The 57,671-nt window shown below is 54.5% G+C and carries 47 protein-coding genes, 1 tRNA gene and 3 rRNA genes (2 of these 51 running past the window's edge); 32 read left to right on the forward strand and 19 right to left on the reverse strand.

Annotated features, from left to right (window positions below; translation table 11 throughout):
- Nucleotides 1-597, reverse strand: the 5' portion of a protein-coding gene (gene typA, locus FA92_RS17615; protein ID WP_013359532.1) for a ribosome-dependent GTPase TypA. The gene continues 1,227 nt to the left of window position 1, outside the view; the window shows 597 of its 1,824 coding nt (coding positions 1-597); it begins with the start codon at nucleotides 595-597; the stop codon falls past the left edge of the window.
- A 438-nt stretch (nucleotides 598-1,035) separates the two neighbouring features.
- Here typA and glnA point away from each other — a divergent pair, with 438 nt between their 5' ends.
- The 3 genes from glnA (at nucleotide 1,036) to glnG (ending at nucleotide 5,050) form a co-directional block, all read left to right on the forward strand.
- Nucleotides 1,036-2,445: a glutamate--ammonia ligase gene (gene glnA / locus FA92_RS17620; RefSeq protein ID WP_013359533.1), complete on the forward strand. Its 1,410-nt coding sequence runs from the start codon at nucleotides 1,036-1,038 to the stop codon at nucleotides 2,443-2,445.
- Nucleotides 2,446-2,583: 138 nt separating this feature from the next.
- Nucleotides 2,584-3,633: a nitrogen regulation protein NR(II) gene (glnL, locus tag FA92_RS17625; protein ID WP_013359534.1), complete on the forward strand. Its 1,050-nt coding sequence runs from the start codon at nucleotides 2,584-2,586 to the stop codon at nucleotides 3,631-3,633.
- 7 nt (nucleotides 3,634-3,640) lie between these two features.
- Complete coding sequence (glnG, locus tag FA92_RS17630) at nucleotides 3,641-5,050, forward strand: nitrogen regulation protein NR(I) (RefSeq protein ID WP_010258440.1); 1,410 nt, start codon at nucleotides 3,641-3,643, stop codon at nucleotides 5,048-5,050.
- A 41-nt stretch (nucleotides 5,051-5,091) separates the two neighbouring features.
- On the opposite strand, the gene hemN is transcribed toward glnG, so the two are convergent.
- Together hemN and yihI are read right to left on the reverse strand one after the other, a co-directional pair.
- Entirely contained in the window at nucleotides 5,092-6,465 is a 1,374-nt protein-coding gene (gene hemN, locus FA92_RS17635; protein ID WP_033784326.1) for an oxygen-independent coproporphyrinogen III oxidase, read from the reverse strand.
- Between the two features lie 233 nt (nucleotides 6,466-6,698).
- Nucleotides 6,699-7,223 (reverse strand): Der GTPase-activating protein YihI, encoded by a 525-nt coding sequence (gene yihI / locus FA92_RS17640; RefSeq protein ID WP_033784327.1) that lies wholly within the window; start codon nucleotides 7,221-7,223, stop codon nucleotides 6,699-6,701.
- A gap of 549 nt (nucleotides 7,224-7,772) precedes the next feature.
- Between yihI and yihA the strand changes: the two genes are divergently transcribed.
- Nucleotides 7,773-8,408 (forward strand): ribosome biogenesis GTP-binding protein YihA/YsxC, encoded by a 636-nt coding sequence (gene yihA / locus FA92_RS17645; RefSeq protein ID WP_033784328.1) that lies wholly within the window; start codon nucleotides 7,773-7,775, stop codon nucleotides 8,406-8,408.
- A gap of 417 nt (nucleotides 8,409-8,825) precedes the next feature.
- On the opposite strand, the gene polA is transcribed toward yihA, so the two are convergent.
- From polA to FA92_RS17670, 4 genes are all read right to left on the reverse strand, one after another.
- Nucleotides 8,826-11,612, reverse strand: a complete 2,787-nt coding sequence (gene polA, locus FA92_RS17650) for a DNA polymerase I (protein WP_033784329.1) — start codon at nucleotides 11,610-11,612, stop codon at nucleotides 8,826-8,828.
- Between the two features lie 377 nt (nucleotides 11,613-11,989).
- Nucleotides 11,990-12,619, reverse strand: coding sequence for a thiol:disulfide interchange protein DsbA (gene dsbA, locus FA92_RS17660; protein WP_013359539.1), 630 nt, complete (start codon nucleotides 12,617-12,619; stop codon nucleotides 11,990-11,992).
- Between the two features lie 26 nt (nucleotides 12,620-12,645).
- Nucleotides 12,646-13,632 (reverse strand): serine/threonine protein kinase, encoded by a 987-nt coding sequence (locus FA92_RS17665; protein ID WP_013359540.1) that lies wholly within the window; start codon nucleotides 13,630-13,632, stop codon nucleotides 12,646-12,648.
- 45 nt (nucleotides 13,633-13,677) lie between these two features.
- Nucleotides 13,678-13,953 carry a YihD family protein gene (locus FA92_RS17670; RefSeq protein ID WP_033734564.1) on the reverse strand — a complete coding sequence of 92 codons (276 nt, stop codon included), beginning with the start codon at nucleotides 13,951-13,953 and terminating at the stop codon, nucleotides 13,678-13,680.
- A gap of 47 nt (nucleotides 13,954-14,000) precedes the next feature.
- On the opposite strand from FA92_RS17670, the gene mobA reads away from it, so the two are divergent.
- Nucleotides 14,001-14,567, forward strand: a complete 567-nt coding sequence (gene mobA, locus FA92_RS17675; protein WP_033784691.1) for a molybdenum cofactor guanylyltransferase MobA — start codon at nucleotides 14,001-14,003, stop codon at nucleotides 14,565-14,567.
- Nucleotide 14,568: 1 nt separating this feature from the next.
- A complete protein-coding gene (gene mobB, locus FA92_RS17680) occupies nucleotides 14,569-15,075 on the forward strand; it encodes a molybdopterin-guanine dinucleotide biosynthesis protein MobB (RefSeq protein WP_033784331.1) in 507 nt (168 codons plus the stop codon).
- 84 nt (nucleotides 15,076-15,159) lie between these two features.
- On the opposite strand, the gene rrf is transcribed toward mobB, so the two are convergent.
- From rrf to FA92_RS17700, 4 genes are all read right to left on the reverse strand, one after another.
- Nucleotides 15,160-15,275 (reverse strand): 5S ribosomal RNA (gene rrf, locus FA92_RS17685).
- Between the two features lie 213 nt (nucleotides 15,276-15,488).
- Nucleotides 15,489-18,397 (reverse strand): 23S ribosomal RNA (locus FA92_RS17690).
- A gap of 230 nt (nucleotides 18,398-18,627) precedes the next feature.
- Nucleotides 18,628-18,702: transfer RNA gene (locus FA92_RS17695), tRNA-Glu, on the reverse strand.
- Between the two features lie 88 nt (nucleotides 18,703-18,790).
- Nucleotides 18,791-20,330 (reverse strand): 16S ribosomal RNA (locus FA92_RS17700).
- Together the 16S, 23S and 5S rRNA genes with 1 tRNA gene alongside form the textbook arrangement of a ribosomal RNA operon.
- A 534-nt stretch (nucleotides 20,331-20,864) precedes the next feature.
- On the opposite strand from FA92_RS17700, the gene mdtD reads away from it, so the two are divergent.
- On the forward strand, nucleotides 20,865-22,265 hold the full coding sequence (mdtD, locus tag FA92_RS17705) for a multidrug transporter subunit MdtD (RefSeq protein ID WP_033784332.1): 1,401 nt from the start codon (nucleotides 20,865-20,867) through the stop codon (nucleotides 22,263-22,265).
- Here mdtD and rbsR read toward each other — a convergent pair.
- From rbsR to FA92_RS17740, 7 genes are all read right to left on the reverse strand, one after another.
- Complete coding sequence (gene rbsR / locus FA92_RS17710; RefSeq protein ID WP_033784333.1) at nucleotides 22,262-23,245, reverse strand: ribose operon transcriptional repressor RbsR; 984 nt, start codon at nucleotides 23,243-23,245, stop codon at nucleotides 22,262-22,264. The genes mdtD and rbsR overlap by 4 nt on opposite strands.
- A 13-nt stretch (nucleotides 23,246-23,258) precedes the next feature.
- Nucleotides 23,259-24,188, reverse strand: a complete 930-nt coding sequence (rbsK, locus tag FA92_RS17715; protein ID WP_033784334.1) for a ribokinase — start codon at nucleotides 24,186-24,188, stop codon at nucleotides 23,259-23,261.
- A gap of 62 nt (nucleotides 24,189-24,250) precedes the next feature.
- A complete protein-coding gene (gene rbsB / locus FA92_RS17720; protein ID WP_033784335.1) occupies nucleotides 24,251-25,126 on the reverse strand; it encodes a ribose ABC transporter substrate-binding protein RbsB in 876 nt (291 codons plus the stop codon).
- A 25-nt stretch (nucleotides 25,127-25,151) separates the two neighbouring features.
- Complete coding sequence (gene rbsC, locus FA92_RS17725) at nucleotides 25,152-26,123, reverse strand: ribose ABC transporter permease (protein WP_013359547.1); 972 nt, start codon at nucleotides 26,121-26,123, stop codon at nucleotides 25,152-25,154.
- Nucleotides 26,120-27,628, reverse strand: coding sequence for a ribose ABC transporter ATP-binding protein RbsA (gene rbsA / locus FA92_RS17730; protein ID WP_013359548.1), 1,509 nt, complete (start codon nucleotides 27,626-27,628; stop codon nucleotides 26,120-26,122). The genes rbsC and rbsA overlap by 4 nt, the downstream gene beginning before the upstream one ends.
- Before the next feature lie 7 nt (nucleotides 27,629-27,635).
- The gene (rbsD, locus tag FA92_RS17735) at nucleotides 27,636-28,055 is read right to left on the reverse strand and encodes a D-ribose pyranase (protein WP_033784336.1); all 420 of its coding nucleotides are present in this window, start codon (nucleotides 28,053-28,055) and stop codon (nucleotides 27,636-27,638) included.
- 182 nt (nucleotides 28,056-28,237) lie between these two features.
- Nucleotides 28,238-28,645 (reverse strand): NirD/YgiW/YdeI family stress tolerance protein, encoded by a 408-nt coding sequence (locus FA92_RS17740; protein ID WP_033784337.1) that lies wholly within the window; start codon nucleotides 28,643-28,645, stop codon nucleotides 28,238-28,240.
- 162 nt (nucleotides 28,646-28,807) lie between these two features.
- Between FA92_RS17740 and qseB the strand changes: the two genes are divergently transcribed.
- Together qseB and qseC are read left to right on the forward strand one after the other, a co-directional pair.
- Nucleotides 28,808-29,479, forward strand: coding sequence for a quorum sensing response regulator transcription factor QseB (qseB, locus tag FA92_RS17745; RefSeq protein WP_033784338.1), 672 nt, complete (start codon nucleotides 28,808-28,810; stop codon nucleotides 29,477-29,479).
- Nucleotides 29,467-30,822, forward strand: a complete 1,356-nt coding sequence (gene qseC, locus FA92_RS17750; protein WP_081917169.1) for a quorum sensing histidine kinase QseC — start codon at nucleotides 29,467-29,469, stop codon at nucleotides 30,820-30,822. Before qseB ends, qseC begins: the two co-directional genes overlap by 13 nt.
- Before the next feature lie 15 nt (nucleotides 30,823-30,837).
- Here the strand turns inward: qseC and kup are convergent, their stop codons facing one another.
- A complete protein-coding gene (gene kup / locus FA92_RS17755) occupies nucleotides 30,838-32,706 on the reverse strand; it encodes a low affinity potassium transporter Kup (RefSeq protein WP_013359553.1) in 1,869 nt (622 codons plus the stop codon).
- A gap of 290 nt (nucleotides 32,707-32,996) precedes the next feature.
- Between kup and ravA the strand changes: the two genes are divergently transcribed.
- The 23 genes from ravA to phoU form a co-directional block, all read left to right on the forward strand.
- Nucleotides 32,997-34,493 (forward strand): ATPase RavA, encoded by a 1,497-nt coding sequence (gene ravA / locus FA92_RS17760; RefSeq protein ID WP_013359554.1) that lies wholly within the window; start codon nucleotides 32,997-32,999, stop codon nucleotides 34,491-34,493.
- Entirely contained in the window at nucleotides 34,490-35,950 is a 1,461-nt protein-coding gene (gene viaA / locus FA92_RS17765) for an ATPase RavA stimulator ViaA (protein WP_033784340.1), read from the forward strand. The genes ravA and viaA overlap by 4 nt, the downstream gene beginning before the upstream one ends.
- Before the next feature lie 71 nt (nucleotides 35,951-36,021).
- On the forward strand, nucleotides 36,022-38,160 hold the full coding sequence (ovoA, locus tag FA92_RS17770) for a 5-histidylcysteine sulfoxide synthase (RefSeq protein ID WP_033784341.1): 2,139 nt from the start codon (nucleotides 36,022-36,024) through the stop codon (nucleotides 38,158-38,160).
- Between the two features lie 104 nt (nucleotides 38,161-38,264).
- Complete coding sequence (gene asnC / locus FA92_RS17775; protein ID WP_013359557.1) at nucleotides 38,265-38,726, forward strand: transcriptional regulator AsnC; 462 nt, start codon at nucleotides 38,265-38,267, stop codon at nucleotides 38,724-38,726.
- Between the two features lie 154 nt (nucleotides 38,727-38,880).
- On the forward strand, nucleotides 38,881-39,321 hold the full coding sequence (gene mioC / locus FA92_RS17780) for an FMN-binding protein MioC (RefSeq protein WP_033784342.1): 441 nt from the start codon (nucleotides 38,881-38,883) through the stop codon (nucleotides 39,319-39,321).
- A gap of 432 nt (nucleotides 39,322-39,753) precedes the next feature.
- Nucleotides 39,754-41,643 (forward strand): tRNA uridine-5-carboxymethylaminomethyl(34) synthesis enzyme MnmG, encoded by a 1,890-nt coding sequence (gene mnmG / locus FA92_RS17785; protein WP_013359559.1) that lies wholly within the window; start codon nucleotides 39,754-39,756, stop codon nucleotides 41,641-41,643.
- Between the two features lie 47 nt (nucleotides 41,644-41,690).
- Complete coding sequence (rsmG, locus tag FA92_RS17790) at nucleotides 41,691-42,314, forward strand: 16S rRNA (guanine(527)-N(7))-methyltransferase RsmG (RefSeq protein WP_033784343.1); 624 nt, start codon at nucleotides 41,691-41,693, stop codon at nucleotides 42,312-42,314.
- A gap of 704 nt (nucleotides 42,315-43,018) precedes the next feature.
- Complete coding sequence (atpI, locus tag FA92_RS17795) at nucleotides 43,019-43,399, forward strand: F0F1 ATP synthase subunit I (protein ID WP_013359561.1); 381 nt, start codon at nucleotides 43,019-43,021, stop codon at nucleotides 43,397-43,399.
- Between the two features lie 8 nt (nucleotides 43,400-43,407).
- Entirely contained in the window at nucleotides 43,408-44,226 is an 819-nt protein-coding gene (gene atpB / locus FA92_RS17800; RefSeq protein ID WP_003849506.1) for a F0F1 ATP synthase subunit A, read from the forward strand.
- A 105-nt stretch (nucleotides 44,227-44,331) separates the two neighbouring features.
- On the forward strand, nucleotides 44,332-44,571 hold the full coding sequence (gene atpE / locus FA92_RS17805) for a F0F1 ATP synthase subunit C (RefSeq protein ID WP_003849523.1): 240 nt from the start codon (nucleotides 44,332-44,334) through the stop codon (nucleotides 44,569-44,571).
- A gap of 107 nt (nucleotides 44,572-44,678) precedes the next feature.
- The gene (gene atpF / locus FA92_RS17810) at nucleotides 44,679-45,149 is read left to right on the forward strand and encodes a F0F1 ATP synthase subunit B (RefSeq protein ID WP_003849528.1); all 471 of its coding nucleotides are present in this window, start codon (nucleotides 44,679-44,681) and stop codon (nucleotides 45,147-45,149) included.
- Between the two features lie 14 nt (nucleotides 45,150-45,163).
- Nucleotides 45,164-45,697 (forward strand): F0F1 ATP synthase subunit delta, encoded by a 534-nt coding sequence (atpH, locus tag FA92_RS17815; protein WP_033784344.1) that lies wholly within the window; start codon nucleotides 45,164-45,166, stop codon nucleotides 45,695-45,697.
- Nucleotides 45,698-45,711: 14 nt separating this feature from the next.
- Nucleotides 45,712-47,253, forward strand: coding sequence for a F0F1 ATP synthase subunit alpha (gene atpA / locus FA92_RS17820; RefSeq protein WP_003849532.1), 1,542 nt, complete (start codon nucleotides 45,712-45,714; stop codon nucleotides 47,251-47,253).
- A 52-nt stretch (nucleotides 47,254-47,305) separates the two neighbouring features.
- Nucleotides 47,306-48,172: a F0F1 ATP synthase subunit gamma gene (gene atpG, locus FA92_RS17825; protein WP_003849534.1), complete on the forward strand. Its 867-nt coding sequence runs from the start codon at nucleotides 47,306-47,308 to the stop codon at nucleotides 48,170-48,172.
- 30 nt (nucleotides 48,173-48,202) lie between these two features.
- Nucleotides 48,203-49,600, forward strand: a complete 1,398-nt coding sequence (gene atpD / locus FA92_RS17830; protein WP_008926373.1) for a F0F1 ATP synthase subunit beta — start codon at nucleotides 48,203-48,205, stop codon at nucleotides 49,598-49,600.
- A 24-nt stretch (nucleotides 49,601-49,624) separates the two neighbouring features.
- Nucleotides 49,625-50,044 (forward strand): F0F1 ATP synthase subunit epsilon, encoded by a 420-nt coding sequence (locus FA92_RS17835; protein WP_008926374.1) that lies wholly within the window; start codon nucleotides 49,625-49,627, stop codon nucleotides 50,042-50,044.
- Nucleotides 50,045-50,204: 160 nt separating this feature from the next.
- Entirely contained in the window at nucleotides 50,205-51,575 is a 1,371-nt protein-coding gene (gene glmU / locus FA92_RS17840) for a bifunctional UDP-N-acetylglucosamine diphosphorylase/glucosamine-1-phosphate N-acetyltransferase GlmU (protein WP_033784345.1), read from the forward strand.
- 154 nt (nucleotides 51,576-51,729) lie between these two features.
- Entirely contained in the window at nucleotides 51,730-53,559 is a 1,830-nt protein-coding gene (glmS, locus tag FA92_RS17845; protein ID WP_033784346.1) for a glutamine--fructose-6-phosphate transaminase (isomerizing), read from the forward strand.
- Between the two features lie 165 nt (nucleotides 53,560-53,724).
- Nucleotides 53,725-54,768: a phosphate ABC transporter substrate-binding protein PstS gene (gene pstS, locus FA92_RS17850; protein ID WP_033784347.1), complete on the forward strand. Its 1,044-nt coding sequence runs from the start codon at nucleotides 53,725-53,727 to the stop codon at nucleotides 54,766-54,768.
- An 86-nt stretch (nucleotides 54,769-54,854) separates the two neighbouring features.
- A complete protein-coding gene (gene pstC / locus FA92_RS17855; RefSeq protein ID WP_013359566.1) occupies nucleotides 54,855-55,817 on the forward strand; it encodes a phosphate ABC transporter permease PstC in 963 nt (320 codons plus the stop codon).
- Nucleotides 55,814-56,704, forward strand: coding sequence for a phosphate ABC transporter permease PstA (gene pstA, locus FA92_RS17860; protein WP_033734597.1), 891 nt, complete (start codon nucleotides 55,814-55,816; stop codon nucleotides 56,702-56,704). Before pstC ends, pstA begins: the two co-directional genes overlap by 4 nt.
- Before the next feature lie 44 nt (nucleotides 56,705-56,748).
- Nucleotides 56,749-57,522, forward strand: a complete 774-nt coding sequence (pstB, locus tag FA92_RS17865; protein ID WP_033784348.1) for a phosphate ABC transporter ATP-binding protein PstB — start codon at nucleotides 56,749-56,751, stop codon at nucleotides 57,520-57,522.
- 17 nt (nucleotides 57,523-57,539) lie between these two features.
- A protein-coding gene (gene phoU / locus FA92_RS17870; RefSeq protein WP_009088225.1) for a phosphate signaling complex protein PhoU crosses the window boundary here: on the forward strand, nucleotides 57,540-57,671 show its start. 603 nt of this gene lie beyond the right edge of the window; 132 of the gene's 735 nt are visible here — the first part of the coding sequence; its start codon is at nucleotides 57,540-57,542; its stop codon lies off the right edge, out of view.

Consider the following 57,671-nt stretch of genomic DNA (forward strand, 5'->3'; position numbering starts at 1 on the left):
GACCTGCGGAGGCGCAACGTGATCAACGATAGCCTGATACAGCGGGGTCATATCGTCAGCCATGTCGGTGTGCTCAAGACCCGCAATACCATTCAGCGCAGAGGCGAAAATGATAGGGAAGTCGAGCTGCTCGTCAGTGGCATCCAGGTTTACGAACAGGTCAAATACCTGATCCACAACCCAATCCGGACGCGCACCAGGGCGGTCTACTTTGTTGATAACCACAATCGGCTTCAGACCATGCGCGAACGCTTTTTTGGTCACGAAGCGGGTTTGCGGCATAGGGCCATCCATCGCATCTACAACCAGCAGCACCGAGTCCACCATGGACATGACGCGCTCAACTTCACCACCGAAGTCGGCGTGTCCTGGGGTATCAACGATGTTGATACGGTAGTCATTCCACTTAATGGCGGTGTTTTTTGCGAGGATGGTAATCCCACGCTCTTTCTCCAAATCATTGGAGTCCATCACGCGCTCGGTTGCTTCGGTACGGGCATCAAAAGTACCGGATTGTTGCAGCAGTTTGTCAACCAGGGTGGTCTTTCCATGGTCAACGTGCGCGATGATGGCGATGTTACGCAAATTTTCGATCACAGCTTTGCCTCAGGCATTAGAAATAGCGCGGTATTGTACACGGATTAAGCGGAAGACTGAACAGGATCACACTTTTCACTGAAAGTTTATTGCATCGGCGCAAATTTGCCCTGTTCCCGGTGCAGAAAATGCACTAAGTTGGTCCTGCGCACCAAAATAGTGCTAAAAAATCACCGTTAAGCACCGCAATGGTGCACTAAGACCATCGTGGTGCAGGCGCTTTATGACAAAAAGGTGCATCACAAGGCGATTTAAGCAACATCAAAAAAGTTGGCACAGAATTCGCTTTATCTAAATCAAGCGTAAACGCCAGACAGATGTCGGTTGAAGAGCGTGCCGGGTGAAGTTGGTCAGGGAGGTGTTTTCCCGCAATGGATTCCGGAAACGACGTTTCCTCGCCATGTAGATAATGAAAGACCATTTCCAGGAGAGTTGAGTATGTCCGCTGAACACGTTCTCTCGATGATGAACGAGCATGAAGTTAAGTTTGTTGACCTGCGTTTTACCGATACCAAAGGTAAAGAACAGCACGTTACGATCCCTGCTCACCAGGTTAACGCTGACTTCTTCGAAGAAGGCAAAATGTTCGATGGTTCGTCTATTGGCGGCTGGAAAGGCATTAACGAATCAGACATGGTGCTGATGCCTGACGCCACCACGGCAGTCATGGATCCTTTCTTCGAAGATTCTACGCTGATCATCCGTTGTGACATTCTTGAGCCAGGCACCATGCAGGGCTACGATCGCGATCCACGCTCTATCGCCAAGCGCGCTGAAGATTACCTGCGCTCTTCCGGCATCGCGGACACCGTGCTGTTTGGACCAGAACCCGAATTCTTCCTGTTCGATGACATCCGTTTCGGTTCATCAACGTCCGGCTCACATGTGGCTATCGACGATATCGAAGCGGCATGGAATACCGGTAAAGAGTACGAAGGCGGTAACAAAGGTCACCGTCCAGGTCTGAAAGGCGGCTACTTCCCGGTTCCACCGGTTGACTCATCACAGGACATCCGTTCTGCCATGTGTCTGACCATGGAGCAGATGGGTCTGGTTGTTGAAGCGCATCACCACGAAGTGGCGACCGCAGGTCAGAACGAAGTGGCAACCCGCTTCAATACTATGACCAAAAAAGCGGACGAAATTCAGATCTACAAATATGTCGTTCACAACGTTGCGCACGCTTACGGCAAAACGGCGACCTTTATGCCGAAGCCAATGTTTGGCGACAACGGTTCAGGCATGCACTGCCATATGTCACTCTCTAAAGGTGGCCAGAACCTGTTTGCCGGCGATAAGTACGGCGGCCTGTCTGAAATGGCGCTGTTCTACATCGGCGGTATCATCAAGCACGCGAAAGCGATCAACGCCCTGGCGAACCCGACAACCAACTCTTACAAGCGTCTGGTCCCGGGTTATGAAGCACCAGTTATGCTGGCTTACTCTGCCCGTAACCGTTCTGCCTCAATCCGTATCCCGGTTGTTGCCAGCCCGAAAGCCCGTCGTATCGAAGCGCGCTTCCCGGATCCAGCCGCTAACCCATACCTGGCGTTCACCGCGCTGCTGATGGCTGGCCTGGATGGCATCATCAACAAAATCCATCCTGGCGACGCGATGGATAAGAACCTGTATGACCTGCCACCGGAAGAAGAAGCTGAGATTCCAAAAGTTGCAGGCTCGCTGGAAGAAGCGCTGAATGCACTGAACGAAGACCGCGAGTTCCTGACCCGTGGCGGTGTATTCACAGACGAATCGATCGATGCTTACATCGAACTGCGTAAAGCAGAGATGGATCGCGTTCGCATGACGCCACACCCGGTTGAGTTCGAGCTTTACTACAGCGTTTAACTGGTCAGACGTTTTTGTTGCCGTGGAAACTTTTAGCCCATCTTCGGATGGGCTTTTTTCTCCGCGAATTCACCGTTCATTCGCCCTCTTTTCGGCTTAAAGACTAAAATGCACCTGACTGGTGCAGAGGAACGTTGTATGGCAACTGGCTCTCTGCCCGATGCAGGGCAGATTCTCAACGCGTTAATCAACAGTATTTTGTTAGTGGATAACGATCTGGTTATTCATTACGCCAATCCGGCGGCGCAGCAATTACTGGCGCAAAGCTCACGCAAATTGTTCGGCACACCATTACCGGAATTAACCGGCTACTTTTCGCTGAATATTGAGGTGATGCGCGAGAGTCTTGAGGCTGGCCAGGGATTTACTGACAGTGAGGTCACGCTGGTGGTAGATGGTCGCGCACATATTATGTCGCTGACCGCCCAGCGGTTACCCGATGGCTTAATCCTGATGGAAATGGCGCCGATGGATAATCAGCGTCGCCTCAGTCAGGAGCAGTTACAGCACGCGCAGCAGGTCGCCGCTCGCGATCTGGTTCGCGGTCTGGCCCATGAGATTAAAAATCCGCTGGGCGGATTACGCGGCGCGGCACAGCTCCTATCCCGCGCCCTGCCCGATCCGTCACTGAATGAATACACCAAAGTGATTATTGAACAGGCCGACCGGTTGCGAAATCTGGTGGATCGTCTGTTAGGACCGCAGCAGCCAGGCATGCACATCACGCAGAGCATTCATCAGGTGGCCGAACGGGTGGTCAATCTGGTGTCGATGGAGCTGCCGGAGAATGTTTCGCTGGTCAGGGATTACGACCCCAGCCTGCCGGAACTGCCGCATGACCCCGACCAGATTGAACAGGTGCTGCTTAACGTAGTTCGCAACGCACTTCAGGCGCTGGGCGACGACGGTGGCACCATTGTTATCCGCACCCGCACTGCTTTCCAGTTGACGCTGCACGGTACGCGTTATCGCCTGGTGGCACGTATTGATATTGAAGATGATGGCCCCGGCATTCCGGCCCAGCTGCAGGATACGCTGTTTTATCCGATGGTCAGCGGACGTGAAGGCGGAACCGGTTTAGGCCTCTCCATCGCCCGTAGCCTGATTGATCAACATTCAGGAAAAATAGAATTTAACAGTTGGCCGGGACACACCGAATTTTCGGTTTACCTGCCTATTCGCCAGTGAGGTTTCTATGCAACGAGGGATAGTCTGGATCGTCGATGACGATAGCTCCATCCGCTGGGTGCTTGAACGCGCGCTCACTGGAGCCGGTTTGAGCTGTGCGACCTTTGACAGCGCAAGCGAGGTGCTGGATGCCCTCTCAACCAAGACCCCGGACGTTTTACTGTCAGATATTCGCATGCCCGGTATGGATGGCCTGGCGCTGCTGAAACAGATTAAGCAGCGTCATCCGATGCTTCCGGTCATCATAATGACGGCGCATTCGGATCTGGACGCCGCTGTCAGCGCCTATCAGCAGGGTGCCTTTGATTACCTGCCTAAACCGTTTGATATTGACGAAGCGGTGGCGCTGGTCGAGCGAGCCATCAGTCACTATCAGGAACAGCAGCAGCCGCGAAATCAGCCGGTCAGCGGACCCACCACCGATATCATTGGTGAAGCGCCAGCGATGCAGGATGTGTTTCGTATCATCGGCCGGTTATCGCGCTCGTCGATCAGTGTGCTGATCAACGGTGAGTCAGGAACCGGTAAAGAGCTGGTAGCTCATGCGCTGCATCGCCATAGTCCGCGTACCAAAGCGCCTTTCATCGCGCTTAACATGGCGGCGATTCCCAAAGATTTGATTGAATCCGAACTGTTCGGTCACGAGAAAGGTGCCTTTACCGGCGCAAACCAGATCCGTCAGGGCCGTTTTGAGCAGGCGGATGGCGGCACGCTGTTTCTGGATGAGATCGGTGATATGCCGCTGGATGTGCAGACCCGTCTGCTGCGCGTGCTGGCCGATGGCCAGTTCTATCGCGTTGGTGGCTATGCGCCAGTGAAAGTGGATGTACGTATTATCGCCGCAACCCACCAGAATCTGGAATTACGCGTGCAGGAAGGCAAGTTCCGTGAGGACCTTTTCCACCGCCTGAATGTGATTCGCGTGCATCTGCCACCGCTGCGTGAGCGTCGTGAGGACATCCCGCGTCTGGCACGTTACTTCCTGCAGGTGGCGGCCCGTGAGCTGGGGGTGGAAGCGAAGATTCTGCATCCGGAAACCGAGACAGCCTTAACCCGTCTTCACTGGTCCGGTAACGTTCGTCAGCTGGAGAACACCTGTCGCTGGCTGACCGTGATGGCGGCGGGCCAGGAAGTACTGATTCAGGATCTGCCCGGAGAACTGTTTGAATCCAGTACCCCGGAAAATCCGGTGCAGTCGCTGCCTGACAGCTGGGCAACCCTGCTGGCACAGTGGGCCGACCGCGCCCTGCGTTCCGGTCATCAGAATCTGCTGTCAGAAGCCCAGCCAGAGATGGAGCGTACGCTGCTCACCACTGCGCTGCGTCATACGCAAGGCCACAAGCAGGAAGCAGCACGTCTGCTGGGCTGGGGACGAAACACGCTGACGCGCAAGCTGAAAGAGCTGGGCATGGAGTAAGCGGTTCAGTACGGGCTGGTGTGGTCTGCCAGCCCGTTTCTTCAGATAACGCGCGAGAACTGCTGCTGACGCGCTTTCTGACGCAGATAACGATCAAAACACATGCAGATATTACGAATCAGTAACCGGCCAATCCCCGTCACCTCCAGCCCGCCAGCCGTTTGTACCACCAGCCCATCGGCGATTAACGGTTTCAGCAGCGCCAGGTCCTCAGCAAAATAGTCGCTGAAGCAAATTCCCCATTGCGCTTCTGTCGCGGCAAAATCCAGCGAGAAGTTACAGAGCAGCGTTTTAATCACGTCACGACGCAGGCAATCATCGTCGGTTAAGGCGATACCGCGCCACAGGCCATTCCCCTGCTGTTCAACACTCTTGTACCAGGTGTTGAGGTCTTTCTGGTTCTGCGCATAACTGTCGCCAATCATGCTGATGGCTGAAACGCCAAGCCCCAGCAAATCGCTGTCGCCCTGCGTCGTGTATCCCTGGAAATTACGATGCAGCTGCCCTTTCCGCTGCGCGATGGCCAGCTCATCCTGCGGCTTCGCAAAGTGATCCATCCCGATAAACTGGTAGCCCTGCTGAGTCAGCGTCGTGATGGTCTGCTGTAAGATATCCAGCTTTTGCTGAGCGGAGGGCAGTTCGTCCTCTTTGATTTTACGCTGTGCCGCGAACATCGCTGGCAGATGCGCATAGTTAAACACGCTAAGGCGATCGGGATTGAGTGCCAGCACCCGCTCCAGCGTCCAGGCAAAGCTGGCTGGCGTCTGCAGGGGCAAGCCATAGATCAGGTCGATGCTGACAGAGCTGAAGCCCTGTTCACGGGCGCGCGCCATCAGGCCGAAAATCACCTCTTCGTCCTGCACCCGGTTAACCCGTTCCTGCACCGATTTATTGAAGTCCTGTACCCCCATGCTCAGACGATTGAATCCCAGCGATCGCAGGTGATCAATCATATCCAGCTCAATTTCACGCGGATCAATCTCGATCGACATTTCAACATCGCTGGCCACGGTGAAGTGTTGCTTCAGCAAACCCACCAGCCGTGAAATCTGCGCATTATAGAGAAAAGTTGGCGTGCCGCCGCCCCAGTGAAGCTGCGTGACCTGACGCTGACGAAACAGCGGCGCACGCTGAATAATCTCCTGCTCAAGCACATCCAGATAACGGTCCGCTTTGTGGCGCTGACGGGTCACAATCTTATTGCAGCCGCAGAAGTAGCAGAGACGATGGCAGAAGGGAATATGGACGTAGAGTGACAGCGGACGGTCAGGGTAGCGCGCCACGGCTCGCTGAAAATCGCCTTCCGCATAGTGCTCGCTGAACTCCAGCGCGGTGGGATAAGAGGTGTAACGCGGGCCGGCATAATTGTACTTTTCAATTAACGCCTGATCCCACTCAATCTGCTGCGATGGCATGCTCACTCCTTCCGATGACGTCGTCTGAGAGAAGGTCGCGAAGAAGAGGAGATGAAAGGTGAGCGGGTTGAGACCCGACGTAAACGTTGCTTCAGCCGCGACAGGCGTCGTAGTTTAAACAATAACCACAGCAGATAACATGTCGCCAGCAGCGCGAAAATTGATCCAGGCCAAAACATTGTTGTTTACCTGATAAGTACGGCATGCGGAAACCGCATGCCGATCAAATCTGCTTAGTTGCCCTTCAGCAGACGGTACATATCTTCTTCAGCCTGCTCATCTTCAGCATCATCCATCACAATGCCTAACTGCTCCATCAGTTCGTCGATACGATCCAGCGAGGCATCCAGCCAGCCCTGATCTTCAGCCGACAGCGTTTCGCCATTTTCCAGACGATCCAGCAGCGCATCCAGACGCTCGTCATTTTCCAGCTTCGCCAGCTCTTCTTCGGGCGTCAGACGCACTTTCTTCTCAGCTGCCGGTTTTGCCACGCTTTTCTTTGGCTTAACGGCTGCGGTTTTCCCCTCAGCAATCAGGGCCACCGGTTTTTTACTGCCGATACGCGGATCTTTTACGCTGCTCTCCTGACGTCCGCCGTTGCTTTCGGACGCAGCCGGATTAGCACGGCTGCCAGATGCGTGTCCGCGATGCTTTTTATCACGTTTGCGATCGCGTGCTTCATGGTTGATATCGTCACGCGATTTGCGTTTGGCTTTGACGGCAGGTTTGCCGTTAGCAGCTCGTGCAGGTTGCTTCATAGTATTCGGTCCCGGCTTTTTTATTCAGTATAGAATTGCGGCGAAATCTAGCAGAAACCAGACAAAGAAAAAAGGCGACAGCTCAAGCTGTCGCCTTATTTCATACCTTCATAAGAAGGAATCATGTTTTAAGTCCTTTTCGGCTCGTAACATCCCGGTCAATCCCGCGCCTGCTCAACTCCTGAGCTTTTCCTTATCCCTGTCTGGCCGTATCCCTGACCGTTTCCATTCCACCGCTCGTTGCCTTCCTGACATCCCTGAGCGCATCATCCTGATGTGTGCTGCCGTTCACTGCACAATAATGTAGACCAACTGGTAAAAGCCTCAAGTCGGTGTCAAAAATAGTTAGTTCAAAAAAAGAACGATTATTGTCAACGTTATGAATTTTAATGTTTTTTATTTTTAGTAATTAAAGTAAAAAGCGAAATAACCTGCAGCCTGAATGGCAAATCTCTTACACACTTTGTTATCGAGATGTGATTGAGCACTTTCGCGCCATAACGCGTATAATCGCCGCCATTGCCTTAATGCGTTTTCTGGAGTGTTACCTTGTCTGAATTGAATTATCACGTTACCCACTTTGTCATGAGCGCGCCGGATATCCGTCATCTGCCTGCTGATACCGGAATTGAAGTGGCTTTTGCTGGCCGTTCGAACGCGGGAAAATCGAGTGCGCTGAATACGTTAACCAATCAGAAAGGTCTGGCACGTACCAGTAAAACGCCGGGACGTACGCAGCTGATTAACCTGTTCGAAGTGAAAGAAGGTAAGCGTCTGGTCGACCTGCCAGGTTACGGTTATGCCGAAGTGCCGGAAGAGATGAAGCTGAAGTGGCAGCGTGCATTAGGAGAATACCTGCAAAAACGTCAGGCCCTGAAAGGACTGGTCGTGCTGATGGATATCCGTCATCCGCTGAAAGACCTTGATCGACAGATGATTCAGTGGTCAGTGGAAAGCGGTATTCCGGTGCTGTTGCTTCTGACCAAAGCAGACAAACTGGCCTCAGGTGCCCGTAAAGCGCAGCTCAATGTCGTGCGTGAAGCCGCACTCGAATTCGTGGGTGATGTGCAGGTAGAGCTCTTCTCCTCGCTGAAGAAAATCGGCGTGGATAAGGTTCGTCAGAAGCTGGACAGCTGGTTTAATATGCTTGAACCGGCGGTTGAGGATCAGGACGGGGAAGAGTAACTGGCAACACGGTGCCGCTGAAGCTGGCGATACAAAAAGCCCAATAAAAAACGCCCCAGTCACAGAATGACTGGGGCGGCTAAATTCAGCCAAATCCGATTACGTGAAGTAAAAGGTCTGAAAGATAGAACATCTTACCTCTGTACCCTACGCGACGAACTTTACCTGATTTTGTGTGCGTGACAAAGGCTTTTTTGTTGCTTACTTACATCAAACAGGGCTTTTTTTACCATACACATCACAAAAATAGCGTTGCGATGTAGTTAAATAACGAAAAAAGTGTTTAGCCGATAAGCAGTTAGAAAAGCGCGTAATCTCAGTACCAGCGCTGGCCGGGTTAAACCAGGTAATTAAACGATTTACTTATACCTGACTAAGGGTCGATTCCGCTCTGTGGAACCGACCTGAAGCCGTGAATCAGTGGGCTTCATCCCAGTTGTCACCCACACCGACTTCAACCAGTAAAGGCACGTCGAGCTGCACGCTACCTTCCATCAGCGCGCGGATTTTCTGACTGGCTGCTTCAACGGCCTCCGCTTTCACTTCGAACACCAGTTCATCGTGAACCTGCATGATCATTCTGACACTATTGTCGTTTTGCTGTTCCAGCCACGCATCAACAGCAATCATCGCCCGCTTGATAATATCTGCTGCCGTTCCCTGCATCGGCGCATTGATCGCGGCACGTTCAGCGGCTTTCCGGCGAATGGCATTGCTGGATTTAATATCCGGCAACCACAGTCGACGGCCTTCAATCGTTTCGACATAGCCTTTACTTGCCGCCAGCTGGCGGGTGTTCTCCATATAGCGCAGTACGCCCGGATAACGTTCAAAGTAGAGGTCCATATACTTTTTCGCTTCGCCTGCGCCAATGTTCAGCTGGCGCGAAAGACCAAATGCACTCATGCCATAGATCAGACCAAAGTTGATCGCTTTCGCACTACGGCGCTGTTCGGCGCTGACCTTGTCCAGTGGTACACCAAATACTTCGGATGCCGTGGCACGGTGAATATCTTCGCCCTGGGCAAAAGCGTCCAGTAATCCTTTATCCTGAGAGAGATGCGCCATGATACGCAGTTCGATTTGTGAATAGTCTGCCGCCACAATGCGATAACCTTTGGCCGCGACAAAGGCCTGACGGATTCGGCGTCCTTCGTCATTACGCACCGGGATGTTTTGCAGATTCGGATCGGCAGAGGATAAGCGACCGGTTGCGGTAACGGCCTGATGATAAGAGGTATGCACCCGCCCGCTCAGCGGGTTGATCATCAGGGGTAATTTATCCGTATAGGTCGACTTAAGTTTAGATAAGCCGCGATGTTCCAGAATCACTTTGGGCAGCGGATAGTCGAGTGCCAGCTCAGCTAACACCTCTTCGCTGGTTGACGGCGCACCGCCCGGTGTTTTCTTGGTGGGTTTGATACCCTGTTTTTCAAACAGGATCACCTGCAGCTGCTTGGTGGATGAGAGGTTGAAGGGTTCTCCCGCCAGCTCATGTGCTTTTAATTCAAGCTCAGCCAGTCGGGCAGTCAGCTCTTTCGAATGTTGCGCCAGAATAGCCTGATCGATTAACACGCCATTGCGCTCAATCCTGGAAATTACCGTCAGTAACGGCATCTCAATCTGCTCGAAGACTTTTCTCGGGCCCGCTTCTTTCTCCAGCTCTGGCCACATCTTCAGATGCAACTGCAGGGTCACATCGGCATCTTCGGCAGCATAATGGGATGCCTGCTCCAATGCGATTTGATTGAACGTCAGCTGATTTTTGCCCTTACCAGCGATCTCCTGGAAGGTGACCGTTTTGTGGTTAAGCCAGCGAACAGCCAGGCTATCCATGTCATGTTTACCCACCACGCTGTTAAGAATATAGGACTCAAGCATGGTGTCGAATTTGATACCGGCCAGTTCAATATCGTAGTTTTTCAGTACGCCACGATCGTATTTCAGGTTCTGGCCCACTTTCCAGGCGCTCTCATCTTCCAGCAGAGGCTTGAGCTGTGCCAGAACAGCCGCGCGATCCAGTTGGTCAGGCGCATCGAGATAGTCATGGGCAACCGGCAGGTAGGCGGCTTCGCCGGGCGCAATCGCGAAGCTGATGCCCACGATGTTAGCGCTCAGGGTGTCCAGCGCGTCGGTCTCCAGATCAAAAGCAAAGACCTCGCTGTTTTTCAGCTTCTCCAGCCAGCTGTCGAAAAGATCCTGATCCAGAATGGTGACATAATTCTCGGTCGGTAATACGCTGCTGGTTTCAGGCACAGCAACCGGCTCATCGGAGAGCGCTTTCTGTGCCTGAGTATTACTTTTCTTGCCCTGCAGCCATTTCCCATCCTGCAGGTCACTCAGCCAGCGTTTGAACTCATAACGGCTGAACAGGGTCTGCAGCGCCTCGACATTGGGTTCAGTGACCGTGAGCTCTTCACAGGGCAGCGCCAGCTCGACGTCCGTCTTGATGGTCGCCAGCTGGTAAGAGAGAAACGCCACATCCCGATTCTGCTCAAGTTTGGTCGCCATGGTTTTCGCGCCACGAAACCCGAGATCCGCTACTTTATCCAGATTGTCATAGATGGTCTGCATGCTGCCCAGACCCTGCAGCAGAGCCTGTGCCGTTTTCTCACCCACGCCGGGAACGCCAGGGATGTTATCTGAGCTGTCGCCCATCATGGCCAGAAAATCGATGATTAAGGCTGGTGGCACACCATATTTCTGCTCGACCTCTTCCGGCCCCAGGATGGTGTTGCTCATGGTGTTAATCAGCGTGATGGCTGGCGTGACCAGCTGCGCCATATCCTTGTCGCCGGTGCTGATTAGCACTGAAAGGCCTTTTTTCTCCGCTTCCAGCGCCAGCGTACCGATAACATCATCGGCTTCAACGCCGCTCACAGCCAGTAGCGGCAGACCCATCGCCCGCACCATCTCATGCAGCGGCTCGATTTGCGCCCGCAGTTCGTCAGGCATCGGCGGACGATGAGATTTATAATGCTCGAACAGCTCATCCCTGAAGGTTTTGCCTTTGGCATCGAACACTACAGCAACGTGACTCGGATTATATTGCGCCAGCAGGCTTTTCAGCATGTTGAGCACGCCGTACATAGCGCCAGTAGGTTCACCTGCACTATTGGTCAGCGGCGGAAACGCGTGATACGCGCGATAAAGATAGGATGAGCCATCGACCAGAATGAGGGGATTTTCTGCTATTTGCGCCATAAGTCTGTGTTGTCTTCGTTGCTATGGGTTGGTCTATAAGGATGCCACAAGCTGGCGGAAATGGTGAACTAAGGCACAGGATATGTCGCGTTTTTAACGGTTCTGGAGGAAAGATCGCAACGATCATTCTGTGGATAACTTTGTGCGTAAAAATTATAACGCGCTGCTATTCAGGATCTTAAATGATTTGGCTATTAATAAAATACATAATTTTCATTAGCTTATTTAATTTCCGTGACCCGATCGCCATTTTTAATTACGTGATCCCTTGTGTGGATATTAAATTTATGCCCTGGAGATGGACAAAATTTACGTCTCTGTTTAATGGCATAAAAAAACGCCAGCAGAGCTGGCGTCAGATGGGGTGGTAAGGCAGATTACTTCTGGCTTACGAGGAATTTAACCACGTTCGCGTAATCAGCAACGAAATTGTCCATAGAGCTGGTATCGAGGCCGCCGTTGTTCACCATATATTTGCCATTCACGAACATCGCTGGCACACCGCGCAGATCAACATCCGCAGCCGCTTTCTGCTGTTGTGCAACCAGCGCTTTTACGGCAAAGCTGTTCCAGGCAGCATCGTAGTCAGCAGCGGAGATACCGGCCGCTTTAACAAAAGCCTCTTTCAGACTGGCAGGATCGGTAATGGTCTGCGTTTTCTGAATGCCATCAAAGATCGGTGCTGTCACCTTATCTTCAACGCCCAGCGCCATGGCGACGGCCCATGCCTGAGTCACAACCGGTCCCAGATCACCACCAAGGAAATCGACGTGGTATTTCACCAGCTTTGTATCAGCAGGCAGATTCTTTTTCACCGCGTCATTAACGTGATAAATACGTTCAAACTGATAGCAGTGCGGGCAGAAGAAGGAGAAGAACTCCATCACCTGAGGTTCACTGGCCACAGGTTTTGGCAGACTCACATATTGTTTACCTTCAGTGAACTGGGCAGCAGACGCGCTGAATGCCAGCACTAAACCCATCAGTGCAAACCAAATTTTTTTCATCGTGAAAACTTCTCCTGACTACGTCGTTAATATTGCGGTGTCAGCTGCAGAGGAGGTTCCTGCAACAGCTTCTCCTGCTCGGTAAAGAGTGAAATTTGCCTGCGCCAGAAATCTTCATCTGTCATCCAGGGGAAAGCGCGCGGAAAAGCGGGATCCTGCCAGCGTCGGACAACCCAGGCCAGATAATAAACCATGCGCATAGCGCGTAAAGGTTCAATCAGTGACAATTCATTAATATCAAAGTCACTGAATTCACTGTAAGCCTCCAGCAAAATATCCCACTGTATACGCTGTTCCTGTCGATCGCCGCTGATGAGCATCCACAAATCCTGTACCGCCGGACCATTACGGGCATCATCCAGATCGACAAATAGCGGTCCATCGCGCCACAGGATATTCCCCGGATGACAGTCGCCATGTAATCGTAGCGGCTGCCACGTGGTATGCCACTGTTGCTGCAGCGTGTTACCCAGCTTATCGATAGCCTGCAGCAGCGCGGTCTTAAGCGAAGCAGGCACTAATTGTGAGTGCTCCAGCGCCTGTCGGGGTTCATGCAGATACTCATCAAGACCGATGGCAGGACGATGGTTGAACAGCGCTTTGCGCCCGGTCTGATGAATGCGGCCCAGGAATCGGCCTACCCATTCCATCTGATCTTCATTGTCTGTCTCATATTGCCGTCCGCCCAGACTGGGAAATACGGCAAAGAAGAAGCCAGCGTGGCTGTGCAGTGTCTCGCCCTTTAACCGCAATGGTGCCGCGATGGGCACCTCATCAGCCAGCAGATCGAGCGCATACTGATGCTCTTCAGCGATCTGTTCAGCACGCCAGCGCTGTGGGCGATAAAACTTCGCGACATAGCGGCGTTTTTCATCATCGCTGAATTGGTAAACCCGGTTCTCATAGCTGTTCAGGGCTGTCAGACCTGATTCGACGCGAATTCCTGTATCCCAGAGCGCATCAAGCAATACGTCGGGATTCAATGTCTGGAAGTTGAAAGCAGCGTCGCTCATCATATTACCTGTAGTTGCCCTTGCAAATAGCAGCCAAGGATAACACTACTCGTCCTGTTTAATGACACCCCGTGCGCGGAGCAGTGCGGTTTTGAAATCAACTTCATAGTCTTTTTTCAGGCCTGGGATCGCATCATCGCTGGCTGAGTCACGCATTTTGAGATGGTAAATTAATACATCGTCGGTTAATTCACTTAACGGGCCACGGAAACCAGATTCCTGCGCCAGTTTCTGTAAAAATGTGACCAGATTCAGGTCAGGCTCTTTTTGCCAGGCGGGTTGCAGCAGTTCGATCAACTCGTTTAAACGATGGCATTTCATTGAGGTTTCTCCGTTATTCACAGTGCGTCATCAGCGAGGGCAAAGCCATGACAATATTGACCGGCATCATTCTGGCTGGTGGTCAGGGCCGCCGTATGGGTGGTCAGGATAAAGGATTAGTGCAACTGGATGGCAGGCCGCTTTATCAGCATGTCCTTGAACGGCTCAGGCCACAAGTCGACATTGTCATGATTAATGCCAATCGTAATATTGATCGCTATCAGTTAAGCGGGTGTCGGGTTGTGCAAGATGTTTTTGATGGCTATCCGGGTCCGCTGGCCGGTATCTACAGTGCATTAGTAGCCATCGACGGTGAATGGGCTGCGTTTTGCTCCTGTGATACGCCTGCAGTTCCTCTTAACTTCGTTGAAAAGCTGGCTGAACAACGTGGAGACGCCCCTGCAGTCTGGGTCCGCTCACAATCACGCGACCACCCCACGCTGGCGCTGATTCATCGGAAGATGGCAGTGCCTCTTCATGACTATCTTCACGCCGGTGAACGACGTCTGATGCATTTCCTGCGCGACCACGGCGGCCATGCTGTTCAGCTGGATAATGATGAAGCTGCCTTCCGCAATATCAATACGCCTGATGACCTGAATGAGAGACGCTGATATGTCATTACCCTTACTCGCGATTGTCGGCTGGAGTGGAACCGGCAAAACCACGCTATTACAGCAGGTGATACCAATTCTTCTTAGTAAAGGGATTCGCGCCGGGCTGATTAAGCACACGCATCATGAGATGGACGTAGATACGCCAGGCAAAGATAGCTATTTGCTCAGAAAAGCGGGCGCCAGTCAGGTAATGGTTGCCAGTTCTGAGCGGTGGGCATTGATGTGTGAGACACCGGAAAAGCAGTCGATTGATCTGCCTTATCTGCTCAGCCGTATGGATCACTCTGTGCTGGAGATAGTGCTGGTTGAGGGCTTTAAAGAGGAATCGGTGCCTAAAATTATACTGTGGCGTGCCGGGATCAAAGGTGGCATCGAGGAACTGATTGATGAGCAGGTGATCGCTGTCGCCAGCGATCAGAAATTAGCGCTGAATGTGCCGGTTCTGGATATAAATCGTCCTGATAGCGTGGCAGATTTCATTGCAGACTGGCTGAAAAAGCGCTGAAACGGGGAAGTTTTCGTGTTTTTCACAATCTGCAGACGTAAAAAAGCCCCGCACTCGCGTGCGGGGCTTCTTCACTTATTTGATGCCTGGCAGTTCCCTACTCTCGCATGGGGAGGCCCCACACTACCATCGGCGCTACGGCGTTTCACTTCTGAGTTCGGCATGGGGTCAGGTGGGACCACCGCGCTAAAGCCGCCAGGCAAATTCTTTGTGCTCTGTCCTGTGTCTTCTGTGCTGATGCTGCGTTGGCCGCCCTCGCGCTGCTCAGTCACATACGTCAGTATGCTCCTTCACATCGGTCGGTTGCCGCCTTGCCTCAGCGCAGAATCCTTCGGACTTCAGTCCGCAGGATACAACTATTATCCGGTAACAAAGCTGAAAATCGTGTCTCTCAAAAACGCCTCTGGCGTTGTAAGGTTAAGCCTCACGGGTCATTAGTACCGGTTAGCTCAACGCATCGCTGCGCTTACACACCCGGCCTATCAACGTCGTAGTCTTCAACGTCCCTTCAGGACCCTCAAGGGGTCAGGGAGAACTCATCTCGGGGCAAGTTTCGTGCTTAGATGCTTTCAGCACTTATCTTTTCCGCACTTAGCTACCGGGCAATGCCATTGGCATGACAACCCGAACACCAGTGGTGCGTTCACTCCGGTCCTCTCGTACTAGGAGCAACCCCCCTCAATTCTCCAGCGCCCACGGCAGATAGGGACCGAACTGTCTCACGACGTTCTAAACCCAGCTCGCGTACCACTTTAAACGGCGAACAGCCGTACCCTTGGGACCTACTTCAGCCCCAGGATGTGATGAGCCGACATCGAGGTGCCAAACACCGCCGTCGATATGAACTCTTGGGCGGTATCAGCCTGTTATCCCCGGAGTACCTTTTATCCGTTGAGCGATGGCCCTTCCATTCAGAACCACCGGATCACTATGACCTGCTTTCGCACCTGCTCGAGCCGTCACTCTCGCAGTCAAGCCAGCTTATGCCATTGCACTAACCTCACGATGTCCGACCGTGATTAGCTGACCTTCGTGCTCCTCCGTTACTCTTTAGGAGGAGACCGCCCCAGTCAAACTACCCACCAGACACTGTCCGCAGCCCGGATTACGGGCCTACGTTAGAACATCAAACATTAAAGGGTGGTATTTCAAGGTTGGCTCCACGCAGACTGGCGTCCGCGCTTCAAAGCCTCCCACCTATCCTACACATCAAGGCTCAATGTTCAGTGTCAAGCTGTAGTAAAGGTTCACGGGGTCTTTCCGTCTTGCCGCGGGTACACTGCATCTTCACAGCGAGTTCAATTTCACTGAGTCTCGGGTGGAGACAGCCTGGCCATCATTACGCCATTCGTGCAGGTCGGAACTTACCCGACAAGGAATTTCGCTACCTTAGGACCGTTATAGTTACGGCCGCCGTTTACCGGGGCTTCGATCAAGAGCTTCTCCTTGCGGATAACCCCATCAATTAACCTTCCGGCACCGGGCAGGCGTCACACCGTATACGTCCACTTTCGTGTTTGCACAGTGCTGTGTTTTTAATAAACAGTTGCAGCCAGCTGGTATCTTCGACTGGCTTCGGCTCGGGGAGTAAATCCCTCCACCTACGCGCCAGCGTGCCTTCTCCCGAAGTTACGGCACCATTTTGCCTAGTTCCTTCACCCGAGTTCTCTCAAGCGCCTTGGTATTCTCTACCTGACCACCTGTGTCGGTTTGGGGTACGATTCTGTGTTACCTGATGCTTAGAGGCTTTTCCTGGAAGCAGGGCATTTATCACTTCAGCACCGTAGTGCCTCGTCATCACGCCTCAGCGTTGATAAGGGACCGGATTTACCTGGACCCTCCGCCTACACGCTTAAACCGGGACAACCGTCGCCCGGCTGATATAGCCTTCTCCGTCCCCCCTTCGCAGTAACACCGAGTACAGGAATATTAACCTGTTTCCCATCGACTACGCCTTTCGGCCTCGCCTTAGGGGTCGACTCACCCTGCTCCGATTAACGTTGAACAGGAACCCTTGGTCTTCCGGCGAGCGGGCTTTTCACCCGCTTTATCGTTACTTATGTCAGCATTCGCACTTCTGATACCTCCAGCATGCCTCACAGCACACCTTCGACGGCTTACAGAACGCTCCCCTACCCAACAACGCATAAGCGTCGCTGCCGCAGCTTCGGTGCATGGTTTAGCCCCGTTACATCTTCCGCGCAGGCCGACTCGACCAGTGAGCTATTACGCTTTCTTTAAATGATGGCTGCTTCTAAGCCAACATCCTGGCTGTCTGTGCCTTCCCACATCGTTTCCCACTTAACCATGACTTTGGGACCTTAGCTGGCGGTCTGGGTTGTTTCCCTCTTCACGACGGACGTTAGCACCCGCCGTGTGTCTCCCGTGATAACATTCTTCGGTATTCGCAGTTTGCATCGGGTTGGTAAGCCGGGATGGCCCCCTAGCCGAAACAGTGCTCTACCCCCGAAGATGAGTTCACGAGGCGCTACCTAAATAGCTTTCGGGGAGAACCAGCTATCTCCCGGTTTGATTGGCCTTTCACCCCCAGCCACAGGTCATCCGCTAATTTTTCAACATTAGTCGGTTCGGTCCTCCAGTTAGTGTTACCCAACCTTCAACCTGCCCATGGCTAGATCACCGGGTTTCGGGTCTATACCCTGCAACTTAACGCCCAGTTAAGACTCGGTTTCCCTGCGGCTCCCCTATACGGTTAACCTTGCTACAGAATATAAGTCGCTGACCCATTATACAAAAGGTACGCAGTCACCCCCATAAAGAAGGCTCCCACTGCTTGTACGTACACGGTTTCAGGTTCTGTTTCACTCCCCTCGCCGGGGTTCTTTTCGCCTTTCCCTCACGGTACTGGTTCACTATCGGTCAGTCAGGAGTATTTAGCCTTGGAGGATGGTCCCCCCATATTCAGACAGGATACCACGTGTCCCGCCTTACTCATCGAGCTCACAGCACGTGTGCTTTTGTGTACGGGAGTATCACCCTGTACCCTGCGACTTTCCAGACGCTTCCACTAACACACATGCTGATTCAGGCTCTGGGCTGCTCCCCGTTCGCTCGCCGCTACTGGGGGAATCTCGGTTGATTTCTTTTCCTCGGGGTACTTAGATGTTTCAGTTCCCCCGGTTCGCCTTGCAGCACTATGTATTCATGCTGCAATGATGCACAGAGTGCACCGGGTTTCCCCATTCGGACATCGACGGCTGTAGCGGTTCATATCACCTTACCGTCGCTTTACGCAGATTAGCACGTCCTTCATCGCCTCTGACTGCCTGGGCATCCACCGTGTACGCTTAGTCGCTTAACCTCACAACCCACAGGCGTTTTACAACGCTGTAAGCTGCAAGCATTTGAGAGACTCGAACGCATCGTATTTTTCATTCTTATTACGGAGAATGAAAACGACACGTCGTTTCAATTTTCAGCTTGTTCCGGATTGTTAAAGAGCAAATATCTCAAACGCGGCCCGGCTGCTTACGCAACCAAATCGGTTTTGAGATACTGTATGGAGACACCTTTCACCTGTCACCAAGCAGGTGGCGTCCCCTAGGGGATTCGAACCCCTGTTGCCGCCGTGAAAGGGCGGAGTCCTAACCGCTAGACGAAGGGGACACGATAGTGTCACGACTTCGCAGCCGTCCTGCTCATTACTTTTTATCAGACAATCTGTGTGGACACTGCGCCGGAAGGTATCTTCAGGTAAGGAGGTGATCCAACCGCAGGTTCCCCTACGGTTACCTTGTTACGACTTCACCCCAGTCATGAATCACAAAGTGGTAAGCGCCCTCCCGAAGGTTAAGCTACCTACTTCTTTTGCAACCCACTCCCATGGTGTGACGGGCGGTGTGTACAAGGCCCGGGAACGTATTCACCGTGGCATTCTGATCCACGATTACTAGCGATTCCGACTTCACGGAGTCGAGTTGCAGACTCCGATCCGGACTACGACGCACTTTGTGAGGTCCGCTTGCTCTCGCGAGGTCGCTTCTCTTTGTATGCGCCATTGTAGCACGTGTGTAGCCCTACTCGTAAGGGCCATGATGACTTGACGTCATCCCCACCTTCCTCCGGTTTATCACCGGCAGTCTCCTTTGAGTTCCCGACCGAATCGCTGGCAACAAAGGATAAGGGTTGCGCTCGTTGCGGGACTTAACCCAACATTTCACAACACGAGCTGACGACAGCCATGCAGCACCTGTCTCACGGTTCCCGAAGGCACTAAGGCATCTCTGCCGAATTCCGTGGATGTCAAGAGTAGGTAAGGTTCTTCGCGTTGCATCGAATTAAACCACATGCTCCACCGCTTGTGCGGGCCCCCGTCAATTCATTTGAGTTTTAACCTTGCGGCCGTACTCCCCAGGCGGTCGACTTAACGCGTTAGCTCCGGAAGCCACTCCTCAAGGGAACAACCTCCAAGTCGACATCGTTTACGGCGTGGACTACCAGGGTATCTAATCCTGTTTGCTCCCCACGCTTTCGCACCTGAGCGTCAGTCTTTGTCCAGGGGGCCGCCTTCGCCACCGGTATTCCTCCAGATCTCTACGCATTTCACCGCTACACCTGGAATTCTACCCCCCTCTACAAGACTCAAGCCTGCCAGTTTCAAATGCAGTTCCCAGGTTAAGCCCGGGGATTTCACATCTGACTTAACAGACCGCCTGCGTGCGCTTTACGCCCAGTAATTCCGATTAACGCTTGCACCCTCCGTATTACCGCGGCTGCTGGCACGGAGTTAGCCGGTGCTTCTTCTGCGGGTAACGTCAATCGACGCGGTTATTAACCGCACCGCCTTCCTCCCCGCTGAAAGTACTTTACAACCCGAAGGCCTTCTTCATACACGCGGCATGGCTGCATCAGGCTTGCGCCCATTGTGCAATATTCCCCACTGCTGCCTCCCGTAGGAGTCTGGACCGTGTCTCAGTTCCAGTGTGGCTGGTCATCCTCTCAGACCAGCTAGGGATCGTCGCCTAGGTGGGCCATTACCCCGCCTACTAGCTAATCCCATCTGGGTTCATCCGATAGTGAGAGGCCCGAAGGTCCCCCTCTTTGGTCTTGCGACGTTATGCGGTATTAGCCACCGTTTCCAGTGGTTATCCCCCTCTATCGGGCAGATCCCCAGACATTACTCACCCGTCCGCCACTCGTCACCCAAGAGCAAGCTCTCTGTGCTACCGTCCGACTTGCATGTGTTAGGCCTGCCGCCAGCGTTCAATCTGAGCCATGATCAAACTCTTCAATTTAAGTTTGATTTGCTTAAACAAGTTAAGCGGTGCTCATCTGTAAAACGTCATAATGAATTTCATTATGTGTTCACTCGTGAGGCTTTGATATTTTGTTGCGTCCGGAGACGCTGATATCAATCCTGCGAGTGCCCACACAGATTGTCTGATAAATTGTTAAAGAGCAGTGCGAACAGTGCGTTAGCGTCCTGTCGCGAGGTGGCGTATATTACGCTTTCCTCCTGCAGAGTCAACCTCTATTTCAGAAGTTTTTCTCCGGCGGCGCAGTCTCCTGTGCCTCTCAACCCGTTTCCCGTTGCCGGTGTTCCGTGTTGATGGAGGCGCATTATAGGGAGTTTCCTCAGGCTGACAAGTGTTTCTTCGAATTAATTTACTGAGCGCATCTTTTTTAAACGAACGGCTTAAAAAGAGACGTTTCATGGCCGAATAACGCACAAAAACAGCGATCAAACGTTGTAAAGAGACCTGCCGTTGCGGGTTGCGGGTGCTATTATTTTGCTTCTTCTCGCAGGATAACCCTAGGAAGGACACTCAATGATAAAATCCTCGCGCAGCATGGCAGGTTTGCCATGGATAGCGGCTATGGCCTTTTTCATGCAGTCACTCGACGCCACTATACTGAATACTGCCCTGCCTGCTATCGCCACCAGCCTCGACCGCTCTCCCCTGGCCATGCAATCCGCCGTTATCAGTTACACCCTCACTGTCGCGATGCTGATTCCGGTCAGCGGCTGGCTCGCCGATCGCTTCGGCACGCGTAAGGTATTTATCATTGCGGTTTCGCTGTTCACCCTCGGCTCGCTGGCGTGTGCGCTCTCACCGACGCTTTCGGTGCTGGTTATATCGCGAATCGTGCAGGGCGTGGGTGGCGCAATGATGATGCCGGTCGCACGACTTGCACTGCTACGCGCCTATCCGCGCAGTGAACTGCTGCCGGTGCTCAATTTCGTCACCATGCCAGGATTGGTTGGCCCGATACTGGGCCCGATGCTGGGCGGTGTGCTGGTCACCTATGCGACGTGGCACTGGATCTTCCTGATTAATATCCCGATAGGTATTCTCGGCATTATCTACGCACGCAAATATATGCCGGACTTCACCACGCCTAAGCGCCGCTTCGACTTTCTGGGTTTTATACTGTTCGGGGCTGGGCTGGTAATGATCTCGATTGGGATTGAGCTGTTCGGTGAGCGGATTGTTTCCGCCTGGCTGGCTGGCGGGATATTACTCAGCGGCATCGTGCTTTTACTTCTCTATATAGTGCATGCCCGAAATCACCCGTCGCCCCTCATCAACCTGCCGATGTTTAAAACCCGGACTTTCTCGGTTGGCATTGGCGGCAACATTGCATCACGTCTCGGTACCGGCTGCGTCCCCTTTTTAATGCCGCTCATGTTGCAGGTTGGCTTTGGCTATTCAGCTATTATTGCAGGCTGCATGATGGCACCTACCGCCATTGGTTCAATACTGGCGAAGTCGACGGTGACACAACTGCTGCGCTGGCTGGGTTACCGCCGCCTGCTGGTCAGCATCACCGCTATTATTGGCATCCTGATCGCCAGCTTCTCTCTGCAGTCGCCTGCTGAAAGCATCTTTGTGCTGTTGCTTCCGCTGTTTATTCTCGGCATGGCGATGTCTACGCAGTTCACCGCCATGAACACTATTACTCTGGCCGACCTGGATGATGATAATGCCAGCGGGGGTAACAGCGTGCTGGCCGTGACGCAGCAGTTAGCGATCAGTTTCGGTGTGGCGGTCAGTGCTGCGGTACTGCGCTTCTATCAGGAGTTTGAAACCAGCACCATTTCACAGTTCCATGCCACGTTCCTGACCATGGGTGTCGTTACCGTGCTTTCAGCGCTGACTTTTCTGCTGCTGAAAAACGGCGATGGACGTAATCTGATCACGAATCGCGACAGGAAGAAAAAGCGCTAAACTGAGCCACGTACCACCAGCTCCGGCGTCAGCACAAGCGTTTGCTGGCTGGCGTCGGGATCGCTGAGACGATGAATTAAGGTATCTATCGCCAGTTCGCCCAGCGCATCTTTGGGCTGGTGAATCGTACTCAGTGGCGGAGTGAGATAGCGCGCCAGTTCAATATCGTCATACCCCATGACAGCCATCTGCTGCGGAACCTGCATGCCAGCCTGATAGAGGGCGTGATAAACGCCGACAGCCATCGCATCGTTACTGGTAAATACTGCTTCCGGCAGCGTTTCCAGCGCCAGCAACTCGACCATCCCGTTGTAGCCACCCTGAAATTCAAAGTCACCATTCACGATATAGCCAGGCAAAATCTCCAGGCCACTCTTAGTCATGGCGTTGCGATAACCTTCCAGACGCATACGGGCCGGGGTTTTATCCTGGGGACCGGCGATACAGGCGATGCGGGTATAGCCGCTGTCGATAAGATGCTGAGTGGCCAGCTCGCCGCCCAGCAGCGCGTTATCCTGAATGATGTCACCGCGACCCTCAAACGGTGCCCAGTCCATCATCACCGCAGGTATAGAGGGATAACGATTCAGAATGTCTGCCGACGGCAGGTGACTTTCAGTGCACATGATCAGCAAACCATCGACACGCTTCTGCATCAGCGTTTCCAGGCTGTGGTTCATCCGCTCCTCATCTCCCGCCGTATTACAGAGAATCAGGCTGTAGCCACGCTGATAGCAACTCTCCTCCACGCCCCGCACCACTTCAGCATAAAAAGGGTTACTGCTGGTAGTCAGCAACATACCGATAGTGTGCGTCTGATTGATTTTCAGACTGCGCGCCAGTGCAGAAGGGGCGTAGTTAAGATGACGTATCGCCTGCTCAACTTTTTCCCGCACGCCTTCACTGACAAAGCGGTTGTTATTAATAACGTGCGAGACAGTGGAGGTAGAGACGCCCGCCAGGCGAGCGACATCTTTCATGGTACTCAATCGCTTAACCCTGCTGCTGCAAAAAATCATCAATCTCCGCGCGCCACGGCACGGAGGGCTGCGCACCCGAGCGGGTAACGGCAATCGCGGCGGCGGCATGGGCAAATCGCACCGCGTCGTACATTGGCTTCTGCTCCAGTCGCGCGGTAATAAAGGCACCGTTAAAGGTGTCGCCCGCCGCGATGGTATCAATAGCTTTAACGCTGAAGCCCGCAATGCGCTGACCTTCTCCCTGCTCGCTCAGCCAGACACCGCGGCGACCCAGCGTAATCAGTACCGTGCCGATGCCTTTCGCATGCAGCACTGCCGCAGCGCGAGCCGCATCTTCATCGTTGTTAACCGCAATGCCGGTCAGACTCTCGGCTTCGGTCTCATTCGGCGTAATAATGTCGATCAGCGCCAGCAGCTCATCGGAGAGAGGGGTAGCGGGTGCCGGATTGAGAATTACCTGCGTCTGATGCTGTCGGGCGAAGGTCGCGGCGGCCAGCACGCTCTCCAGCGGCGATTCCAGCTGCATTAAGAGTGCATCGGCATCGGCGATAACCTGCTGATGACGTGCTACGCAATCGGGTGTTAACGCCGCGTTTGCACCGGAGTAGATGCCGATATTGTTCTCACCGTCACCGTTGACGAAAATCATCGCCACACCGGTCGATTCGCCCTCAACCACCTCTACAGGCGTGGTATCAATATTGTCCTGTGCGAGCTGCTCACTAATACGTTCGCCAATGTCGTCAGCGCCCACACAGCCAATAAAGGCGATATCGGCACCCGCACGACCCGCGGCGACCGCCTGATTCGCGCCTTTACCGCCAAACGCAACCTGATAATTCTGCCCGATCACCGTTTCACCGGGACGAGGGAAGTGCGCCAGATTAAGGATGTGGTCAGCATTAATGCTGCCAAGAACGGCCAGTTTTGCGTTTTTGCTCATTAGGGGAATCCGGAATAAGTGCGCCACCGGGAGGGTGGCGCGGTGCCCTGCTTTTCTTTGAGTTATTGAGTGACCAGCTTCAGGTCGACCGGATTGATCGCCTTCACTTTTTCACCCTTCAGCACTTTATCAGCGGTGTCCACGCCGATCATGCCAATTTTTTCTGGCATCTGTGCCACGGTGGCAGACAGTTTGCCAGCTTCTACGGCTTTCACGCCATCAGCAGTGCCGTCAAAACCCACCACGATCACACCAGTTTTTCCGGCAGTCTGCAGCGCACGCAGTGCACCCAGCGCCATTTCGTCGTTCTGAGCGAATACTGCCTGAACGTCCGGGTGTGCCTGCAGCAGGTTCTGCATGACGTTCAGACCTTTGGTGCGGTCAAAGTCAGCAGGCTGGCTGGCGAGGATCTGGAATTTATGCGCATCAGCGGCCTGTTTGAAGCCTTCGCCACGTTCGCGGGCAGCAGAGGTTCCGGCAATGCCCTGCAGCTCAATAATTTTGGCATTTTCGCCGACTTTTTTGGCGATGAAGTCACCGGCCATTTTACCGCCGAAACGGTTATCGGAAGCGACGTGGCTGACCACCGTGCCCTGTGCCGCAACGCGGTCCAGCGTGATGACAGGAATATTCGCCTGGTTAGCCATCTTCACGGCGTTGCCCACAGCATCAGAGTCAGTCGGGTTGATCAGCAGCAGCTTAGTACCGCGAACGGTCAGATCCTGCACGTTCGCCAGCTCTTTAGCCGGGTTGTTCTGTGAATCCAGCACCACCAGGTTGTAGCCCAGTTTGTCCGCTTCTTTCTGAGCACCCTCTTTCAGGGAGACAAAGAACGGGTTGTTCAGGGTTGAAACCACCAGCGCGATGGTATCTTTTGCCATGGCACTGGTACTGAGCGTTGCGCCGAGGATCATGGCCAGTGCGGTTAACTTTTTCATCTTATTATCCTGTGTAAGGTCAGAGTTATTTACTGCTTTTATTATCCACCAGCACCGCCAGCAGGATGACCACCGCTTTAACGATCATCTGGTAGTACGAAGAGACGCCCATCAGGTTCAGGCCGTTGTTCAGGAAGCCGAGGATCAGCGCGCCAATCAGGGTGCCGAAAATACGGCCTTTACCGCCAGCCAGGCTGGTTCCGCCCAGCACGACCGCAGCAATTGCATCCAGCTCATAGCCGGTACCCGCTGTCGGCTGTGCTGATGAGAGACGCGCCACTTCAATGGTGCCCGCCAGCGCTGCCAGCATGCCGCTCAGTGAATAGACGATGATTTTGACGCGATTCACATTGATGCCGGAGAGACGCGTTGCCGCTTCGTTACCGCCAAGCGCATAGATGTAGCGACCCAGACGCGTGTGCTGCAGCATGTACCAGGCGGCGATAAAGACCAGCGCCATGAGCCAGACCGGCGCAGGGATACCCAGCGGGCGACCAATACCAAACCAGCCCAGTAGATCGGCATTGGCACTGAAACCGGTGTTAATCGGGCTGCCGTCGGTATAGACCATGGTCACACCGCGCAGCAGCAGCATCATAACCAGCGTGGCGATAAAGGCCTGAACCTTGCCGCGCGCCACAATGGTGCCGGTCAGGGCACCAATTGCCGCACCCAGCGCCAGCGAAGCCGCCACCGCGACCAGAGCATTGACCTCCATGCCCACCAGCGATGCACCCACTGCGCCCGTCAGAGCCAGCAGCGAACCCACCGAGAGGTCGATACCGGAAGTCAGGATCACCAGCGTCATCCCGACCGCCATAATGGCGTTAACCGAGGTCTGCTGCAGAATGTTGAACAGGTTCGCCACGGTAAAGAAGTTCGGGCTCTGGCTGGCCACCACGGCGATCAGCACCATCAGCGCAATCAGCGACTTCTGTTCCAGCAGCCAGCTTTTGCTAAACCAGCGACGGCTGGCCGGTAAAGTTTGGGTCGTCATACCACTAAATCCTCGCTGTGTTGCTTGCCTACGGCGGCTGCCATCAGGCTTTCCTGAGTGGCGTCTTCACGGGTAAATTCGCCGCTGATACGGCCTTCATGCATCACCAGAATTCGATCGCTCATGCCCAGCACTTCCGGCATTTCCGAGGAGACCAGGATGATGCTCAGCCCTTCGGCTTTAAACTGGTTAATCAGTTGATAGATCTCTTTCTTCGCACCGACATCCACACCGCGGGTCGGTTCGTCCAGAATCAGCACGTTAGGGCGGGTCATCAGACCGCGGGCAATCGCCACTTTCTGCTGGTTGCCGCCTGAAAGCAGGCCAATCGGCTGCTCCATAGAAGGCGTTTTCACGTTGAACAGCCGGATAAAATCGCCTACCGCCAGCTGCTCTGCCGCATGTTTCAGCGTGCCGCTGCCGTGACTGAAATAGCCTAACGCCGTCAGCGACATGTTCTCTTTCACTGACATGCCCAGCACCAGACCATCACGCTTACGATCTTCCGAGATGTAGACGATACCGTTAGCCAGCCCGTCCTGCGGCGAACGCGTCACCACTTCCCGTCCATTAAGCCACATTGCACCTTCACGACGCGGCAGCGCGCCGTAGAGCACCTTCATCAGTTCGGTGCGGCCCGCGCCCATCAGACCCGAGATGCCAAGGATTTCGCCTTTGCGCAAACTGAAGCTGACGTTCTCCACGCCCGGCCCGCTGACGTTCTCCACTTTGAGCCGCACGTCGCCTGGCGCCTGATCAAGATGCGGATATTGATCTTCCAGCTTACGTCCGACCATCATCTCGATCAGACTCTCTTCGGTCAGCTCGCTGACCGGACGTTCAGCAATAAACTGACCGTCGCGGAATACCGTGACGTCATCGCAGATCTCAAAGATCTCTTTCATGCGATGCGAGATATAGACGATGCCGCAGCCCTGCGCTTTCAGTTCGTTGATCACCCGGAACAGCGACAGCGTTTCGGTATCGGTCAGCGCATCGGTCGGCTCATCCATGATGATGACCTGCGACTCAAAGCTCAGCACTTTGGCGATTTCGACCATCTGCTGATCGCCAATCGACAAATCGCCCACCAGCTTGTGGCTGTTGAAGCGCAGATTGAGCCTTTTGAGCAGCGCATCGGCTTCGGCATACATACGCGGCCACTGGATACGGCCAAAACGCCCCACATATTCGCGACCGAGAAAAATATTCTCCGCCACGGTTAACTGAGGGATCAGGTTCAGCTCCTGATGTATGATGCCAATGCCCGCTTCCTGTGACGCTTTCGGTCCACTGAAACGGGTCTCTTTGCCGAGCCAGCGCAGCGTACCGGCATCATATTGATAGATCCCGGTCAGCACTTTCATCATGGTGGACTTGCCTGCGCCGTTCTCGCCCACCAGCGCCATCACGCGTCCTGCACGGACATTCAGCGACGCCCCCTTCAGGGCTTTTACGCCCGGAAAGGATTTTTCAATGCCGTCGAGTTGCAGTAAAGGTTGCATAGCGGCCTCAGAAGGTCACACCGGCGCTGAGGATGACATTCGCAAACGGAGAGCACTCTCCGCTCCGAATGACCGCCTGACTACGCTGCGTTTGTTGTTTGAATTGTTCATGACTGGTGTAGCTGATGGTGATGCGATTCCCCTGATGCTGTTGCAAGGCTTCGAGCACGGCGACAAGCGCGCTATGAAGGTGCGGATTATGCTGCTTAATCTCCTCCGCGATCAGGGCGCTCTCTACCTGCATCTCCAGTGCGACAGCATTAACCACCTGCATAAAATCGGGCGTACCCGGCGTGAGCGCTAAGTCGATGCGCTGCGGTCCAGCCGGAATCGGCAAGCCAGCATCGGCAATCGTCAGCGTATCCGTGTGTCCCAGGCGGGCAATCACATGTGAGAGTTCAGCGTTTAACAGGCGACCTTTTTTCATTTTTTTACTCCACAGCGAAACGTTTCGCTGTCTGGAGTGTATGAAAAGCCGCCATCAACTCAACCGGCAAAGAAGAAATCTGTGATCGCTATCGAAACGTTTCGCTCACGCGGGAGGAAATTTGCATTAAGGCGGGGAAGGGGACGCAAAAAGGGCCGTGAATGCGGCCCGGCAGGAGGGAATTAAGGCAGTTTCTTAACCTGCTTAACATCCATCTCAATGCTGTTGAAATCTTTATCCAGTTCACCCGTCAGCTCAACGTTATCTTTGGGCGTGATGGTCTGGCCGTTCCAGTGCTTGTGGTCGATTTCAACTTTCATGGTGCCCGTCTGGTCGCGGAACAGATAATCTTCCTTGCCGATCTGTTTTTCCAGTTTGCCGCGTACGGTGATCCAGCTGTCATCTTTCATCTCTTCAGCCTGCTTCACGGTCACCACACTGGTGTGATCGGCACTGAAGCCGCCCTGACCGGATGCTGACGGCGTCTGTGCGGCTGGCGCACTGGGATCAACAAATCCGCCCTGCTGTGCAGCGAAAACCGGGGCGGAAGCCAGCATAACGACGGCCAGAATTGCAGCGTGCTTTTTCATGGTGTACCCCTTTCTCAGTGGTGTTTTCGGTTTGAATACGCCCAGTTGACCACAGAGTTCTTAACAGCTTCTTAAGCGTGAAAAATAAGCCATTTTCGCCGAAATCAGCTGTACAGTGAGGAAGTTGCTTCGTATAAAACGCTATCGGAACAGGGAGACGTGATGCGTATTTTACTGATTGAAGACGATCGCTTGATTGGCGACGGTATCAAAGCGGGGCTGAGTAAACTGGGCTTCAGCGTTGACTGGTTTACGTCTGGTGAGACGGGCTGTAACGCGCTGGAGGCCGCGCCCTGGGATGCGGTGATCCTGGACCTTTCTCTGCCTGAGCGGGATGGACTCGATATCCTGCGGCAGTGGCGGCAGCAGGGAAATGATGTGCCGGTCCTGATACTGACTGCCCGCGATGCGCTCGATCAGCGGGTTGAAGGCCTGCAGATGGGAGCCGATGACTATCTGTGCAAGCCCTTTGCCTTAACCGAAGTGGCCGCGCGCTTACAGGCGCTAATCCGCCGCCGTCACGGTCAGCTGCAGCCCGAACTCCGTCACGGTAACGTGGTACTGATCCCCGGCAGTCACAGTGTGATGCGCGAGGGCGAGACGATTGAGCTGAAAAGCCGTGAACTGGCGCTGCTGGAACTCTTTATGCGCAACCCGGGCCGGGTGCTGACGCGCAGCCAGCTGGAAGAGAAGCTCTACAGCTGGGATGCCGACGTCTCCAGCAACGCGGTAGAAGTGCATATCCATCATCTGCGTAAAAAGCTGGGCAGCGCGTTTATCCGCACGCTACACGGCGTCGGTTATACCCTGGGAGCCGCTGAATGCGATCAATGAGCCTGTTTCTGCGGCTGGGCCTCGGTTTCGTGCTGCTGCTCGGCCTCTGCTGGGCCAGTGCCAGCCTGAGTGCCTGGCATCAGACCCGTGAAACCCTTGATGAGCTGTTTGATACCCAGCAGATGCTGCTGGCCAAGCGCCTGCTGACGCTGGATTTCTCTTCGCTGGACAACACCACATTGCCCCGAACCAAAGCGATGCTGCGGCACCATCGTGGCGATCAGGATGACGATGCCCTGGCCTTTGCTGTCTTCACACGTGACGGCAGGCAGGTGATGAATGATGGCGATAATGGCCGCTATCTGCCGTTTGAGGCGGACTATCAGGGATTTCATGAAGGACAGCTCACCAATGATGACGATCGCTGGCGGTTTGTCTGGCTGACCACGCCGGATCAGAAGTTCCGGGTAGTCGTCGGTCAGGAGTCGGAATACCGCGACGACATAACACAGGATCTGATGAAAGCCAGTATGCTGCCCTGGCTGATCGCGCTGCCGTTTATGCTGCTGTTACTCATCGGACTGGTCTGGTCTGAACTGCGACCGCTGAAGACGCTGGCGCAGCAGCTGGCGCAGCGCGCGCCTGATGACGATACGCCGCTGCAGGCAGACCGCGTGCCGAAAGAGGTACAGCCGCTGATGATGGCGCTCAATGGCCTGTTCAGCCGCATCAGCGCCATGATGCAGCGTGAACGTCGCTTTACCTCCGATGCCGCACATGAGCTGCGCAGTCCGCTGGCCGCTCTGCAGGTGCAAAGCGAAGTGATCCAGCTGACGGCGGATGACGAAGTGATGCGAACTCATGCGCTGCAACAGCTGGATGCCGGCATTGCACGCGCTACGCGGCTGGTGGATCAGCTGCTGACGCTTTCGCGGGTTGAAGCCGATGATGCACGCAGCGCCTTCGAACCGGTGGCGCTGAAACGCACGGTGCAGGAGACGATCGCCGCACAATTGCCGCTGGCCGATAAAACCGGCGTCACCCTGCGGCTGCACGCGGAGGCCGATCCGCAGATTCAGGGTCATCCACTGTTACTGTCACTGCTGGTGCGGAATCTGCTGGATAACGCCATTCGCTATACGCCTGCGGGCAGCGAAGTCGATGTGCGGTTGCAGGCAAACAGCCTGTCGGTAGAGGATAACGGTGAGGGTCTGAGTGCTGCCGACCTGCAACGGCTCGGTGAGCGTTTCTGGCGACCGCCAGGTCAGGAGAAGAGCGGGAGCGGGCTGGGATTATCGATAGTGCGTAATATTGCCCAGTTGCATGGGATGCAGGTTACGTTCAGCCAGCGACCCGGCGGCGGCTTGTGCGTCACGCTACGCTGGTCAGCGCCCGCCCCGTAAGGCGGGCGCTGCCAATCAAATCTCGACCTGGGTGCCCAGCTCAATCACGCGGTTTGGCGGGATCTCAAACTGGTCTGGCGCACGGAGCGCATTGCGCTGCAGCGCCAGGAAGAGTTTGCCGCGCAGGCGCAGATACCACGGCCGTTTGCCGATGATCAGCGACTCATGCGACATAAAGAACGAGGTCTCCATCATGCGGCAGTTAAGTCCTTCCAGCCCGCAACGGTGGAAAATCTCCTCAACGTTTGGCGTCTCACGCCAGCCATAGCTTGCCACCACCCGCCAGAAGGTCGGCGACAGCTGCTCAATGGTGACACGACGCACGTTGTGCACGTATGGCGCATCTTCAGTGCGCAACGTCAGCAGCACGACCCGCTCATGCAACACTTTGTTGTGCTTGAGGTTGTGCAGCATGGCAAACGGAATCACATTCAGAGCACGCGACATATAGACCGCTGTGCCCGGTACGCGAACCGGTGGCGATTTCTCCAGCGACGCGATCATCGCCTCCAAGGAGTTACCATGTTCGTGCATACGGCGCAGCAGACGGAAACGTTCGCTTTTCCACGTCGTCATAATGATAAACATCACCAGGCCGAGACAGAGCGGCAGCCAGCCACCTGAGAAAATTTTCACCAGGTTGGCGGTAAACAGCGGCACGTCGATGCAGAGCATCAGCACCAGGATGACGGCGACCGCCAGCTTATTCCAGTGCCAGTTTTTAACCGCCACCGTGCAGGAGAGCATTGCCGTCAGCACCATGGTGCCGGTCACCGCAATACCGTAGGCCGCAGCCAGATTACTTGAATGCTCAAAGCTGATAATCACAATCAGCACGGCGAAGTAGAGCACCCAGTTGATTACCGGAATATAAATCTGGCCCGATTCGCGCTCAGAAGTGTGGATGATACGCATCCCTGGCAGATAACCCAGTCGCACCGCCTGACGCGTCAGCGAGAAGACACCGGAGATCACCGCCTGTGAAGCGATAACGGTGGCCAGTGTTGCCAGAATCAGCATCGGGATCAGCGCCCAGTCCGGAGCCAGCAGGAAGAAGGGGTTTTTAATTGCTTTAGGATCGCTGAGTAACAGCGCGCCCTGACCAAAGTAGTTCAGCACCAGCGACGGCAGCACCACCGAGAACCAGGCCAGCCGAATCGGCACTTTACCGAAGTGCCCCATATCGGCATAAAGCGCCTCGACCCCGGTAATTGCCAGCACAACTGCACCGAGGGCGAAGAACGAAACGGACTTATAGTGCAGGAAGAATTCCACCGCATAGGCAGGATTCAGCGCATGCAGTACGTCCGGGTTCCGCATGATGCCCATGACACCCAGGATCGCCAGCACCAGAAACCAGACCAGCATTACCGGCGCGAAGAGTTTGCCCACCATACCGGTGCCATGCTTCTGAATGGCAAACAGCAGCGTCAGCACCGCAATCGACATCGGCACAATAAAGGGATCCAGCGACGGCGCGGCAATCTCAAGGCCTTCGATGGCGGACATCACCGAAATGGCTGGCGTGATTACCACCTCTCCATAGAAGAAGCTGCCACCAATCAGGCCCATGATCACCAGCACCGCCGTGGCGCGTGCACCGGTATGGCGACCTGCCAGCGACATCAGGGTCAGAATCCCGCCTTCCCCGGCGTTGTCGGCGCGCATCACATAACTGATGTACTTCAGTGAGACCACCAGCACCAGCAGCCAGAAAATCAGCGACAGAAAGCCAAATACCGCTTCCCGCTCAACGCCGAAACCAAACTGTCCGGAGAGACATTCACGCAAGGTATACAGCGGACTGGTGCCGATATCCCCGTAAACAACACCAATAGCGGCCAGCGTTAATCCGCGAAGTGACTGCTTATTATCCGAGCTCATAGAGTTATCTTTTGTTGGAGTCTAAGAGGTACAAAAACCCCTCGCTCAGGCCATCAAAAAGCGCACAGTATGCACGGTTTAACGAAAATTCCTATACCCGCTTCGCCTCGCGGTCAGGGTAACGGGGTCATTTCAGACGATAAATTGTCATCCGGCACCACTTTAAAACAGGCAAACCTTCTGAAACAAAAAAGCTGACAGCTATCAACGCTTTCACGCATGATGATCTATAGAGTAAGGCGCTTGCTTAAGCGCGGCGGCCCGACGATCGTAAGGACATTGATGTGATTATGGCTCAACCCCATCTTTTGGCAGAAAGAATTTCTCGCCTTAGCAATGCGTTAGAAAAAGGATTATATGAACGGCACCATGCCATTCGCCTTTGCCTGCTGGCCGCGCTGAGCGGTGAAAGCGTGTTTCTGCTGGGACCGCCGGGCATCGCCAAGAGCCTGATTGCCCGCCGCCTTAAATATGCCTTTCAGCACGCCCGCGCCTTTGAATATCTGATGACCCGTTTCTCCACGCCGGAAGAAGTGTTTGGCCCGCTCTCCATTCAGGCACTGAAAGACGAAGGACGCTACCAGCGTCTCACTAAAGGGTATCTGCCCGACGCCGAGATTGTTTTTCTGGATGAGATCTGGAAAGCCGGCCCGGCGATTCTGAATACCCTGCTGACCGCTATCAATGAACGCCGCTTCCGCAATGGTGACAGCGAAGAGACCATCCCGATGCGGCTGCTGGTCACCGCCTCCAACGAACTGCCGGAAGCGGATAGTGGCCTTGAGGCGCTCTATGATCGAATGCTGATCCGCCTGTGGCTGGATAACGTGCATGAGAAGCAGAACTTTCGCAGCATGCTGACCCACCAGCAGGATGAGCACACCAATCCGGTCGCGGAATCCCTGCGCATCAGTGATGAAGAGTATGCGCAGTGGCAGCTCGGCATCAGCCAGGTCAGCCTGCCCGATGCCGTCTTTGAGCTGATTTATCAGCTGCGTCAGCAACTGGAGAGCCAGCCTGCCGCACCTTACATTTCCGATCGTCGCTGGAAAAAAGCCATCCATCTGCTGCAGGCCAGCGCCTTCTACAGCGGTCGCAATACCATTGCCCCGATAGACCTGATCCTGCTGAAAGATTGCCTCTGGCACGACGTCGCCTCCATGCAGCTGCTGGAACGAGAAATCGATCAGCTGATGACGCAGCACGCCTGGCAGCAGCAGCCAATGCTGCTGAAACTGCAGCAGATCAAAGCGCGTCGTCTGGCTCTGCAACAGCAGCAGAGCATCGCGCAGGCGATCACTCTGGAAAGACACAGCGGCATGTTCAGCCGCAAGCCCCATTACGATCTGCCGGAAAGCTTTACCGATGAGCAACTGACGCTGATGCTGCAAAAGCCGCTGATGCTGCATGACATGCAGGTAAGCCATATTGTGATTGCGCGTGATGCCCTGAATCAGTGGCTGCAGAAAGGCGGTGAGGTTCGCGGCAAGCTCAATGGGATTGGCTTTGCACAAAGCCTGGATTTACAGGTGGATGCGCAGCACTGCCTGGCTATCCGTGATGTGAGCCTGCAATCGTCACGTCTGATGCTGCCAGGCGTCAGCAACAGCGAGCCGTTGCCCGGTGAAATCACCGAAGCACTGGATGCGCTGGAAAGTGAGCTGCGGTCGCAGCGTCATCTGTTCAGCCAGCATCAGCGCTGCCTGTTTATCAGTGATGACTGGCTGGCGCGGGTCGAAACCAGCCTGCAGGATGTGGCAGAACAGCTGAAACAGGCGCGTAAATGATCTCAGTCGAGACGCTGAGCACGCTGCTCTCAGTGGGTGAGACCGAACTGATTGAAGAGCTGATTATTGCCCTGCTGGCGTCCCCACAGCTGGCGCTGTTTTTTGAAAAATTCCCCGGACTGAAAAAAGCGCTGCTGCGCGATGTGCCACGCTGGCGAGCGGAGATTAGTGCTGAACTCAAAGACACGCCGGTTCCGGCCACGCTGGCCGAAGAGTTTCAGCTGTTCCAGCGCATCCAGCTCCTCAGCGATCGTGAATTCAGCCAGCAGCTGACTGCCACACTTGAGGCGCTTCAAAGCCTGCCGTCTCCTTTTCTTGATGAAGCTAACCGGCTGCTGCAACACACCGATATCGGGCATCTCAGCAGCGCGCAGCACCAGCTTTTTTTACAGCGCTGGCGGCTGAGCCTGACCTTACAGACTCTGACGCTGAATCAGGATTTGCTGGAGCAGCAGCGCGAACGCCTGCTGGCGGAACTGCAGCAGCGCATGGCACTGAGCGGTCAGCTGGCTCCGATTCTCAGTGACGATGATGAAGCCGCCGCTGGCCGGCTGTGGGACATGAGCAAAGCGTCACTGCAGCCCGGCGATTATCAGCTGATGCTGCAATATGGCGACTTTCTGGCGCAGCAACCGGAACTGCTGAAGCTGGCCCAGCAGCTGGGTCGCAGCCGCGAGGCAAAATCGGTGCCGTCACAGGATGCCCCGATGGAAGCTTTTCATCATCTGGTGCAGGAGCCTGCATCCGTGCCGGAAGAGGTCAGCGGCATTCATCAGAGCGATGACGTGCTGCGACTGTTACCGCCGGAGTTAGCCGCGCTGAGCATCAGCGAACTGGAGCTGGAATTTTACCGGCGGCTGGTCGAGAAACGGCTGCTGACCTATAAGCTGCAGGGCGATGCCTGGCATGAAAAGGTGACGATGCGTCCGGCCAGCCACCAGCAGCATGAAGAGCAGCCGCGCGGGCCGTTTATCGTCTGCGTGGATACCTCCGGTTCGATGGGTGGCTTTAATGAGCGTTGCGCTAAAGCCTTTTGTCTGGCACTGCTGAAGGTCGCGCTGGCCGATCGCCGTCGCTGCTACATCATGCTGTTTGCGCATGAGGTGATTGGCTATGAGCTGACCGGTGAGGACGGACTGGAGCAGGCGATTCGCTTTCTGAGCCAGCGTTTCCGTGGCGGCACCGATCTGGCCGCCTGTCTCTCTTCGGTTGTCACCCGAATGGAAGGCGCACTGTGGGAGGAAGCCGATGCGGTGATCGTTTCCGATTTTATTGCCCAGCGTCTGCCGGAAGAGGTCATCGGGGCGATCAAAAAGCGCCAGCGACATAATCAGCAACGTTTTCACGCCGTGGCAATGTCGGCCCACGGGAAACCAGGTATTCTGCGCATCTTCGACCATATCTGGCGCTTCGACACCGGCATGAAAAGCCGCCTGCTGCGCCACTGGCGCCGTTAAGTCATCTTGCAGAAATGCTTATTTGCTATAGTGAATTACCGTTTCACTTACTCAGCAATCTGGAGCTTCCTGTGACGCTTGCTCAACCCCATCGCGATCTGCCTGCACCGACGCGGACGTTAATGCTCTCCGGCCAGAACATAGAACAAAAACGTGCCGAATTGCTGGCCTATTTTCATCAGACCTGGGAACAGTATGAAAGTCTGTTCACCTGTCTGGCCGATTCACAGGCCTGGTTTACCAAAGCCATTCCGCTGCGCCATCCATTAATCTTCTATTTTGGTCACACCGCCACCTTCTACATTAATAAGCTGATGGCCGGACGCCTCATTGATGCGCGTCTGGACGATCGTATCGAAGCGATGATGGCGATTGGTGTGGACGAGATGAGCTGGGACGATCTCAACGACAGTCACTATGACTGGCCTACCATTGATGAAGTCCGTGAATACCGCGGACGCGTTAAAGCGCTGGTCAGCGATCTGATCCAGACCCTACCGCTCACGCTGCCGATCAGCTGGGAGAGCCCGGCCTGGGTGATCCTGATGGGCATTGAGCATGAGCGTATTCATCTGGAAACCTCCAGCGTGCTGATCCGCCAGTTACCGATTGAGTGGGTCAGACCGCAGGCCGCATGGCCGGTCTGTCCAATGGCGCGCCATCAGCGCGAAGCTGTTCCGGCCAATGCCCTGCTGCCGATGCCAGGCGGCACCGTCACGCTGGGTAAAACCGACGATACCTACGGCTGGGATAATGAATATGGCCGCCAGCAGGTTACGCTGCAGCCGTTCCAGGCGAGCAAAATGCTGGTCAGCAATGCGGAATTCATGGCGTTCGTTGATGCGGGCGGTTATCAGGATGCCCGCTGGTGGGATGATGAAGGCTGGGGCTGGTGTCAGTTTGCCAAAGCAGAGATGCCCACTTTCTGGGTCGGCACGCCTGCGATGCCCGATCAGCTTAAACTGCGTCTGATGTGTGAAGAAGTGGCGATGCCGTGGGACTGGCCTGCCGAGGTCAATCAGCTGGAAGCGGCGGCTTTCTGCCGCTGGAAAGCGGAACAGACCGGTATGAGCGTTCAGCTCCCCTGTGAAGCGGAGTGGGCTCAGCTGCGCGAACAGGTCGCGGGCGATCAGCCGGACTGGGAGCGGGCACCGGGCAACATTAACCTGGCGTACTGGGCGTCCTCATCGCCGGTGGATCTCTTCGCTCAGGGCGCGTTCTTCGATATCGTCGGTAACGTCTGGCAATGGACGACCACGCCGACCAATGGCTTTGAAGGCTTCAAAGTCCACCCGCTTTACGATGATTTCTCTACCCCAACCTTCGATGGCAAACATTCCCTGATCAAAGGCGGCAGCTGGATCTCGACCGGCAATGAGGCGCTGAAATCGGCACGCTATGCGTTCCGCCGCCACTTCTTCCAGCACGCCGGTTTCCGATACGTGGTGTCCAGCCATCAGGAAACCATGGCGCTGAACCCGTATGAATCCGACGCGATGGTGTCGCAGTACCTCGACTTCCAGTATGGCCCGCGCTATTTCGGCGTGGATAACTATGCCGAGAGCCTGGTGAAGCTGGCGCTGAATTACACCTCAGCCCGTGGTGATGCCCTGGATATCGGCTGTGCCACCGGACGCGCCAGTTTCGAACTGGCTCGCCACTTTGAGCGCGTTACCGGAATGGACTACTCGGCACGCTTCATCGACGTGGCGCTGCAGCTGGCCAGCGGCGAAGACTTCCGCTATCTGCTGCCTCAGGAAGGCGATCTGGTGGAGTATCGGCAGGTTCGCCTGAAAGATTTTGCGCTGGAGAGTGAACTGGCACAGCGGATTCAGTTTGTTCAGGGCGACGCCTGTAACCTGAAGCCGCAGCCGGGTCGTTACGATCTGGTGCTCGCCTCCAACCTGATCGACCGCCTGCGCCAGCCTGCTCGTTTCCTGCGGGATGTCACGCCGATGCTGCGTCAGGGCGGCATCCTGCTGCTCTCATCGCCTTATACCTGGCTGGAGGATTTCACGCCGAAGGAGAACTGGCTGGGCGGCGTGCGTGAAAATGGTGAGGCGCTGACGACGCTGCAAGCACTGCAGCGTCTGCTGGCAGCCGACTTCGAACTGGTCGGTGAACCGCAGGATAAACCCTTTGTAATCCGCGAAACGGCCCGCAAATTCCAGCACACGCTGGCGCAGGTCACCGTCTGGCGCAAACGCTAAGTGAACCGGCAGCGGCGCCCGTCGCTGCCGGTAGTTGCCTGAACCGCTATTTTGCTGCACATTCACCCTTGTTTACTTAAAGCAGACCAATAACGAGGATGGCCATGGCCGAACATCTGCAGCTCGATAACCTGGATCGCGGCATTCTGAATGCCCTGCTGGATAATGCGCGCACCGCTTACGCCGAGCTGGCAAAACAGTTTAATGTCAGCCCCGGCACCATTCATGTGCGGGTGGAAAAGATGAAGCAGGCGGGCATTATCCTGGGCACCCGGGTTGATATCGATCCGCGTCAACTGGGGTTTGATGTCTGCTGTTTTATCGGCATCATCCTCAAGAGCGCACGAGACTATCCGGCGGCGCTGAGCAAACTGGAGGCGCTGGATGAAGTGGTTGAGGCCTGGTACACCACCGGCCACTACAGCATCTTTATTAAAGTGATGTGCCGGTCAATCGACGCTCTGCAACAGGTGCTGATCAACAAGATCCAGACCATCGATGAAATTCAGTCGACAGAAACCCTGATCTCGCTGCAAAACCCGATCATGCGTACTATCAAGCCCTGATCCATCCCGCCTTGTGCATAATCTTATCCCTGACGAATGTAGCGGCTGACAACGGCTGCGTTCGCTTCTTCTGATCTATTAACCCTGTTGTCCACAGGTGGATCACTGCTTGATCACAGCGTACAATGCTCGCCTTAATCTCCGGGAGAGCAAGATGGCCGATATTACCTTAATCAGTGGCAGTACCTTGGGTAGCGCAGAGTATGTGGCTGAACATCTGGAAGAAAAATTACAGGAAGCGGGCTTCTCAACGCAGATGCTGCATGGCCCGGAGCTGGATGAGGTGCCGCAGGAGGGTATCTGGCTGGTGGTCTGCTCAACCCACGGTGCAGGGGATATTCCCGACAATCTGCTGCCACTGTTCGAAGCCATCACGGAAAGCCAGCCCGATCTCTCTCAGGTCCGGTTTGGTGCGATTGGACTCGGCAATCATGAATATGATCTCTTTTGTGGCGCGATCCGCCAGATAGAAGCGCTGTTAATTGCTCAGGGTGCCCGTCAGATCGGCGATCGCCTGGAGATTGACGTGCTGGAGCATGAGATCCCTGAAGATCCGGCGGAAGCCTGGCTGGAAAGCTGGAAAAAGGCGATCTGAATGGGGCTGGGGATCGCGAAATAGTCACGATCCCCAGTGGAAGATGCTGATTTTATCCTTTTCCGCTCGTTTATTTTGTGGATAACTACCCTACTTTACTGCGTATAACCGGTAGTTATCCAAAGAACAACGGTAGAATGATTTTTGAGCTGTGGATAACATGGCGTTTTGATCCCAGCTTATACGGATCAGGATCACCGATCACTCACAGGTAGTGATCCTCTTCATCCTGTTGTTTCTGCAATGCTTCTGGCACATATCCACAGAAAGCAGGGATCCTAATAAGAGATCTAACAGAAAGATCATATACAGATCTAAGATCCTTTCTTTTAAAACCGGACGATCCCGCGGCTTTCACCCCAGACGGAATTTGAGTAGAATCCACGCCCCAGGACGACGATCCTGCAAGTTCATCAACCGAGGTACCACTTCATGTTTTATCAGGATCCTTTTGACGTCATCGTAATTGGTGGTGGTCATGCGGGCACCGAAGCCGCAATGGCGGCAGCCCGAATGGGTCAGCAAACCCTGTTACTCACCCATAACATTGATACGCTTGGACAAATGTCCTGTAACCCGGCGATTGGTGGTATTGGCAAAGGACATTTGGTGAAGGAAGTGGATGCCCTGGGTGGTCTGATGGCCAGTGCGATTGACCAGGCGGGTATTCAGTTCAGGATACTAAACGCCAGTAAAGGCCCGGCAGTACGGGCGACCCGTGCTCAGGCCGATCGCGTGCTCTATCGCCAGGCGGTGCGTACGGCACTGGAGAATCAGCCCAATCTGATGATCTTCCAGCAGGCGGTCGACGATCTTATCGTGGAAAACGATCGTGTCGTGGGTGCCGTCACTCAGATGGGACTGAAGTTCCGCGCGAAAACCGTCGTTCTTACCGTCGGAACATTCCTTGACGGCAAAATTCATATCGGTCTGGACAACTACAGCGGCGGTCGCGCTGGCGATCCCCCGTCTATTCCACTGGCAAAACGATTGCGTGCGCTGCCGCTGCGGGTAAACCGCCTCAAGACCGGTACGCCACCGCGTATCGATGCGCGCACCATCGACTTTTCAGTGCTCAGCCCGCAGCACGGTGATAACCCGATGCCGGTCTTCTCGTTTATGGGCAATGCCTCTCAGCACCCGCAGCAGGTGCCGTGCTGGATCACGCATACCAACGAGAAAACCCATGAGGTGATCCGCAATAACCTGGATCGCAGCCCGATGTACGCCGGGATCATTGAAGGGATCGGCCCACGCTACTGCCCGTCGATCGAAGACAAAGTGATGCGTTTTGCCGATCGCAACTCGCATCAGATCTTCCTGGAGCCGGAAGGGCTGACCAGCAATGAGATCTACCCGAACGGTATCTCGACCAGTCTGCCTTTTGATGTGCAGATTCAGATCGTCCGGTCGATGCAGGGCATGGAGAATGCGAAGATCGTGCGTCCGGGCTATGCCATCGAGTATGACTTCTTCGATCCGCGCGATCTCAAACCGACGCTGGAAAGTAAATTCATTCACGGCCTGTTCTTTGCCGGACAGATCAACGGCACAACCGGCTACGAAGAAGCGGCTGCGCAGGGAATGCTGGCCGGTCTGAATGCGGCCCGTCAGTCTGCCGACAAAGAGGGCTGGGCACCACGCCGCGATCAGGCTTATCTCGGCGTACTGGTGGATGACCTCTGCACACTTGGCACCAAAGAGCCGTACCGGATGTTTACCTCCCGTGCGGAATACCGCCTGATGCTGCGCGAAGACAATGCTGACCTGCGCCTGACCGAAACCGGCCGTGAACTGGGCCTGGTGGATGATGCGCGCTGGGCGCGTTTCAATCAGAAGCTGGAAGCGATTGAACAGGAGCGTCAGCGCCTGCGCGATATCTGGGTTCATCCGAAGTCAGAGCATGTGACCGAAGTGAACACGGTACTCAGCGCGCCGCTGACTAAAGAAGCGAGCGGTGAAGATTTGCTGCGCCGTCCTGAGCTGACCTATCTGAAGCTGATGACGCTGGATGCCTTTGGTCCGGCACTGGCTGATGAACAGGCCGCTGAGCAGGTTGAGATTCAGGTCAAATATGAAGGCTATATCGCGCGTCAGCAGGAAGAGATCGATCGGCAGCTGCGTAATGAGAATACGCTGCTGCCGGTGGAACTCGACTACCGTCAGGTGAATGGCCTCTCGAACGAGGTGATCGCCAAGCTGAACGATCACAAACCCGTGTCGATTGGTCAGGCAACGCGTATTTCCGGCATTACTCCGGCGGCCATCTCAATACTGCTGATCTATCTGAAAAAACAGGGTCTGCTGCGCAAAAGCGCCTGATCTGAAACGGGGCGAGGCGACTCGCCCCCGCTGAATGGACTTATGCTGTGATTAACACACTCACGTCGCTGCTAAAGGCAGCCGGTATTTCCCTCTCCGATCAACAAAAACAGCAGCTGGTTGCCTATGTCGGCCTGCTGGATAAGTGGAACAAAGCCTACAATCTGACATCCGTGCGCGATCCGCAGCAGATGCTGGTTCGCCATATCCTCGACAGCATTGTGGTGGCGCCGCATCTGAAAGGTTCGCGTTTCATTGATGTCGGCACCGGTCCCGGTCTGCCTGGCATTCCGCTGGCTATCGTGATGCCCGATGCGCATTTTACGCTGCTCGACAGTCTGGGCAAGCGGGTGCGCTTCCTGCGTCAGGTTCAGCATGAGTTAGGACTCACTAACATTACTCCGGTACAGAGCCGGGTTGAGGCGTTTCCGGCTGAGCCACCTTTTGATGGCGTCATCAGCCGTGCATTCGCCTCGCTGACCGACATGGTGAACTGGTGTCACCATCTGCCTGGAAGGGAAGGGCGCTTTTATGCGCTCAAAGGTGTCCGTCCGGACGATGAAATGGCTGAGTTACCCGCTGGCTATCTCTCCGATGCAGTGATAAAGCTGCAGGTGCCTCAGCTGGAAGGTGACCGTCATCTGGTCATTATTCGTCACCAGCAGGCCTGAGTTTCCAGAAATTTAACGCTTATCTGCCAGGGTTTTTATCAGGGTATGGATGAAAAAAGTGCAGATGATGCGCTATCAATAAAAGATTTTGATTAAGCCCTGGCTGAGCGAAGGTTAAAAACGGAGACGGAAATTATCCGAAAAGCTCTGTTACATTTAACGTTTAATTCACATTCAGTTATCAGAAATATCACTTGTATAGGCGGGTCGTGGAATAAAAGTAGTCACGCCGGAAAATATATCGTGGTAATAACTTTGCGTACGTAATATCAATTTCACGATTCTCATGCACAGTTCGATGTCAATAGCGTGTTTTCTGTGAAAATAGTCTTGCGGACACATTTTTGTAATTTCAATGTTCTGATTTTAAAGGATTAATCTGTTTTGCAGATTGTTCTTAAATAGACCGCAGATAAAACTCAATGTCGTGTGAGTGCTTATTATGTGATCTAAAGCACGCTTTAAAAGCAAGATGCGAGTGAATTTTCAGTCAGATTCGGGTGAATCTCTGCAGGGTAATCTTTGGAAAAATAGCCCTCCGGAAAGAAATTTAAATAATTGTTCACCTTTTCGCTACTTACCGATTGAAATCGCAGGTGCGGCCCGTATAATTTGCACGGCTTTTGCTGCTTGACTCAACTGCGCAAAGGCAGTCTTATACGACACGCGACATACCCCTAACGGGGCAGGAGAGTATCAGCGTCATGTCAGTGTCTCTTTACAGTGTAAAATTCGCCCGAACGGTGCTGATGATTCAGCTGGTGACGATAGTCATCATCGGCGGACTCTTTGCTGTTAAAGATGTCACCTGGGGTGTCTCTGCTCTTGCTGGCGGAGCGGCAGCCTGGCTGCCAAACGTATTGTTTTTGTTTTTAGCCTGGCGCCTGCAGGGGCAACCCCCCGCTTCGGGGCGAGTCGCGTGGAGCTTCGCTTTAGGTGAAATTGCTAAAGTGTTTGCGACCATCATTTTGCTCATTGTGGCGTTGGGTCTGTTCGGGGCGGTCTTCTGGCCGGTCGGAATAACCTGGTTATCGGTGCTGGTGGTTCAAATGCTGGCACCGGCGGTAATTAACAACAAAGGGTAAGAGGCATCATGGCTGCAGGAGAAATCTCTACTCCGCAAGAGTACATTGGTCACCACCTGACTCATCTTCAGTTGGACCTGCGTACCTTCGAGTTAGTGAATCCGCACGACGCTCCCGCGACGTTCTGGGTATTAAATATCGATTCCATGTTTTTCTCTATGGTGCTGGGAATCATCTTCCTGGTGTTGTTCCGTAGCGTGGCGAAGTCTGCTACCAGCGGTGTACCAGGGAAAATGCAGGCGGCTATCGAACTGGTTGTCGGTTTCGTTGATAGTAACGTGCGCGACATGTATCACGGTAAGAGCAAACTTATCGCCCCGCTGGCTCTGACAATTTTTGTCTGGGTCTTCCTGATGAACTTCATGGATCTGCTGCCAATCGACCTGCTGCCATATATTGGTGAGCACGTATTGGGGTTACCGGCGCTGCGCGTCGTACCGTCTGCAGACGTGAACATCACGCTATCTATGGCGTTGGGCGTATTTATTTTGATTCTGTTCTACAGCATCAAAATGAAAGGCATTGGCGGCTTCACGAAAGAGCTGACGCTGCAGCCTTTTAACCACCCGATCTTCATCCCGATCAACCTGATTCTGGAAGGTGTAAGCCTTCTGTCTAAGCCTGTGTCACTGGGTTTACGACTGTTCGGTAACATGTATGCGGGTGAACTGATCTTTATCCTTATTGCCGGTCTGTTGCCGTGGTGGTCGCAGTGGGTGCTGAATGTGCCGTGGGCCATTTTCCACATCCTGATCATTTCGCTACAGGCTTTCATTTTCATGGTCCTCACGATTGTCTATCTGTCGATGGCATCTGAAGAGCATTGATTTTTTTCTCAACACTACTTTCCCTCTTGATTCCGGGTTGCAGCGTACTCCGCTGAAGCCCGGAAGATGAAGGGAGCATTTAACTGAAACAAACTGGAGACTGTCATGGAAAACCTGAATATGGATCTGCTGTACATGGCTGCCGCTGTGATGATGGGCCTGGCGGCAATCGGTGCTGCGATCGGTATCGGCATCCTCGGAGGAAAATTCCTGGAAGGCGCTGCTCGTCAGCCTGACCTGATTCCTCTGCTGCGTACGCAGTTCTTTGTTGTAATGGGTCTGGTGGATGCAATCCCGATGATCGCTGTTGGTCTGGGTCTGTACGTGATGTTTGCTGTCGCCTAAAGCCCTGTGTTCACTCAGCGCACAATGTGCAGGGGTGAACGGATTCTGCCGCTTATCACAACGATAACGGCAGAAAAGTTAAATACTCAATCTAGAGGCATTGTGCTGTGAACATTAATGCAACAATCCTCGGCCAGGCTATCGCGTTCATCCTGTTTGTCGCGTTCTGCATGAAGTACGTATGGCCGCCGCTCATGGCTGCTATCGAAAAGCGCCAGAAAGAAATTGCTGAAGGCCTTGCTTCTGCTGAACGTGCAAAGAAAGATTTGGATCTCGCGCAGGCTAATGCGACCGACCAGCTGAAAAAAGCCAAAGAAGACGCTCAGGTCATTATCGAGCAAGCGAACAAGCGTCGCGCGCAGATTCTGGACGAAGCGAAAACCGAAGCTGAAAACGAACGTAATCGCATCGTGACACAAGCGCAGGCTGAAATTGATGCCGAACGTAAACGTGCACGTGAAGAACTGCGTAAGCAGGTTGCGTTGCTGGCTATGGCTGGCGCCGAGAAGATCATCGAACGCTCCGTGGATGAAGCTGCTAACAGCGACATCGTTGATAAACTGGTCGCTGAACTGTAAGGAGGGAGGGGCTGATGTCTGATCTGATTACTGTAGCTCGCCCCTACGCCAAAGCAGCTTTTGACTTTGCTGTTGAGCATCAAAGTATAGAACGCTGGCAACAGATGCTGGCGTTTGCCGCAGAAGTGGCTCGCAATGAACAGATGGCTGATCTTCTCTCCGGTGCATTAGCACCTGAAGCGCTGGCAGCGTCGTTTAACGCAGTCTGTGGTGATCAACTGGATGAACCCGCGCAGAACCTGATTAAGGTTATGGCGGAAAACGGACGTTTGACAGCGCTTCCGGCTGTACTGGCCCAATACATCGAACTGCGTGACGCTCATGAAGCCACCGCTGAAGTTGATGTTATCTCCGCCAGTACGCTGAGTGACGACCAGCTGAGTAAAATCAGCGCCGCGATGGAAAAACGTCTGTCACGCAAAGTTAAGCTGAATTGCAAAATTGATAAGTCTGTGATGGCAGGCGTGATCATCCGTTCGGGTGATCTGGTTATTGATGGCAGCGTACGCGGCCGTCTTGACCGTCTGGCTGACGTCTTGCAGTCTTAAGGGGACTGGAGCATATGCAACTGAATTCCACCGAAATCAGCGAACTGATCAAGCAGCGCATTGCTCAGTTCAATGTCGTGAGTGAAGCTCACAACGAAGGTACGATTGTTTCTGTAAGTGACGGTATCATCCGCGTACACGGCCTGGCCGATGTGATGCAGGGTGAGATGATTGCCCTGCCGGGTAACCGTTACGCTATCGCCCTGAACCTCGAGCGTGACTCGGTTGGTGCAGTGGTGATGGGCCCTTACGCTGACCTCGCCGAAGGCATGAAGGTTAAGTGTACTGGCCGTATTCTTGAAGTACCGGTAGGCCGTGGCCTGCTGGGCCGCGTGGTGAACACCCTGGGTGCGCCAATCGACGGTAAAGGCGCAATCGACAACGACGGTTTCTCACCGGTCGAAGTGATTGCACCTGGCGTTATCGATCGTCAGTCAGTCGACCAGCCGGTTCAGACCGGTTATAAGTCGGTCGATGCGATGATTCCAATCGGCCGTGGCCAGCGTGAGCTGATCATCGGTGACCGTCAGACCGGTAAAACCGCGATGGCGATCGATGCGATCATCAACCAGCGCGACTCAGGCATCAAGTGTGTCTATGTTGCGATTGGTCAGAAAGCCTCAACCATCTCTAACGTGGTTCGTAAGCTGGAAGAGCATGGCGCACTGCAGAACACCATCGTTGTTGTGGCGTCTGCTTCTGAATCAGCTGCACTGCAGTATCTCTCTCCGTACGCAGGTTGTGCGATGGGCGAATACTTCCGTGACCGTGGTGAAGACGCGCTGATCGTATACGATGACCTCTCCAAGCAGGCTATCGCTTACCGTCAAATCTCTCTGCTGCTGCGTCGTCCACCAGGCCGTGAAGCGTTTCCTGGCGACGTGTTCTATCTCCACTCCCGTCTGCTGGAACGTGCATCACGCGTAAGCGCTGATTATGTAGAGCGTTTCACCAATGGCGCAGTGACAGGTAAAACCGGTTCACTGACCGCGCTGCCGATCATCGAAACCCAGGCGGGCGACGTTTCTGCGTTCGTTCCGACCAACGTAATCTCGATTACTGATGGTCAGATCTTCCTGGAATCGAACCTGTTTAACTCCGGTATTCGTCCGGCCGTTAACCCAGGTATTTCGGTATCCCGCGTTGGTGGTGCTGCACAGACCAAGATCATCAAGAAACTGTCCGGTGGTATCCGTACCGCGCTGGCACAGTATCGTGAACTGGCGGCGTTCTCGCAGTTCGCCTCTGATCTGGATGATGCCACCCGCAAACAGCTGAGCCATGGTCAGAAAGTGACCGAGCTGCTGAAGCAGAAACAGTATGCGCCGATGTCTGTCGCGCAGCAGGGTCTGGTTCTGTTCGCTGCAGAGCGTGGCTACCTGAACGACGTTGAACTGGCAAAAATTGGCAGCTTCGAAGCTGCACTGCTGGCCTTCGCCGATCGCGACCACGCTGAGCTGATGGCTGAAATCAACCAGTCGGGTAACTTTAACAACGATATCGAAGCGAAGCTGAAAGGCCTGATCGATACGTTTAAAGCAACCCAGTCCTGGTAATGTCTGGCGGCTTGTCTGAAAAGGCAGGCCGCAAGGCTTTGAGGAGAAGCTAATGGCCGGCGCAAAAGAGATACGAAGCAAGATTGGAAGCGTGAAAAACACGCAGAAGATCACCAAAGCGATGGAAATGGTCGCCGCCTCCAAGATGCGTAAAACGCAGGAACGCATGGCGGCCAGCCGTCCGTATGCAGACACCATGCGCAAAGTGATTGGTCACCTTGCATTGGGTAATCTGGAATACAAGCACCCTTACCTGGAACAGCGCGACGTCAAGCGCGTCGGCTACCTGGTCGTTTCTACAGACCGCGGGCTTTGTGGTGGTTTGAACATTAACCTGTTCAAAAAATTACTGGCGGATATGAAGTCCTGGTCCGATAAAGGCGTGCAGAGCGATCTGTCGATTATCGGTTCAAAAGGGGCGTCATTCTTCAGTGCTGTGGGTGGCAACATTGTGGCGCAAGTCAGCGGCATGGGCGATAAACCTGCCCTGTCTGATCTGATTGGCCCGGTAAAAGTGATGTTGCAGGCTTATGATGAAGGCCGCATCGACAAACTGATGATCGTCAGTAACAAGTTCAATAACACCATGTCTCAGACTCCGACCATCACCCAACTGCTGCCGTTAGCGCCAGCGGAAGGTGAAGAAGAGATGAAGGCGAAGACCTGGGATTACCTGTACGAACCCGATCCGAAAGCGCTGCTGGATACCCTGCTGCGTCGTTATGTCGAATCGCAGGTTTATCAGGGTGTGGTGGAAAATCTGGCCAGTGAGCAGGCTGCACGTATGGTGGCGATGAAAGCCGCAACCGACAACGGCGGAAATCTGATCAAAGAGCTGCAGTTGGTATACAACAAAGCTCGTCAGGCCAGCATCACCCAGGAACTTACCGAGATCGTCTCGGGGGCCTCCGCGGTTTAACCAGGTTTGGAATTAGGTAGAGGATTCAAGATGGCAACTGGAAAGATTGTCCAGATTATCGGCGCCGTTGTTGACGTCGAATTCCCTCAGGACGCGGTACCGCAAGTGTACAGCGCCCTCGAGGTGATGAATGGTGATGCGCGTCTGGTGCTGGAAGTACAGCAGCAGCTCGGCGGCGGCGTAGTTCGTACCATCGCAATGGGGACGTCTGACGGCCTGAAGCGTGGTCTGAACGTCAACGACCTGCAGAAACCCATTCAGGTTCCGGTCGGTAAAGCGACCCTGGGCCGTATCATGAACGTTCTCGGCGAGCCAATCGACATGAAAGGCGAGCTGAAAGAAGAAGACGGCAGTGCAGTAGAGATCGCCTCTATTCACCGCGCAGCGCCTTCTTATGAAGATCAGTCTAACTCGCAGGAACTGCTGGAAACCGGCATCAAGGTTATCGACCTGATGTGTCCGTTTGCTAAAGGCGGTAAAGTGGGTCTGTTCGGTGGTGCGGGTGTCGGTAAAACCGTCAACATGATGGAACTGATCCGTAACATCGCGGCTGAACACTCAGGTTACTCTGTGTTTGCCGGTGTGGGTGAGCGTACTCGTGAGGGTAACGACTTCTACCACGAAATGACTGACTCAAACGTTATCGATAAAGTTGCGCTGGTCTATGGCCAGATGAACGAGCCGCCGGGTAACCGTCTGCGCGTTGCACTGACCGGTCTGACCATGGCGGAAAAATTCCGTGATGAAGGCCGCGACGTTCTGCTGTTCATCGATAACATCTACCGTTATACCCTGGCCGGTACAGAAGTTTCTGCACTGCTGGGTCGTATGCCATCTGCGGTAGGTTACCAGCCAACGCTGGCAGAAGAGATGGGTGTGTTGCAGGAGCGTATTACCTCCACCAAGACCGGTTCAATCACCTCCGTACAGGCCGTTTACGTCCCTGCGGATGACCTGACTGACCCGTCACCAGCAACCACCTTTGCGCACTTAGACTCAACGGTAACGCTGAGCCGTCAGATCGCTTCTCTGGGTATCTACCCGGCCGTTGACCCGCTGGATTCTACCAGCCGTCAGCTGGATCCGCTGGTTGTCGGTCAGGAACACTATGATGTTGCGCGTGGCGTTCAGTCACTGCTGCAGCGTTATCAGGAACTGAAAGACATCATCGCCATCCTCGGTATGGATGAGCTGTCTGAAGAAGACAAACTGCTGGTGGCACGTGCGCGTAAAATTCAGCGCTTCCTGTCTCAGCCGTTCTTCGTTGCGGAAGTATTCACCGGTTCACCGGGTAAATACGTTACGCTGAAAGACACTATCCGTGGCTTTAAAGGCATCATGGAAGGTGAGTTTGACCACCTGCCAGAGCAGGCCTTTTACATGGTTGGTGCCATCGAAGAAGCCGTGGAAAAAGCGAAGAAACTGTAATAACGGTTTCCCGGGAGGAAGATTATGGCTATGACTTATCACCTGGATGTGGTCAGCGCAGAGGAGCAGTTATTCTCTGGTCTGGTACAGAAAATTCAGGTGTCAGGTAGCGAAGGTGAACTGGGGATTTTCCCTGGCCATGCGCCGCTGCTGACTGCCATTAAGCCTGGAATGATCCGTATCGTGAAACAGCACGGCGAAGAGGAGTATATCTACCTCTCTGGCGGCGTGCTGGAAGTGCAACCGGGCAGCAGCACCGTTCTGGCCGATACCGCGATTCGCGGTACCGATCTGGACGAAGCGCGAGCTCTGGAAGCAAAACGCAAAGCAGAAGAGCATATGAACAGCAGCCACGGCGACGTGGACTACGCTCAGGCCTCTGCCGAGCTGGCGAAAGCCATTGCTAAACTGCGCGTGATCGAACTGACCAAAAAAGCGATGTAATCCAGCTTTATGCGTCACGAAATGCCAGCCCTCGGGCTGGCATTTTTTTTGCCTGCGGTGCCCGATCTGCCCGTCCGCCTAATTTCGGCCTGAGAAAAATGTAGTAATCTCAACCCCAAACCGTTTTACTTTCACCCGTAAAAATTCACTCAGGATAGTTATGTCTAACAGTGCGATGAGTGTGGTGATCCTTGCTGCTGGCAAGGGCACCCGTATGTATTCCGATCTGCCTAAAGTTCTGCATACGCTGGCAGGCAAACCGATGGTTCAGCACGTCATTGATGCCGCCAAAGGGCTGGGCGCACAGCAGGTGCATCTGGTCTATGGTCACGGCGGCGATCGCCTGAAAGCGACACTTACCGACAGCACGCTGAACTGGGTGCTGCAGGCTGAGCAGCTCGGCACTGGCCATGCCATGCAGCAGGCCGCGCCTGCCTTCGCCGATGATGAAGATATCATGATGCTCTATGGCGACGTGCCGCTGATCTCTCAGTCGACATTACAGCGTCTGCGCGAAGCAAAACCGCAGGGCGGCATTGGCTTACTTACTGTGGTACTGGACGACCCAACCGGCTATGGCCGCATCGTGCGTGAGAACGACACCATCACCGGCATCATCGAACAGAAAGATGCCAGCCCGGCGCAGCTCATGATTAAAGAGATCAACACCGGTATTCTGATCGCCAACGGCGGCGATTTAAAACGCTGGCTGTCACAGCTCACCAATAACAATGCGCAGGGTGAGTATTACATTACCGATATTATCGCGCTGGCACATCAGGAAGGTCGGGTGATCAACGCGGTTCATCCGGCACGCATCAGTGAAACCGATGGCGTGAATAACCGTCTGCAGCTGGCGACATTAGAACGCACATACCAGGCTGAACAGGCCGAAAAACTGCTGCTGGCCGGCGTGATGCTGCGCGATCCGGCACGGTTTGATCTGCGCGGGACGCTGGCGCATGGACGGGATGTCGAAATCGACACCAACGTTATTATTGAAGGCCGGGTCACGCTGGGCTCGCGCGTCAAAATCGGCGCGGGCTGCATCATCAAAAACAGCGTGATCGGCGATGATTGTGAAATCAGCCCCTATACGGTGATCGAGGATGCTCATCTCGCTACCGCCTGTACCGTCGGACCCTTTGCCCGTCTGCGTCCTGGCAGCGATTTGGCCGACGCTGCGCACGTGGGCAACTTCGTCGAAATGAAGAAAGCGCGTCTGGGCAAGGGATCGAAAGCGGGCCACCTCTCCTATCTTGGCGATGCGGAGATTGGCGACAACGTGAACATCGGTGCAGGCACTATCACCTGCAACTATGATGGCGCGAACAAATTCAAAACCGTGATTGGCGATGACGTATTTGTCGGCTCAGATACGCAGCTGGTGGCTCCGGTCAGCGTCGCGGCAGGTGCTACCATTGCGGCAGGCACCACCATCATGAAAGATGTGACCGAAGCCGGTCTGGTCTATAACCGTAAAGAGCAGAATCACAAAGCGGACTGGCAGCGTCCGGTGAAGAAAAAATAAAATTTTTAACGGCCCGCTTTATGCGGGCCGATACAGTGCAGTGCCAAAACTATAATCCCCACTCTCTACAAGGCTCGGGGAACCGGCAAAGCCGGATATCAGGTCGCATGACAACAGAAGTGGCGAAAAGCCATGTAGTCAGGAAAACATCATTATGTGTGGAATTGTTGGTGCAGTAGCGCAACGCGATATCGCAGAGATTCTGCTGGAAGGTCTGCGTCGTCTTGAATATCGCGGATATGATTCGGCCGGTCTGGCCGTGGTCGATCGTCAGGGGCACGTCACGCGCCTGCGGCGGTTAGGGAAAGTGCAGAAACTGGCGGAAGCCGCTGAACAGCAGCCGCTGATCGGTGGTACCGGCATCGCGCACACGCGCTGGGCAACTCATGGCGAGCCGTCGGAAGCAAATGCGCATCCGCACGTCTCAGAGCACATCATCATCGTGCACAACGGCATCATCGAAAACCATGAGCCGCTGCGTGCTGAGCTGATCGAACGCGGCTACGTTTTTGCCTCTGAAACCGACACCGAAGTGGTGGCGCATCTGGTTCACTGGGAGCAGAAGCAGGGCGGTTCGCTGCGCGAAGTCGTGCTGCGTGTGATCCCACAGCTGCGCGGTGCCTATGGCATGGTGATCATGGACAGCCGCGATCCGTCGCTGCTGGTGGCAGCCCGTTCCGGCAGCCCGCTGGTGATTGGCCGTGGCATGGGCGAAAACTTTATCGCCTCGGATCAGCTGGCCCTGCTGCCGGTGACCCGCCGCTTCATCTATCTGGAAGAGGGTGATATCGCCGAGATCAGTCGTCGTGATGTCACGATTATTGACCGTGAAGGCAATACCGTGACGCGTGCCGAGATCGAATCGAACCTGCAATATGACGCCGGTGATAAAGGTATTTACCGTCACTACATGCAGAAAGAAATCTACGAACAGCCGATGGCGCTGAAAAGCACCCTGAGTGGGCGCTTCAGTCAGGGGCAGGTTGACCTCAGCGAGCTGGGCGCGGGCGCTGAAGCACTGCTGAGTCAGGTGGAGCATATCCAGATTATCGCCTGCGGCACCTCTTATAATTCCGGGATGGTGTCACGCTACTGGTTTGAGTCGCTGGCAAATATCCCCTGTGACGTGGAGATCGCCTCAGAGTTCCGCTATCGCAAGTCAGCGGTGCGCAAAAACAGCCTGCTGATCACCCTGTCGCAGTCGGGTGAAACGGCAGATACCCTGGCAGCGCTGCGTCTCTCGAAAGAGCTGGGCTACCTGGGGTCGCTGGCCGTCTGCAACGTGGCGGGTTCGTCACTGGTGCGGGAATCTGACCTGGCACTGATGACCAAAGCGGGCACCGAAATCGGCGTTGCCTCCACCAAAGCGTTCACCACTCAGTTAGCGGTGCTGCTGATGCTGGTGGCGAAACTGGGTCGTCTGAAAGGGATGTCTGTGGAGACTGAGCATGAGATCGTTCATGCCCTGCAGGCGTTGCCGAACCGGATTGAGCAGATGCTGGCGCAGGATAAGCTGATTGAGAATCTGGCCGAAGGCTTCTCTGACAAGCATCACGCGCTGTTCCTGGGCCGTGGCGATCAATACCCGATTGCCATGGAAGGGGCGCTGAAGCTCAAGGAGATCTCCTACATTCATGCGGAAGCCTACGCCGCAGGCGAGCTGAAACATGGCCCGCTGGCGCTGATTGATGCGGACATGCCGGTGATCGTAGTGGCACCTAACAACGAACTGCTGGAGAAGCTGAAATCCAACATCGAAGAGGTGCGCGCACGCGGCGGCCTGCTCTATGTGTTTGCCGATCAGGATGCGGGTTTCAGCGACAGTGACGGGATGAAGATTATCCCGCTGCCGCATGTTGAAGAGGTGATTGCGCCGATCTTCTACACCGTGCCGTTGCAGTTACTCTCCTATCACGTTGCCCTGATCAAAGGCACCGACGTCGATCAGCCGCGTAACCTGGCAAAATCGGTTACCGTGGAATAACCTGGTGGGCCCCGTCGCGGGCCCACTTCATTCTGGCCCTTTGTCATATAACTGTCATATTTCGTACATTTCACTGTCATCAAACTGTCCTATTTTCCCTCCTGCAGCAATCACAGACTCTTACTAAAACGGCCCCTAGCCTGACTTTTCTCCCCTGGAGGGAATATGACACTGATGCGTAGCACCGTAGCCCGAATCCTCGCCACCACCTTCGCCGTAAGCGCGGTATCTGCTTTTGCGGCCACCGATCTCACTGGTGCAGGCGGGACGTTCCCGGCGCCGGTTTATGCCAAGTGGGCAGCAGAATATCAGCAAGCCACCGGTAGCAAAATTAACTACCAGGGCATCGGTTCATCTGGCGGCGTGAAACAGATCATCGCCAAAACCGTTGATTTCGGTGCGTCCGATGCGCCAATGAAAGATGAAGATCTGCAGAAAAATGGTCTGTTCCAGTTCCCTACCGTGATCGGTGGTGTGGTACTGGCGGTTAACCTGCCGGGCATCAAGTCAGGCCAGCTGACGCTGGATGGCAAAACTGTGGGGGATATCTACCTCGGCACCATCAAAAAGTGGAACGACCCGGCGATTGCCAAACTTAACCCGGGTGTGAAACTGCCAGAGACCAACATCAACGTGGTGCGTCGCGCTGATGGTTCAGGCACCTCGTTCGTCTTCACCAGCTATCTGGCGAAGGTAAACCAGGACTGGAACAGCAAAATCGGTAAAGGCAACACTGTTAACTGGCCGGTGGGTCTGGGCGGTAAAGGCAACGACGGCGTCGCTGCATTTGTTCAGCGTCTGCCGGGTTCAATCGGCTATGTGGAATACGCCTACGCCAAACAGAACAACCTGACCTACACCAAACTGATCGATGCCGATGGTAAAGCGGTCGCGCCAAGCGAAACCAGCTTCAGTAATGCCGCGAAAGGCGCTGACTGGAGCAAATCGTTCGCGCAGGATCTGACCTTCCAGAAGGGCGCGGATGCCTGGCCAATCTCCTCAACCACCTTCATTCTGATCTACAAAGATCAGGCGAATGCGGCTAAAGGCGCTGAAGTACTGAAGTTCTTCGACTGGGCTTACAAAAGCGGCAGCAAAACCGCTACAGCGCTGGATTATGCTGCGCTGCCAGAGAGCGTGACCGAGCAGATTCGCGCCGCCTGGAAAGCCAACATCAAAGACAGTTCTGGTAAAGCGCTTTATCAGTAATTGACCGACCCTGGCCGGACGGCTGTCCGGTCAGACCCAACGGGCGGCTCATGCCGCCCTGATAACTTCTGAAGACTGAGACTTCTATGGCTGCAACGAAGCCGGCATTCAAAGCCCCAGGCAAACAAGGTGACAGAATTTTTGGCGCGCTGGTCAGGCTGGCTGCGCTGATTGTGCTGTTACTGATGGGCGGCATTATTGTCTCCCTGATCATCTCCTCGTGGCCCAGCATCCAGAAGTTTGGTTTCGCCTTTTTGTGGACCAAAACCTGGGATGCGCCCAACGAACAATTTGGCGCACTGGTTCCGATCTACGGCACCCTTGTGACCTCCATTATCGCCCTGATTATCGCCGTGCCGGTGAGTTTTGGTATCGCACTGTTCCTGACTGAACTCGCGCCAGGCTGGCTGCGTCGCCCGCTGGGTACCGCCATTGAGCTGCTGGCAGCAATTCCGAGCATCGTTTACGGCATGTGGGGCCTGTTTGTCTTCGCACCACTGTTTGCCGAATATTTCCAGACACCGGTTAACGACGTGATGTCGGGTATTCCGATTGTCGGCGAGCTCTTTTCCGGCCCCGCTTTCGGTATCGGTATCCTCGCGGCGGGAGTGATTCTGGCGATCATGATCATCCCCTACATCGCCTCGGTGATGCGCGACGTCTTTGAGCAGACCCCGGTAATGATGAAAGAGTCAGCCTACGGCATCGGCTGCACCACCTGGGAAGTGATCTGGCGCATCGTCCTGCCATTTACCAAAAATGGCGTGATTGGCGGCGTGATGCTGGGACTGGGTCGTGCGCTGGGTGAAACCATGGCAGTGACCTTTATTATCGGCAACACCTACCAGCTCGACAGCCCGTCGCTGTTTATGCCGGGTAACAGCATCACCTCGGCGCTGGCCAACGAGTTTGCGGAAGCGGAATCGGGTGTCCATGTCGCCGCGCTGATGGAGCTGGGCCTGATCCTGTTTGTGATTACCTTTATCGTACTGGCGATTTCAAAGCTGATGATTATGCGACTGGCGAAAAGTGAAGGAGCGCGCTCATGACCACGATTGAAATTCAGGCGCGCGCCGAACTGGACGCATCACGTCGTAAAATGCAGTCCTGGCGCAGCACGAAAAATAAAATTGCGCTGTCGCTGTCGCTGCTGACCATGGCGTTTGGCCTGTTCTGGCTGGTGTGGATCCTTTTCACCACCGTATCGCGTGGCGTGGATGGGCTGTCATGGTCCCTGTTCACCGAATCAACGCCACCACCGAATACGGCGGGCGGCGGGCTGGCGAATGCCCTGGCAGGCAGTGGCTTGCTGATTTTCTGGTCGACCTTTTTCGGCACGCCGCTGGGCATCATGGCCGGGATTTATCTGGCGGAATATGGGCGCAAATCGGCCCTGTCAGAAGTGATCCGCTTTATTAACGACATTCTGCTTTCTGCCCCCTCCATTGTGGTCGGCTTGTTCGTCTACACCCTGGTGGTGTCCCAGATGCAGCACTTCTCCGGCTGGGCCGGGGTAATTGCGCTGGCGCTGCTGCAGGTGCCGATTGTGATTCGTACCACCGAAAATATGCTGCGGCTGGTGCCAGACAGCATGCGTGAAGCGGCTTATGCGCTTGGCACGCCCAAGTGGAAGATGATTTCGGCCATCACCCTGAAAGCCTCGGTCTCGGGCATCATCACCGGCGTGCTGCTGGCGATTGCCCGCATCGCAGGGGAAACGGCTCCGCTGCTGTTTACGGCGCTGTCGAACCAGTTCTGGAGCACCGACATGATGCAGCCGCTGGCAAACCTGCCGGTCACCATCTTTAAGTTCGCCATGAGCCCGTTCGCCGAATGGCAGAGCCTGGCTTGGGCGGGCGTGCTGATCATTACCCTCTGCGTGCTGCTGCTGAACATTGTGGCACGGGTGATTTTCGCCAAAGGTAAACACGGTTAACTTCCGGCGTGGCCCTGCGCGGCGCCGTATAAGAGAGATGAATTATGAGTATCGCGACAGTAACAGCCGATAAAATTCAGGTCCGTAATCTGAACTTCTATTACGGCAAGTTTCATGCGCTGAAGAACATTAACCTGGATATCGCTAAGAATCAGGTCACCGCGTTTATCGGCCCATCGGGCTGTGGTAAGTCGACCCTGCTGCGTACCTTCAATAAAATGTACTCGCTCTATCCGGAGCAGCGGGCCGAAGGGGACATTCTGCTGGATGGCGAAAACATTCTGGCGACACAGCAGGATATTGCGCTGCTGCGCGCCCGCGTCGGCATGGTATTCCAGAAGCCGACGCCGTTCCCGATGTCGATCTATGACAACATCGCCTTTGGCGTCCGCCTGTTTGAAAAGCTGTCGCGTGCCGATATGGATGAGCGCGTCCAGTGGGCGCTGACCAAAGCGGCGCTGTGGAATGAAACCAAAGACAAGCTGCATCAGAGCGGTTACAGTCTCTCCGGCGGCCAGCAGCAGCGGTTGTGCATTGCGCGTGGCATCGCGATTCGGCCGGAAGTCTTACTGCTGGATGAGCCCTGCTCCGCACTGGATCCCATCTCCACTGGCCGTATTGAGGAGCTGATCACCGAGCTGAAGCAGGACTATACCGTGGTGATCGTGACGCACAATATGCAGCAGGCGGCACGCTGCTCTGACCATACTGCTTTCATGTATCTGGGCGAACTGATTGAGTTCAGCGACACCGACACGCTGTTCACCAAGCCCGCGCAGAAACAAACCGAAGACTACATTACTGGCCGCTACGGCTGATCTGACAGGAGATCGACATGGATAATCTGAATCTGAATAAGCACATCTCCGGTCAGTTCAATGCCGAACTGGAGCATATCCGAACTCAGGTAATGATCATGGGCGGCATGGTCGAGCAGCAACTGACCGATGCGATTACCGCCATGCAT

This window comes from Pantoea sp. 9140, from assembly GCF_000745295.1.
Lineage (GTDB): Bacteria > Pseudomonadota > Gammaproteobacteria > Enterobacterales > Enterobacteriaceae > Pantoea > Pantoea vagans.

What these genes read in the sequence shown, in the direction of transcription:
- glmU (WP_033784345.1), top strand. Translation starts at nt 50,205, where the DNA reads ATGTCTAACAGTGCGATGAGTGTGGTGATCCTTGCTGCTGGCAAGGGC.
- rbsR (WP_033784333.1), bottom strand. Translation starts at nt 23,245, where the DNA reads ATGAAAGATGTCGCTCGCCTGGCGGGCGTCTCTACCTCCACTGTCTCG.
- viaA (WP_033784340.1), top strand. Translation starts at nt 34,490, where the DNA reads ATGATCTCAGTCGAGACGCTGAGCACGCTGCTCTCAGTGGGTGAGACC.
- FA92_RS17835 (WP_008926374.1), top strand. Translation starts at nt 49,625, where the DNA reads ATGGCTATGACTTATCACCTGGATGTGGTCAGCGCAGAGGAGCAGTTA.
- pstC (WP_013359566.1), top strand. Translation starts at nt 54,855, where the DNA reads ATGGCTGCAACGAAGCCGGCATTCAAAGCCCCAGGCAAACAAGGTGAC.
- atpH (WP_033784344.1), top strand. Translation starts at nt 45,164, where the DNA reads ATGTCTGATCTGATTACTGTAGCTCGCCCCTACGCCAAAGCAGCTTTT.
- polA (WP_033784329.1), bottom strand. Translation starts at nt 11,612, where the DNA reads ATGGCGCAAATAGCAGAAAATCCCCTCATTCTGGTCGATGGCTCATCC.
- mobB (WP_033784331.1), top strand. Translation starts at nt 14,569, where the DNA reads ATGTCATTACCCTTACTCGCGATTGTCGGCTGGAGTGGAACCGGCAAA.
- pstB (WP_033784348.1), top strand. Translation starts at nt 56,749, where the DNA reads ATGAGTATCGCGACAGTAACAGCCGATAAAATTCAGGTCCGTAATCTG.
- rbsD (WP_033784336.1), bottom strand. Translation starts at nt 28,055, where the DNA reads ATGAAAAAAGGTCGCCTGTTAAACGCTGAACTCTCACATGTGATTGCC.
- atpA (WP_003849532.1), top strand. Translation starts at nt 45,712, where the DNA reads ATGCAACTGAATTCCACCGAAATCAGCGAACTGATCAAGCAGCGCATT.
- glnA (WP_013359533.1), top strand. Translation starts at nt 1,036, where the DNA reads ATGTCCGCTGAACACGTTCTCTCGATGATGAACGAGCATGAAGTTAAG.
- rbsA (WP_013359548.1), bottom strand. Translation starts at nt 27,628, where the DNA reads ATGCAACCTTTACTGCAACTCGACGGCATTGAAAAATCCTTTCCGGGC.
- mnmG (WP_013359559.1), top strand. Translation starts at nt 39,754, where the DNA reads ATGTTTTATCAGGATCCTTTTGACGTCATCGTAATTGGTGGTGGTCAT.
- asnC (WP_013359557.1), top strand. Translation starts at nt 38,265, where the DNA reads ATGGCCGAACATCTGCAGCTCGATAACCTGGATCGCGGCATTCTGAAT.
- atpD (WP_008926373.1), top strand. Translation starts at nt 48,203, where the DNA reads ATGGCAACTGGAAAGATTGTCCAGATTATCGGCGCCGTTGTTGACGTC.
- yihI (WP_033784327.1), bottom strand. Translation starts at nt 7,223, where the DNA reads ATGAAGCAACCTGCACGAGCTGCTAACGGCAAACCTGCCGTCAAAGCC.
- FA92_RS17665 (WP_013359540.1), bottom strand. Translation starts at nt 13,632, where the DNA reads ATGAGCGACGCTGCTTTCAACTTCCAGACATTGAATCCCGACGTATTG.
- glnG (WP_010258440.1), top strand. Translation starts at nt 3,641, where the DNA reads ATGCAACGAGGGATAGTCTGGATCGTCGATGACGATAGCTCCATCCGC.
- pstA (WP_033734597.1), top strand. Translation starts at nt 55,814, where the DNA reads ATGACCACGATTGAAATTCAGGCGCGCGCCGAACTGGACGCATCACGT.
- glmS (WP_033784346.1), top strand. Translation starts at nt 51,730, where the DNA reads ATGTGTGGAATTGTTGGTGCAGTAGCGCAACGCGATATCGCAGAGATT.
- kup (WP_013359553.1), bottom strand. Translation starts at nt 32,706, where the DNA reads ATGAGCTCGGATAATAAGCAGTCACTTCGCGGATTAACGCTGGCCGCT.
- hemN (WP_033784326.1), bottom strand. Translation starts at nt 6,465, where the DNA reads ATGCCATCGCAGCAGATTGAGTGGGATCAGGCGTTAATTGAAAAGTAC.
- pstS (WP_033784347.1), top strand. Translation starts at nt 53,725, where the DNA reads ATGACACTGATGCGTAGCACCGTAGCCCGAATCCTCGCCACCACCTTC.
- mobA (WP_033784691.1), top strand. Translation starts at nt 14,001, where the DNA reads ATGACAATATTGACCGGCATCATTCTGGCTGGTGGTCAGGGCCGCCGT.
- dsbA (WP_013359539.1), bottom strand. Translation starts at nt 12,619, where the DNA reads ATGAAAAAAATTTGGTTTGCACTGATGGGTTTAGTGCTGGCATTCAGC.
- mdtD (WP_033784332.1), top strand. Translation starts at nt 20,865, where the DNA reads ATGATAAAATCCTCGCGCAGCATGGCAGGTTTGCCATGGATAGCGGCT.
- rbsB (WP_033784335.1), bottom strand. Translation starts at nt 25,126, where the DNA reads ATGAAAAAGTTAACCGCACTGGCCATGATCCTCGGCGCAACGCTCAGT.
- FA92_RS17740 (WP_033784337.1), bottom strand. Translation starts at nt 28,645, where the DNA reads ATGAAAAAGCACGCTGCAATTCTGGCCGTCGTTATGCTGGCTTCCGCC.
- rbsC (WP_013359547.1), bottom strand. Translation starts at nt 26,123, where the DNA reads ATGACGACCCAAACTTTACCGGCCAGCCGTCGCTGGTTTAGCAAAAGC.
- atpB (WP_003849506.1), top strand. Translation starts at nt 43,408, where the DNA reads ATGGCTGCAGGAGAAATCTCTACTCCGCAAGAGTACATTGGTCACCAC.
- glnL (WP_013359534.1), top strand. Translation starts at nt 2,584, where the DNA reads ATGGCAACTGGCTCTCTGCCCGATGCAGGGCAGATTCTCAACGCGTTA.
- FA92_RS17670 (WP_033734564.1), bottom strand. Translation starts at nt 13,953, where the DNA reads ATGAAATGCCATCGTTTAAACGAGTTGATCGAACTGCTGCAACCCGCC.
- atpI (WP_013359561.1), top strand. Translation starts at nt 43,019, where the DNA reads ATGTCAGTGTCTCTTTACAGTGTAAAATTCGCCCGAACGGTGCTGATG.
- atpE (WP_003849523.1), top strand. Translation starts at nt 44,332, where the DNA reads ATGGAAAACCTGAATATGGATCTGCTGTACATGGCTGCCGCTGTGATG.
- ravA (WP_013359554.1), top strand. Translation starts at nt 32,997, where the DNA reads ATGGCTCAACCCCATCTTTTGGCAGAAAGAATTTCTCGCCTTAGCAAT.
- mioC (WP_033784342.1), top strand. Translation starts at nt 38,881, where the DNA reads ATGGCCGATATTACCTTAATCAGTGGCAGTACCTTGGGTAGCGCAGAG.
- qseC (WP_081917169.1), top strand. Translation starts at nt 29,467, where the DNA reads ATGCGATCAATGAGCCTGTTTCTGCGGCTGGGCCTCGGTTTCGTGCTG.
- qseB (WP_033784338.1), top strand. Translation starts at nt 28,808, where the DNA reads ATGCGTATTTTACTGATTGAAGACGATCGCTTGATTGGCGACGGTATC.
- atpG (WP_003849534.1), top strand. Translation starts at nt 47,306, where the DNA reads ATGGCCGGCGCAAAAGAGATACGAAGCAAGATTGGAAGCGTGAAAAAC.
- rbsK (WP_033784334.1), bottom strand. Translation starts at nt 24,188, where the DNA reads ATGAGCAAAAACGCAAAACTGGCCGTTCTTGGCAGCATTAATGCTGAC.